Origin of the sequence: Enterococcus avium, assembly GCF_002891025.1 — a bacterium.
GTDB classification, from domain to species: domain Bacteria; phylum Bacillota; class Bacilli; order Lactobacillales; family Enterococcaceae; genus Enterococcus_A; species Enterococcus_A avium.
The window spans coordinates 2557304-2614974 of record NZ_NBSL01000002.1 but is presented as its reverse complement, the minus strand read 5'-3'; the positions used below and the strand labels follow the sequence as shown (position 1 = coordinate 2614974).

The 57671-nt window shown below is 39.5% G+C and carries 65 protein-coding genes (1 of these 65 cut by a window edge); 56 read left to right on the top strand and 9 right to left on the bottom strand.

The features are described 5' to 3' along the window. A protein-coding gene (gene spxB, locus AUF14_RS13150; protein WP_049219105.1) for a pyruvate oxidase crosses the window boundary here: on the bottom strand, nt 1-283 show its start. Its footprint begins 1439 nt before the window's first position; only the first 283 of its 1722 coding nucleotides appear in the window; it begins with the start codon at nt 281-283; the stop codon falls past the left edge of the window. 289 nt (nt 284-572) lie between these two features. Here spxB and AUF14_RS13145 point away from each other — a divergent pair, with 289 nt between their 5' ends. Next, on the top strand, nt 573-1391 hold the full coding sequence (locus AUF14_RS13145) for a ZIP family metal transporter (protein ID WP_016179302.1): 819 nt from the start codon (nt 573-575) through the stop codon (nt 1389-1391). 96 nt (nt 1392-1487) lie between these two features. On the opposite strand, the gene AUF14_RS13140 is transcribed toward AUF14_RS13145, so the two are convergent. From AUF14_RS13140 to AUF14_RS13130, 3 genes are all read right to left on the bottom strand, one after another. Further along, the gene (locus AUF14_RS13140) at nt 1488-2162 is read right to left on the bottom strand and encodes a Fic family protein (protein WP_048720164.1); all 675 of its coding nucleotides are present in this window, start codon (nt 2160-2162) and stop codon (nt 1488-1490) included. Between the two features lie 16 nt (nt 2163-2178). Further along, nucleotides 2179-3318 (bottom strand): site-specific integrase, encoded by a 1140-nt coding sequence (locus AUF14_RS13135; protein ID WP_102866084.1) that lies wholly within the window; start codon nt 3316-3318, stop codon nt 2179-2181. A gap of 121 nt (nt 3319-3439) precedes the next feature. Next, complete coding sequence (locus tag AUF14_RS13130; protein ID WP_048722563.1) at nt 3440-3973, bottom strand: helix-turn-helix domain-containing protein; 534 nt, start codon at nt 3971-3973, stop codon at nt 3440-3442. 172 nt (nt 3974-4145) lie between these two features. Between AUF14_RS13130 and AUF14_RS13125 the strand changes: the two genes are divergently transcribed. The 15 genes from AUF14_RS13125 (at nt 4146) to AUF14_RS13065 (ending at nt 13206) form a co-directional block, all read left to right on the top strand. After that, a complete protein-coding gene (locus AUF14_RS13125) occupies nt 4146-4334 on the top strand; it encodes a hypothetical protein (RefSeq protein WP_048722560.1) in 189 nt (62 codons plus the stop codon). Nucleotides 4335-4337: 3 nt separating this feature from the next. Continuing rightward, nucleotides 4338-5003 carry a Rha family transcriptional regulator gene (locus AUF14_RS13120; protein ID WP_102866082.1) on the top strand — a complete coding sequence of 222 codons (666 nt, stop codon included), beginning with the start codon at nt 4338-4340 and terminating at the stop codon, nt 5001-5003. 11 nt (nt 5004-5014) lie between these two features. Continuing rightward, nucleotides 5015-5326 (top strand): hypothetical protein, encoded by a 312-nt coding sequence (locus AUF14_RS13115; protein WP_048722554.1) that lies wholly within the window; start codon nt 5015-5017, stop codon nt 5324-5326. A 110-nt stretch (nt 5327-5436) separates the two neighbouring features. Beyond that, nucleotides 5437-6030, top strand: a complete 594-nt coding sequence (locus tag AUF14_RS13110; RefSeq protein WP_102866081.1) for a hypothetical protein — start codon at nt 5437-5439, stop codon at nt 6028-6030. Between the two features lie 142 nt (nt 6031-6172). Continuing rightward, nucleotides 6173-6349, top strand: coding sequence for a hypothetical protein (locus AUF14_RS22535; protein WP_164872395.1), 177 nt, complete (start codon nt 6173-6175; stop codon nt 6347-6349). Then, nucleotides 6349-6642 carry a hypothetical protein gene (locus AUF14_RS13105; protein ID WP_048717905.1) on the top strand — a complete coding sequence of 98 codons (294 nt, stop codon included), beginning with the start codon at nt 6349-6351 and terminating at the stop codon, nt 6640-6642. Before AUF14_RS22535 ends, AUF14_RS13105 begins: the two co-directional genes overlap by 1 nt. Then, the gene (locus AUF14_RS22530) at nt 6635-6805 is read left to right on the top strand and encodes a hypothetical protein (protein ID WP_176673297.1); all 171 of its coding nucleotides are present in this window, start codon (nt 6635-6637) and stop codon (nt 6803-6805) included. Before AUF14_RS13105 ends, AUF14_RS22530 begins: the two co-directional genes overlap by 8 nt. Beyond that, nucleotides 6802-7035: a hypothetical protein gene (locus AUF14_RS13100; RefSeq protein ID WP_048717904.1), complete on the top strand. Its 234-nt coding sequence runs from the start codon at nt 6802-6804 to the stop codon at nt 7033-7035. Before AUF14_RS22530 ends, AUF14_RS13100 begins: the two co-directional genes overlap by 4 nt. After that, nucleotides 7032-7835 (top strand): bifunctional DNA primase/polymerase, encoded by an 804-nt coding sequence (locus AUF14_RS13095; protein ID WP_102866080.1) that lies wholly within the window; start codon nt 7032-7034, stop codon nt 7833-7835. The genes AUF14_RS13100 and AUF14_RS13095 overlap by 4 nt, the downstream gene beginning before the upstream one ends. A 3-nt stretch (nt 7836-7838) precedes the next feature. Then, the gene (locus tag AUF14_RS13090; RefSeq protein ID WP_048718913.1) at nt 7839-9266 is read left to right on the top strand and encodes a VapE domain-containing protein; all 1428 of its coding nucleotides are present in this window, start codon (nt 7839-7841) and stop codon (nt 9264-9266) included. Nucleotides 9267-9545: 279 nt separating this feature from the next. Further along, nucleotides 9546-9887, top strand: coding sequence for a hypothetical protein (locus tag AUF14_RS13085; protein ID WP_048718911.1), 342 nt, complete (start codon nt 9546-9548; stop codon nt 9885-9887). A 44-nt stretch (nt 9888-9931) separates the two neighbouring features. Further along, on the top strand, nt 9932-10252 hold the full coding sequence (locus AUF14_RS13080; protein WP_102866079.1) for an HTH domain-containing protein: 321 nt from the start codon (nt 9932-9934) through the stop codon (nt 10250-10252). A gap of 130 nt (nt 10253-10382) precedes the next feature. Then, nucleotides 10383-11003 (top strand): hypothetical protein, encoded by a 621-nt coding sequence (locus AUF14_RS13075; RefSeq protein WP_227656345.1) that lies wholly within the window; start codon nt 10383-10385, stop codon nt 11001-11003. Between the two features lie 501 nt (nt 11004-11504). Then, nucleotides 11505-12857: a branched-chain amino acid transport system II carrier protein gene (gene brnQ / locus AUF14_RS13070; RefSeq protein WP_102866077.1), complete on the top strand. Its 1353-nt coding sequence runs from the start codon at nt 11505-11507 to the stop codon at nt 12855-12857. A 76-nt stretch (nt 12858-12933) separates the two neighbouring features. Further along, nucleotides 12934-13206 (top strand): hypothetical protein, encoded by a 273-nt coding sequence (locus AUF14_RS13065; protein ID WP_048719679.1) that lies wholly within the window; start codon nt 12934-12936, stop codon nt 13204-13206. 224 nt (nt 13207-13430) lie between these two features. Here the strand turns inward: AUF14_RS13065 and AUF14_RS13060 are convergent, their stop codons facing one another. Next, the gene (locus AUF14_RS13060) at nt 13431-13625 is read right to left on the bottom strand and encodes a hypothetical protein (RefSeq protein ID WP_016179303.1); all 195 of its coding nucleotides are present in this window, start codon (nt 13623-13625) and stop codon (nt 13431-13433) included. Nucleotides 13626-13790: 165 nt separating this feature from the next. On the opposite strand from AUF14_RS13060, the gene AUF14_RS13055 reads away from it, so the two are divergent. After that, the gene (locus tag AUF14_RS13055) at nt 13791-14363 is read left to right on the top strand and encodes a TMEM175 family protein (RefSeq protein ID WP_102866076.1); all 573 of its coding nucleotides are present in this window, start codon (nt 13791-13793) and stop codon (nt 14361-14363) included. Nucleotides 14364-14513: 150 nt separating this feature from the next. On the opposite strand, the gene AUF14_RS13050 is transcribed toward AUF14_RS13055, so the two are convergent. Further along, nucleotides 14514-15554 carry a hypothetical protein gene (locus AUF14_RS13050; protein WP_102866075.1) on the bottom strand — a complete coding sequence of 347 codons (1041 nt, stop codon included), beginning with the start codon at nt 15552-15554 and terminating at the stop codon, nt 14514-14516. Between the two features lie 445 nt (nt 15555-15999). On the opposite strand from AUF14_RS13050, the gene AUF14_RS13045 reads away from it, so the two are divergent. After that, nucleotides 16000-16677 carry an HAD family hydrolase gene (locus tag AUF14_RS13045; RefSeq protein WP_048722317.1) on the top strand — a complete coding sequence of 226 codons (678 nt, stop codon included), beginning with the start codon at nt 16000-16002 and terminating at the stop codon, nt 16675-16677. Continuing rightward, nucleotides 16670-17077, top strand: a complete 408-nt coding sequence (locus AUF14_RS13040) for a DUF4809 family protein (protein WP_048722318.1) — start codon at nt 16670-16672, stop codon at nt 17075-17077. The genes AUF14_RS13045 and AUF14_RS13040 overlap by 8 nt, the downstream gene beginning before the upstream one ends. 300 nt (nt 17078-17377) lie before the next feature. On the opposite strand, the gene AUF14_RS13035 is transcribed toward AUF14_RS13040, so the two are convergent. After that, nucleotides 17378-18565, bottom strand: coding sequence for an IS110 family RNA-guided transposase (locus AUF14_RS13035; RefSeq protein ID WP_002297293.1), 1188 nt, complete (start codon nt 18563-18565; stop codon nt 17378-17380). A gap of 320 nt (nt 18566-18885) precedes the next feature. On the opposite strand from AUF14_RS13035, the gene AUF14_RS13030 reads away from it, so the two are divergent. The 24 genes from AUF14_RS13030 (at nt 18886) to AUF14_RS12915 (ending at nt 43908) form a co-directional block, all read left to right on the top strand. Further along, nucleotides 18886-20346, top strand: a complete 1461-nt coding sequence (locus tag AUF14_RS13030; RefSeq protein WP_048717897.1) for an aldehyde dehydrogenase family protein — start codon at nt 18886-18888, stop codon at nt 20344-20346. Between the two features lie 409 nt (nt 20347-20755). Then, on the top strand, nt 20756-22831 hold the full coding sequence (locus AUF14_RS13025; RefSeq protein ID WP_065422871.1) for a BglG family transcription antiterminator: 2076 nt from the start codon (nt 20756-20758) through the stop codon (nt 22829-22831). Further along, the gene (locus AUF14_RS13020) at nt 22831-23304 is read left to right on the top strand and encodes a PTS sugar transporter subunit IIA (RefSeq protein ID WP_016179310.1); all 474 of its coding nucleotides are present in this window, start codon (nt 22831-22833) and stop codon (nt 23302-23304) included. The genes AUF14_RS13025 and AUF14_RS13020 overlap by 1 nt, the downstream gene beginning before the upstream one ends. Before the next feature lie 75 nt (nt 23305-23379). Next, entirely contained in the window at nt 23380-23670 is a 291-nt protein-coding gene (locus AUF14_RS13015) for a PTS sugar transporter subunit IIB (protein ID WP_048717900.1), read from the top strand. A 121-nt stretch (nt 23671-23791) separates the two neighbouring features. Next, nucleotides 23792-25060, top strand: a complete 1269-nt coding sequence (locus AUF14_RS13010; RefSeq protein ID WP_016179312.1) for a PTS galactitol transporter subunit IIC — start codon at nt 23792-23794, stop codon at nt 25058-25060. Between the two features lie 13 nt (nt 25061-25073). Further along, complete coding sequence (locus AUF14_RS13005; RefSeq protein WP_049219815.1) at nt 25074-26132, top strand: zinc-binding dehydrogenase; 1059 nt, start codon at nt 25074-25076, stop codon at nt 26130-26132. Nucleotides 26133-26384: 252 nt separating this feature from the next. Continuing rightward, on the top strand, nt 26385-28475 hold the full coding sequence (locus AUF14_RS13000; protein WP_049219816.1) for a BglG family transcription antiterminator: 2091 nt from the start codon (nt 26385-26387) through the stop codon (nt 28473-28475). A 229-nt stretch (nt 28476-28704) separates the two neighbouring features. Then, a complete protein-coding gene (locus AUF14_RS12995; protein WP_049219817.1) occupies nt 28705-29163 on the top strand; it encodes a PTS sugar transporter subunit IIA in 459 nt (152 codons plus the stop codon). A 21-nt stretch (nt 29164-29184) separates the two neighbouring features. Then, complete coding sequence (locus AUF14_RS12990) at nt 29185-29487, top strand: PTS sugar transporter subunit IIB (RefSeq protein WP_016179316.1); 303 nt, start codon at nt 29185-29187, stop codon at nt 29485-29487. A gap of 209 nt (nt 29488-29696) precedes the next feature. Next, nucleotides 29697-31118 (top strand): PTS galactitol transporter subunit IIC, encoded by a 1422-nt coding sequence (locus AUF14_RS12985; protein WP_048719223.1) that lies wholly within the window; start codon nt 29697-29699, stop codon nt 31116-31118. A 21-nt stretch (nt 31119-31139) separates the two neighbouring features. Next, the gene (locus AUF14_RS12980; RefSeq protein ID WP_016179318.1) at nt 31140-32201 is read left to right on the top strand and encodes a galactitol-1-phosphate 5-dehydrogenase; all 1062 of its coding nucleotides are present in this window, start codon (nt 31140-31142) and stop codon (nt 32199-32201) included. Nucleotides 32202-32216: 15 nt separating this feature from the next. Continuing rightward, entirely contained in the window at nt 32217-32912 is a 696-nt protein-coding gene (locus tag AUF14_RS12975; protein WP_048719220.1) for an L-ribulose-5-phosphate 4-epimerase, read from the top strand. Nucleotides 32913-32937: 25 nt separating this feature from the next. Beyond that, nucleotides 32938-33120, top strand: a complete 183-nt coding sequence (locus AUF14_RS12970) for a hypothetical protein (RefSeq protein ID WP_016179320.1) — start codon at nt 32938-32940, stop codon at nt 33118-33120. Nucleotides 33121-33145: 25 nt separating this feature from the next. Continuing rightward, nucleotides 33146-33991: a rhamnulose-1-phosphate aldolase gene (rhaD, locus tag AUF14_RS12965; RefSeq protein WP_049221744.1), complete on the top strand. Its 846-nt coding sequence runs from the start codon at nt 33146-33148 to the stop codon at nt 33989-33991. Then, nucleotides 33984-35009 (top strand): NAD(P)-dependent oxidoreductase, encoded by a 1026-nt coding sequence (locus AUF14_RS12960; RefSeq protein WP_016179322.1) that lies wholly within the window; start codon nt 33984-33986, stop codon nt 35007-35009. Before rhaD ends, AUF14_RS12960 begins: the two co-directional genes overlap by 8 nt. Before the next feature lie 468 nt (nt 35010-35477). Further along, a complete protein-coding gene (mtnK, locus tag AUF14_RS12955; RefSeq protein WP_049222092.1) occupies nt 35478-36725 on the top strand; it encodes an S-methyl-5-thioribose kinase in 1248 nt (415 codons plus the stop codon). Nucleotides 36726-36815: 90 nt separating this feature from the next. Further along, entirely contained in the window at nt 36816-37871 is a 1056-nt protein-coding gene (locus tag AUF14_RS12950) for a s-methyl-5-thioribose-1-phosphate isomerase (RefSeq protein ID WP_049222091.1), read from the top strand. 53 nt (nt 37872-37924) lie between these two features. After that, nucleotides 37925-38566, top strand: a complete 642-nt coding sequence (locus AUF14_RS12945) for an L-fuculose-phosphate aldolase (RefSeq protein WP_049222090.1) — start codon at nt 37925-37927, stop codon at nt 38564-38566. 525 nt (nt 38567-39091) lie between these two features. Then, nucleotides 39092-40342, top strand: a complete 1251-nt coding sequence (locus AUF14_RS12940; protein ID WP_016179326.1) for an NAD(P)H-dependent oxidoreductase — start codon at nt 39092-39094, stop codon at nt 40340-40342. A gap of 57 nt (nt 40343-40399) precedes the next feature. Further along, nucleotides 40400-40777: a transcriptional regulator GutM gene (locus tag AUF14_RS12935; protein ID WP_016179327.1), complete on the top strand. Its 378-nt coding sequence runs from the start codon at nt 40400-40402 to the stop codon at nt 40775-40777. A gap of 18 nt (nt 40778-40795) precedes the next feature. Further along, on the top strand, nt 40796-41329 hold the full coding sequence (gene srlA, locus AUF14_RS12930; protein ID WP_049222088.1) for a PTS glucitol/sorbitol transporter subunit IIC: 534 nt from the start codon (nt 40796-40798) through the stop codon (nt 41327-41329). A 13-nt stretch (nt 41330-41342) separates the two neighbouring features. Further along, nucleotides 41343-42416, top strand: a complete 1074-nt coding sequence (srlE, locus tag AUF14_RS12925; RefSeq protein ID WP_048719177.1) for a PTS glucitol/sorbitol transporter subunit IIB — start codon at nt 41343-41345, stop codon at nt 42414-42416. A gap of 27 nt (nt 42417-42443) precedes the next feature. Further along, on the top strand, nt 42444-42797 hold the full coding sequence (locus AUF14_RS12920) for a PTS glucitol/sorbitol transporter subunit IIA (protein WP_016179330.1): 354 nt from the start codon (nt 42444-42446) through the stop codon (nt 42795-42797). Nucleotides 42798-42945: 148 nt separating this feature from the next. Continuing rightward, nucleotides 42946-43908, top strand: coding sequence for a sugar-binding transcriptional regulator (locus AUF14_RS12915; RefSeq protein ID WP_016179331.1), 963 nt, complete (start codon nt 42946-42948; stop codon nt 43906-43908). A gap of 201 nt (nt 43909-44109) precedes the next feature. Here AUF14_RS12915 and AUF14_RS12910 read toward each other — a convergent pair whose 3' ends face one another. Beyond that, complete coding sequence (locus tag AUF14_RS12910; protein WP_016179332.1) at nt 44110-45036, bottom strand: alpha/beta hydrolase; 927 nt, start codon at nt 45034-45036, stop codon at nt 44110-44112. A 281-nt stretch (nt 45037-45317) separates the two neighbouring features. Here AUF14_RS12910 and rbsR point away from each other — a divergent pair, with 281 nt between their 5' ends. The 13 genes from rbsR to AUF14_RS12845 all read left to right on the top strand — a co-directional run bounded on the left by rbsR (nt 45318) and on the right by AUF14_RS12845 (nt 56108). Next, nucleotides 45318-46310, top strand: coding sequence for a ribose utilization transcriptional repressor RbsR (gene rbsR / locus AUF14_RS12905; RefSeq protein ID WP_016179333.1), 993 nt, complete (start codon nt 45318-45320; stop codon nt 46308-46310). Between the two features lie 108 nt (nt 46311-46418). After that, complete coding sequence (gene rbsK / locus AUF14_RS12900) at nt 46419-47324, top strand: ribokinase (RefSeq protein ID WP_049219030.1); 906 nt, start codon at nt 46419-46421, stop codon at nt 47322-47324. A gap of 16 nt (nt 47325-47340) precedes the next feature. Continuing rightward, entirely contained in the window at nt 47341-47736 is a 396-nt protein-coding gene (gene rbsD, locus AUF14_RS12895) for a D-ribose pyranase (protein ID WP_048721127.1), read from the top strand. Between the two features lie 24 nt (nt 47737-47760). Continuing rightward, nucleotides 47761-48648, top strand: a complete 888-nt coding sequence (rbsU, locus tag AUF14_RS12890; protein ID WP_016179336.1) for a ribose/proton symporter RbsU — start codon at nt 47761-47763, stop codon at nt 48646-48648. A 216-nt stretch (nt 48649-48864) separates the two neighbouring features. After that, a complete protein-coding gene (locus AUF14_RS12885) occupies nt 48865-49266 on the top strand; it encodes a hypothetical protein (RefSeq protein WP_049219027.1) in 402 nt (133 codons plus the stop codon). A gap of 51 nt (nt 49267-49317) precedes the next feature. Next, nucleotides 49318-49620, top strand: coding sequence for a DUF5960 family protein (locus AUF14_RS12880; protein WP_016179338.1), 303 nt, complete (start codon nt 49318-49320; stop codon nt 49618-49620). 193 nt (nt 49621-49813) lie between these two features. Beyond that, entirely contained in the window at nt 49814-50143 is a 330-nt protein-coding gene (locus AUF14_RS12875) for a hypothetical protein (RefSeq protein ID WP_049219025.1), read from the top strand. A 10-nt stretch (nt 50144-50153) separates the two neighbouring features. Next, nucleotides 50154-50468, top strand: a complete 315-nt coding sequence (locus AUF14_RS12870) for a hypothetical protein (protein WP_016179340.1) — start codon at nt 50154-50156, stop codon at nt 50466-50468. Nucleotides 50469-50622: 154 nt separating this feature from the next. Further along, nucleotides 50623-50958 (top strand): PTS lactose/cellobiose transporter subunit IIA, encoded by a 336-nt coding sequence (locus AUF14_RS12865; RefSeq protein ID WP_016179342.1) that lies wholly within the window; start codon nt 50623-50625, stop codon nt 50956-50958. Next, on the top strand, nt 50951-52345 hold the full coding sequence (locus AUF14_RS12860) for a glycoside hydrolase family 1 protein (RefSeq protein WP_049219023.1): 1395 nt from the start codon (nt 50951-50953) through the stop codon (nt 52343-52345). Before AUF14_RS12865 ends, AUF14_RS12860 begins: the two co-directional genes overlap by 8 nt. Before the next feature lie 211 nt (nt 52346-52556). Then, a complete protein-coding gene (locus AUF14_RS12855; protein WP_049219021.1) occupies nt 52557-52847 on the top strand; it encodes a PTS sugar transporter subunit IIB in 291 nt (96 codons plus the stop codon). A gap of 6 nt (nt 52848-52853) precedes the next feature. After that, on the top strand, nt 52854-54158 hold the full coding sequence (locus tag AUF14_RS12850) for a PTS sugar transporter subunit IIC (RefSeq protein ID WP_049219019.1): 1305 nt from the start codon (nt 52854-52856) through the stop codon (nt 54156-54158). Between the two features lie 93 nt (nt 54159-54251). Continuing rightward, nucleotides 54252-56108, top strand: a complete 1857-nt coding sequence (locus AUF14_RS12845) for a BglG family transcription antiterminator (protein WP_049219017.1) — start codon at nt 54252-54254, stop codon at nt 56106-56108. A 49-nt stretch (nt 56109-56157) separates the two neighbouring features. Here the strand turns inward: AUF14_RS12845 and AUF14_RS12840 are convergent, their stop codons facing one another. Beyond that, complete coding sequence (locus AUF14_RS12840; RefSeq protein ID WP_049219015.1) at nt 56158-57330, bottom strand: NupC/NupG family nucleoside CNT transporter; 1173 nt, start codon at nt 57328-57330, stop codon at nt 56158-56160. Nucleotides 57331-57671: the final 341 nt, after the last annotated feature.

The following is a 57671-nucleotide window of genomic DNA, read 5'->3' as shown; positions in this document are numbered from 1 at the left end:
CATGGTCCATTTGCGCGTCATAAAGACCGTTAATCAAGTGACTAGCACCAGGACCTGCAGAACCAAAGACAGCGCCTACTTTACCAGTTAATTTTGCATCAGCTGCGGCTGCTAAAGCGCCTGCTTCTTCATGGCGGACTTGAACATACTTTACTGCTTCGCGTTCATGGTATAACGCATCCATCGTTGAGTTGAATGAACCGCCAGGAATCCCGTAAATATGATCGATTCCCCAAGCTTCTAAAACATTGACCATCGCTACGCCTGCATTAATTTTTGCCATCTTCTTCACTCACTTTCATTTTGTAAGTTACCTACCTAAAAAGTATAACGCGTCTAAAAAAAACCAGCAAAGAAAGTGTCTCACAAGAAGTTTACAGGTATACCTAAAATATGCTAAAGTGAATGTGAATAACCGTTTTCAGGATACCAGTCTAAAGTTTGTTAGTTTCATTAAGCTTTTTAGAGTTAAATGAAATCGGATGCAGAGAAAATAAATTTTCAATGGATCAGCAAATGGCTAGGTTATCCATAGAAAGAGAAATATCAGAATAACTAATATGGAGGTTTATATGATTGAATGGTTATTGGGCCTGTCAGCCTGGCAACAAGCGTTAGTAGGAACGCTGTTTACTTGGGGAATGACCGCGTTGGGAGCTGCATTGGTCTTCTTCTTTAAAAATATTAACCGCAATGTGTTGAATTTGATGTTGGGTTTTGCCTCTGGGGTGATGATTGCGGCAAGCTTTTGGTCGTTGTTAGATCCGGCGATTGCAGCAGCTGAGTCGAATGGTTCGATTCCTTGGTTGGTGGTCAGTATTGGTTTTGGTCTTGGCGGCCTGTTTCTTTATATAGCGGATAAGACTATTCCTCATATGCATTTTGGTCCTAATAAAGAAAAAGAAGGCTTTCCTAGTCATTTAAAGCGAACAATTTTATTGGTGTTTTCCATTACGCTACACAATATTCCTGAAGGCTTGGCAGTTGGTGTGGCTTTTGGGGCAGCAAGTGAAGCAACGAATCCCACCGCGGCGGTTTTGGCTGCAATCTCTGTATCATTAGGGATCGGGATTCAAAATTTTCCAGAAGGTGCGGCAGTATCAATTCCTTTGCGTCAAGAAGGGCTGAGCCGGACAAAATCATTTATTTACGGACAAGCGTCGGGACTTGTAGAACCGATCGCGGCAGTAATCGGAGCACTTTTAGTAACAAGTGTTCAACCGTTGCTGCCGTATGCTCTTTCTTTTGCAGCCGGTGCAATGATCTATGTTGTAGTGGAAGAATTAATCCCAGAAGCTCAAGCAACAACAGACAGCAAACATCACTTTGGAGTCTTTGGAGCGATGTTAGGATTCATTATTATGATGATTTTAGATGTTGCGTTAGGGTAATACCTAATATTAGCTAGAAACCTTGTAGCATAAGGCTTCTAGCTTTTTTGTTTTGTTTGAAAATAGGTAAGGTCTGTGAAAAGGTCAGTGAGTCGCCTAAAATTGTGTCATTCTTTCCTCTTCAAATAGCATTGATTTCTTAAATAGTTTTGCTAGTTCTGTAGAGTTTTCTTCCGACAGTAATCGGATATATTGTCCTCGCTGTTCCTTTTCAATAATGATCGGTGGATAGCCGTACGACATCGCCAAGAAAATATTTAGCAGTCGCCCTGTGCGTCCGTTTCCATCGCTGAAAGGATGAATCCGTTCAAATTGAATGTGACTTTCTGCTAATGTCTCAGCAACTTCATCAATCGTTGTATTAACGCTCAATCTATACGTAGTGTTATCTACCCACTGGATCATTAAAAACGGTGTGTCCTGTGGCGATGCTGTTTGAAGTGTTGAGCCTAAGATAGCGTTCTGAGTCTTTTTGAACTGCCCTTTGTCTTCTTGAATGCGATCCAGTAGCAAGGCATGAATATTTTTAACAACTTCTACGGATAGGTCTTTCTTTTCTTCTAGTAATTCCACAATGTAGTGAAATGCTTGTTTGTGATTTTCCACCTCATAAAATTCACGAATACTATAGCCTTGTTCATTTGTAGAAATGACGCTCTCTAGGATGATTGAAACAGTTTCAGCCAATGAGATAGTATTTCCTTCTATGGCGCTGGAATGGTACGCCATACGAATAAGAACGTCACTCATGTAGTCTTGTGTGATTTTCATACTGATGTACTCCTTTCTAAAATCCAACAAATTGAGCAAATTTATCGGCTGTCTTTTTCGCTTCTTCCGGCATGACATGAGAATAGATTTGATCTGTTATGGTGGTGTCTTTATGACCTAACCGTTCAGATACTTCTTTGATAGGTATGCCTGATTGAAGAAGTAAACTAGCATGTGTATGTCTGAAATGGTGAGGTGATATTTTAGGCAATTTATATTTTTCAACGATGTATTTAAGCCACTCGTTTGCTGCGGCTGATCCGTATAGCTCGTTATTATCAGTTGTGAAAATGTATTGCTCAGCACTTGAAGTATTGAAACCTCTACCTAAATAATCGCTACGTTGAATTATTCGCCATTTTTGCATGATTCTAACAGTTTCTTTGTCTAAACTTATAGTTCTAATACTACTTTGTGTTTTTGCCGACAGGACTAGCTTAGTGTTTGTCGTGCTCCTAGTTAGGGTTTTACTAATTGATAGCATCTTATTAGCAAAATCAATATCGCCCCAAGTTAATGCAAAGATCTCGCCTTTTCTTGCTCCGGTAAATGCAAGCAATCTAAAGAAAGCAATTTGTTTAAAGTTTCCATGATCTTCTAGGCAGTTGAAAAAATGAATCAATTCCTCTTTTGTGTAGAATTGCAGTTTGGAGCCTTCATCTTTTTTTCTAGGTGTGATTGTTTTGGCCATAGGGTTATCTATCATGTACTCCATCGCAACGCCGTATTTCATGATTTGTACACCAAGCTTGCGAAGATCTGGATACATCTTTAAACCACTCTTAAACCAGCTATCAACGACTTTTTGACAATCACTAACTTTTATATCTGAAAGAATAGAGCTACCTAAAACAGGCTTTAAATGCTTCTTGTAGAATCGATCATAGTTATAAGCGGTTGACTCTTTGATATTTAGCTTGTGGTGATCGAACCAAAGTTCAAATAGATCATTGAGAGTTAACTTCTTTTTTTCGCTGTTAAATCCATTTTCCTCGATGTCCTCCAGCAACTTAGCAAGTGCAATTTGTGCTTGTTTCTTCGTTTTAAATCCTTGTCGCTTACGATAGACGTTCTTTCCTTTAGCATTTAATCCCACGTAAACATTAAACATATAGGCGGTTGAACCGTCTTTTTTTGTGTATTTCTTGATTTCCATTGTGTTCTCCTATCTACCACCAACGCCAATTAGAGTAGATATGTATAAATGGATGATTATGTTTTCCTTTCAGTACCTAACGTGGGGCGATGGGTATGTATGGAGGAATACGATCATAAGATTAACTACTATGAACTAAGTAGTTTAAGTATTTGATCAACTCTTTTTTATTAGAACTGCTAAGGGATCGTAACCGTTCAATTATCTTTTTTTCTTCCTCAGATAAAATAAGTAACTCTTTTTTATCTGAATTTACTACTGCTTGATGAACTAAATCCGAGTTTAGCTTATTGTTTCGTTCATTTTTAGATTTTTTAAGCAGATTGTTATAGTATTCCTTCCGAATTTCAATATCTATATCATCTACATAAGCAGACGAAAGTTTGTCGGGCTCTCCCTGAAAACTTTTAACCTTATATAAACCTTTTGCTATGGCAGAGGATAATTGATAAATAATTTTATCACTTGGAAGTCTTACATTGTTTTCTAATTGAGAAATATACGATTGCGACACTTTGGCAACGGTAGCCAAATCAGTAGAAGTGAAACCCTCGCTACGACGAATTGTCTTTAGAACTTCGCCAAAATTGTCTAACTTGATTTCATCAGGCAACGGCTTAATACCGTATTGATAATAGTCAATATGTTCGGACATCATGTCATCTCCTATTCTTTATTATGGATAAATGGATTATAACTGAAAATTAGCGATATCGCAAAACAAATTGATATTATTATTGACTATCACTTTTATGCGTGATATTGTTTCTTGTGTAGATATTACTAAAATAAGTAATATCACTCATTTCCAAAGAAGGAGGGATTACATGAGAGCAAACCAAGAAATCAGAAACAAGGTCGAGTCAAACCGTATATTGTACTGGGAAGTAGCTGATAAAGTCGGTATCGCTCAAAGTAACTTATCTGTGTGGTTACGTACTGAAATGCGCGATGATCGTAAACAGCGCGTAGAAAAAGCTATCGATGAGCTGTTAGCAGAACGAAAGGAGGGCTAAGCGATGCAGGATTTAGTTTTTGTTGAATCAGAAGACTTGTGTTGTGAACCATTTACTACTGATGAGGTCATAGCGGAGTTTTCTGGAAATAGTCGTGATAGTGTGACTCGCTTAATTCGTACTCATCGAGATCGGCTTGAAATCTTTGGAAAGGTCGGATTTCAAATCCGACCTATGCCAAGTGGTCAAAAGGCAAAACTCTATCATCTCAACCAGCAGCAAGCTACTTTACTTATTACATTTTTAGATAATACAGCTAAGGTAGTTGAGTTTAAAACAGAATTGGTTAAACAATTCTATGAGATGGAAGCGGAGTTGACGACAAGACGCTTGGAACGTGTTAAAGGAAAGAATATCCGCTTATCTATGACCGATGCGATAAAACAAGCTGGATTTAGTAGTCATTTCTATAAGCACTTTACCGATCTAGTTTACAAAAAAGCGCTAGGATTCAATACTAAACAGCTACGTGAGGCTAGGGGGGCAAAGGCGAATGCTACACCATTGGATTTTCTAACTACTCAGGAACAAGATGCTGTCAATCAAATCGAAGAATTAGTAGCTGGACTTATTCAATTAGGGCGCTCATACGATGATATTAAGCTAATTTTAAATGTTGGGGTAGTAATACACCAGACAACGCTTAAAACGTCTGAAAAGGCTCGATAGGCGGTGATCGTATGGAAGAACAACAGCAAAAACTACGAGTAGAAGTAAGCCACACACTCGCACAAGATCAGCTAAACGGTATTTATAACTCAGTTTATTCAACGACTAAACGAGCTATTGAGGATGCTCGTAGAGACGCAGGAATCGACAACGATATTATGTACACCAAAGTAGAATTACGGCGATTTATGAATAACTGTAGCGCTGAGTATTTAGAAGAAGTACTAGCAGATGAAACTTTTCCCCGAGGTCGTACGCTATCGGATCGCAAGCAGTGCTTTAGTAAGACAGCCATAAGAAAATGGCTTTTGGAAAATGAATAAATCCACCAACGCCAATAGTGGAACAGTCCTCAAATCAGGACACATAAGTTGAAACGTCACAGAAGCCAATTACCAGTCACTAAGAATTTACTTATAGGAGGAGCTTATCAATGAAAGTTATTTATCCGCCGTTGGTGGAACAATCGTATCAATTTATTACACAACAGGGAATTAAGGTATCTAAAGCAGAAGTGTATCAAATGATGGTTCAAGAAGGAATGCTGACACAAACAGGCGAGCCGACTAAGAAGGCATTGGAGCAAGGGATTGTCACAGAATACAAGCAGCAACATCGCACCTTGAAAGAATTTAAGCAAGAGTATCCGATATTCAAAGGGTATCCAGTCAAAGAGTTTACGCAACAAGATGGTATTTGGTATGTGTCTCAAGATGTGATTGCAGATATTCAAGCGATTCTTGATGCGAACAATTGTGACGTTGACACCTTCAATCAGATCAACACGTATTTCAATTTCAGAAACTACGATAATCCGCACGGAAGTATTGCAGAAATTAAAGGTGTTTATCATCCGTTGTACACGCCTTATGATGATTCAATGTTCCAGTTTGTTAATGGACAAGTAGCAATCCCAAAAGAAGTCATGGCGGATATTATCCAGCGATGCGATGAAGGCAAGCTAGATGTTGATAGAGATACCGTAGAAGGCTTTAAGCACTTGTTAGCACAAATGGAACAGGAGTAATGATTATGATGCAGGACAAAAGAAAAAAGCCTTATCACACTCACCGACCAAAGTAGTTGTGATAAAGGCACTAACGTAGGCAATACGCCTGTATTCTTTTGTCCTTCAATTATAGCACATCTATTTATTGGAGGAAATTACTATGAAAAAAAGAACTAATTTAGTAATAGGAAGTATTTTAATCGGCTGGATTCTCAGCTTGTTACCGTTGATAGCAAAATTATTTATTTTTACTGGTTTAGCAGTCTATCTGTTCTTTGAATACGACGAATGGGCCTATAACCGTGATCACAAACAATCTGCTGGAGGTGCTGAGTGATGCATATTTTAGATGTAGGGACTCCCTATAACAATAATCTGAACGATTTCTTTCTACACAATAGAATGGCTCAGAGTGGCTTGACTCAAGCTGTCATTCAACGAGTCTGTTTGGATCAGGGGATAGATTGGCATGAAGTAGATATTATGCTTGCTTTAGAAGTCGGTACAAGGATATTGAGTGAGTTAAAGCAAAACAATCGCATCACCTATACAGAAAAAGAACTTGTTACTATTCAAAAATATGAGAAACAAATTTCTTCATGTAAAGAGACGGTGACTGCAAATGTTTAAAGCCGGCGATGTTTGTAAAGTAAAGAAATCAAAATATCTTGCACCAGGGTCACTTGTAAAAATATTGCTAGAGTTTCAAACAGACATTTATCTATGTGGCAACGAATCAGGTAACACGATTGTAGTTGCTGAAAATTTAGAATCGTTGGAGGTTGTAGCATGAAAATTCAAAGTCAAGGCGAAACTAGAATGACCTTAGAAGAATATTTCGGTAAAAAATGTGCGGAATCAATCAAGAGTTTATATGAGCTTGCGTTGAAGTCTGATGCTCCTGATCGTGAAACTCTAGCGACACTCTTAAGAGAAGAAGCAGACAAACAAGCGAAAGACACAGTATGCATTACTTTACTTCGGATAGCTGAATGCATTGAATCAATGGAGGTGTCCGAATGATTAAATCAGCCTTACATTATGCAGAATTAGGATTTTCAGTATTACCACTACAAAAAAACGGAAAAGCGCCCATCACTACAGAAGCGTTTCCTAGTGGGTTTAAATCAGCTACGACAGATAAAAATAAAATTCAGCACCATTGGCAAAAATACCCATCTTCAAATATTGGACTACGGATCAGTGAGAACTTAATCATCATGGATATTGATGTTCATAACGAAAACGGCTTTGATAGTTTGGCAGTATTAGAGCAAGAATTTGGCAAGTTACCGGATACTTTTTCCGTGGATACACCAACCGACGGAAAACATTACTACTTCAAATTGCCTGATGGTGTCACGATTGATCGGCAGATAAACGCATTCAAAGGGATTGATTTATTAACCAATGGTTACGTCGTAGCGAGTCCATCGTCAATTAATGGCAAGAAATACACCGTTTCTAGCGGTTCTATCGATAAGCTGGCGTATTTACCTAACTGGCTGCTAAAAGCTTTTGAAACACATCGAGAACAAGCCTCTAGTGAGTATATGAGTCAAACGAATACAAGGCAGTACAAACCAGGTAAAAAATATACTGGTGCTTTACTCGATGAATTAGTCGCTGGTGCAACCGTTGGCGGTCGTAATGAATGGATCATGCGGATGATTTCTAAAATGTTAGCTGTTGGCGCGGAACTAGACACGATTTATCGCTTGCTACTGGTGGTCAACGATAATTTTCTATCAGAACCCTTACCGCTATCAGAAATCAACGCCACATTCAAAAGTCGTGTAAAAAAGCACACTAGAGGGGTGTAAACATTGGAAGAAGATATTTCAAATTTCATCGAAAAAGAACAGAAAAAAATGGACAACATTGTAGAGTTGAAATCTTGGCAGTCAAACTTTAGAAAAAATAGTAATGGGTCACCTTTGGCCAATAGTGTGTTTAATGTCGAATTGATTTTGGAAAACGATTTGAAATTAAAAGGTAAGCTTGTTTTTAATGCTTTCACGTTTGAAGAAAGTTTAACGGAAAACTTGAACCTCGATTCACTGAAAATACCTGCCGGAGTGCTTGATGATTCATTTACACACGCACTAAAAAGCTATATTGAAAAAGAATATCGGTTCGTACCTAAAGAGCAGCATATCCAAAGTGCTGTTATCAACATCGCACGAAAACACAGTTTCCACCCGATTAAAAGTTATTTAGAGCAAGCACGCTCTCAGTGGGATGGAAATCCTAGAATTGAAACATTGCTTCATACGTATTTAGGCGTGGAGCAAAGCGAATATGCGTTTAAAGGGTTGTTGTGCTTAATGCTTGGGGCAATCCAAAAGGTTTACCAACCAAAAGGGAAGTTCGATTTTGTCTTTGATTTTGTTAGCGGACAGGGGGCAGGAAAAACGACTTTTCTGCAAAGATTATTTCTTGAAGATCAAGACCTTTATACAGATAGTATTTCAAGCTTCAAAGAAAAGGATGACTTTTCCATCATGCAACGTTGTTGGTGTGTGAATGATGATGAGATGGCCGTATCAGATAAAACAAGTTTTAAGACTCTAAAAAAATTCGCATCGCAAAAGGAATTAGAATATCGATTACCGTACGCAAAACGATCCGTTAGACGAGCGAAAACGTTCGTGCTGGTTCGGACGAACAATAATGAAGGCCATCTAAAAGATCGAACAGGAAATCGGCGTTTCATTCCTTTTAGAGCCAGCAAAGAAAAGCAAGTTTACCATCCTTTAGATCAGCAGGGGCACGGCATGACTCCCGAGCTTGTACGGCAGTTATGGGGTGAAGCGATGAAGTTTTACAAAGAAATTGACAGACCAGCTTTCTATATAGAGCTGGAGCAAATGGCGGTTGTTTACCAAGAAGAATTTTTAGCAGTGGATAGCATCGACGAGATCGTTTATGCGGTGTTAGAAGTGCCAGTACCATATGACTTTTACGAATACAATGACGACCAGAGAGCTAGTTATGTACAGGGGTATTTATCCAATAATGGTACTCGGTTTACCATAGGGAATCGCCCAGTTAATGCTAAAGACACCAATCCAAGGGATCGCATCCGAATTAAAGATATTTCCCTAGAAGGCTTTAATGAACAGTACGGAAAAAATAACAAAAGAGACAATAAAATCCGTTTAATCATGGATAATCATCCGACATGGGAACGATCAAAAAAGAATGGGTTGCGTTTTGGAAAGATTGTAGCAACAGGATATAAGCGAAAATAGGGTAGACAAGTAGACAGGAAGGTAGACACCAAGGTAGACAAGATAATCGTTGCAATATCAATGATTATAATACTTTGTCTACCCTGTCTACCATTAACCAAGAGTAAAACTATAAAAAAATTATAAATATGCGTATATATATGTTGGGAGAAAATGAGGTAGACAAGGTAGACAAATAGGTTCAATCGCTTGCGGCTCTAGGAGGGAAGTTGTCTACCTACCCGGTAACACAGGGGTAGACAGGGTAGACTTGAAAAAATAACGAAAGGAACAAAAAATATGCAAGAAGAACTAAACTTGTCCTTAGTAGGATTAAACAAGGAACAGCTACAAGAAAGCTTTACGAAAAAAGACAATACCAAGATAGCGAATACTTATCATCGAATGTCGAACATTGCACAAGAATTATTTACTACAGCATTTGCCTTTAAGAAAGTAGACAGTGAATATCTTGAGTTAATAATACAGGATTGTTTACTTGAGTTAAGAATTACGGACTTGACCGATTGTGTATATATTTCCGTAGGTGTATGGGAGGGCAGCAAACATACTGTGATATATCGTGGATCAAGTATCAAGAAGGGCTATGGTGTTGTTAAGCAATTAATCAAAAGAACTTAACAAAACTATACATTTTAGGATTACTTTAAAGGAGAGAAAATCACATGAACCAACTATCAATCATCGAAAAAGCAGTAGTTGAATTACTCCCCATTGGTGGGGAACGAAAGATCAATATTGAAGACATTACCAAACTGGTAGACCTTGACCGGCGAGAAGTCTATGCAGTCATTCAATCGCTTAGAAGCAAAGGTGTGCCGATTGTAGCGACCAGAGGCAAGGAAGGCGGCATCTTTGTTGCTACGAACGAATCAGAGCGCCTACAAGGCTTACATCCGCTGAGAATGCAGCATTTGACCACAGAAGAAACGATCCGCAATATTGAGCAAGCAGATTTAGAGTCATGGAAGAAGTTACTAGCATAAAAAGGAGCAAACAATCTGTCTATAAGATTTATAGCGATGCGACAGAAAAACAGTCATTTCTCTAATGATTTAGGCAAACTTGAGTAATAGAGTAGGGTAAATTTATAAAATTTCGGAGGTGAGAGGCAACATGTCGAATAGCCGGACAGCAGAAAACTATTTCAGCATTGAAATAAAACAGTTCAAGGACGTTCTAAAACTGAAAAAAACGGCAAGGCTTCAGTATAAATTCACTAGAAGTCGGATAATTGCAGGAGAAAGAAAAATATTGAGTGAAGAAAAAGTCGAAGCAATCCTAGATGGTGAAGGGCGCTTCATGCTGCTAGGTGGTCGTAGGATACCAATAGAAACGACGCCATGCAACTATGGAAATGTTCGCTATTGGTTTGGTTGTCCTATTTGTGGAAGAAGAACCACTAGGCTATTTTTTCATGGTGGAGCGAATGCTACTTGGAAATGTCGGTCATGCGCGAACCTCGTTTACCGTAGTCAGCAAGAGAATAAAAATGATTTTTGGACATGGTATGATAAAGCCCAAGCGATTGCACAAGAGCTGGACGCTGATTACTGGGAAGATGGCTTTTCATATCTGTTTACCACACCACATATTTTATTTCCCAATAAACCAAAAAATATGCACTGGAAAGTCTACAAGGAGAAACAAGAAAAATTTATAAAGTATGTGACTAAAGGCAATGTAATCAATCATAAAGGGCTTATGAAAGTGATGAATAGGCATAGAATTTACTAGGTGATAATCTTGCTTTTTTCAGGTATAAATAACCTATGCAACATGTTAAGAAATGTTAAGGTTCAAAACTGTGTGAACCCTACAAAAACGCACATTTTTTGCGTAAGAGTTAGGTAAGGTTTTGGCAAGGTAATTTTTACCAGCAAGATATTCTGTTTTGTTTGTGCCGGATACAAAAATTTTGTTGGAAAATGAGAGAGTTCAAAATGTTAGCGGCTCAAAGTTCTTAACAATTCTAAAGGATCGAGAAAGATATGCAATATCCCAACTAGGCGCTTAAGCTTGTGCTGCAAGAACTTTAGCTATTTAATGGGCAGTCGTATAGAAAAGAACCTTAAGGAGTGAACAAAACTGTGTGATGCGATGATTATAGGAAGTTTTTTTTGGAGCTGTTGGAGCTGATTGATTCCGTTTCTTCCGCTCATAAAATTTTTGTCAATGCTGATATATTTGTGTACAATTAGTAGCATCATTATTTACGATTATGGTTAAGGAGCTATCATGGAGAAAAAACTTTCAAAAAAACAGTACATTTATATAGGATCAATGCTTTTTGGTCTTTTCTTTGGTGCGGGGAACTTAATTTTCCCTGTAAATATGGGGCAATTAGCAGGAAGTAATGTCTTTTTAGCTAATCTAGGATTTTTAGTTACAGGAATAGGGTTGCCGTTTTTAGGTATAATAGCAATTGGTCTTTCGAAAAGCGAAGGAGTTCTACACTTAGCTTCAAAGGTTGGTAAAAAATACGCTTATGTTTTTACTTTTTTAATTTATTTAGTGATTGGACCATTTTTCGCATTACCTCGTTTGGCCACGACTTCTTTTGAAATTGGAATTGCTCCTTTTATTTCTGATACTCATGTGAGTCTTATATTGGCACTCTTTAGCACTTTATTTTTTTCAATAACTTGGTTGTTATCACGTAAACCCACAAAAATATTGGATTATGTAGGAAAATTTTTAAATCCCGTCTTCTTAATTTTACTAGGGGTACTACTTTTTTTAAGTTTTACTCACCCGCTAGGATCAATTCTAACCGCACCCGTTCAACCGGCTTATCAAAACGCAGTTTTTTTAAAAGGATTTACGGAAGGTTATAATACTTTAGACGCTTTGGCGTCTTTAGCTTTTGGAATCATTATTGTTACTACGATTCGTTCTATGGGGGTAACAAAACCTAGTCAAATCGCTAAAGATATGATTAAATCGGGTGTTATTAGTATCGTTTTGATGGGGGTTATTTACACTTTGCTGACCTATTTAGGAGCAATGAGTTTAGGCAAATTCGCTATTAGTGAAAATGGGGGAATTGCATTAGCGCAAATAGCTAATTACTATTTAGGCACTGCAGGGAGTATTTTACTTGCGCTGATTGTTATTCTAGCTTGTTTAAAGACTTCTATTGGTTTGGTGACAGCCTTCTCAGAAACTTTTGCTGAGCTATTTCCTGCACGTAGTTACCGCTTCTTTCTCATGCTTTCTAGTATACTCCCTTGCCTTTTTGCGAATGTTGGTTTGACAAAAATAATTGAATTATCTTTGCCAGTGCTTATGTTCATTTATCCTTTGGCCATTACGTTGATTTTATTAGCAATTATGAGCCCATTATTTAAACATAGAACGCTTGTTTATCAAACAACTACAGTTTTTACAGTTATTGCGGCTTTCTTTGATGGCCTAGCAGCAAGTCCTGCATCAATTTCAACTATTCCTGTAATAGAATCATTGCTAAATTTTGTTGGTGAATACCTACCATTTTTTAATATAGGTATGGGCTGGGTGTTTCCAGCTTTAATTGGATTCTTGATCGGATCAGTTTATTCACGGTTTAAGGAAAGAAACTCAACTAACTAAGATTATTTATTAAGCTCATCGCAATGATGGGCTTTTTTGGTATACTGGTTTTGTTAACAACCAAAAGGAGAATACGATGCGAGGAACACTTTCAAACGATCAAAGAGTCTATTATTACGAATCACCATTTTTTAAACAAGGAGAAAACGACTTGACAATCAGTCAATTACGGTCGATATTTATTAAATCGTTGCTAAATAATCCTCGTGCGAGGTATGTTTCAGAGGGATATACGTTTGAAAAAGAGCAGCGGCGTATCAGTGTTTTTAGAAAAGATGGGAAAGTTCTTTCCGAAGATGAATTGTTGAAGCTGGATGTTATTGTGCCTCAGATATTTGTGACGTATTGATGATAATTATAGAATTATGTATATCGGCGTTGGTGGTCTGTGAAAAGGTCTGTGAGTGTAAGTGAAACTATGTGCTTTTATCTGAATAATATGACATCATAAACACTGAAATAATCAGATAAACATACCTACTCGAAATTATAAATAACTCGGTCAGGCTTTTAGATGTTGCGTTGGGATAAAAAAAACGTCGAAAGCTGATAAAGCTTTCGACGTTTGCTATTTTAATAGGTCCGTCCGCGACGTTTGGTCAACCAGTTGACTAAGAAGTAAGCGATGGCTAACGGAATGGCAATTCTAAAGAATAAACCGATCAGGCCTGAAATAAGGGGACCAACAATACTTAAAATCAAACTAGCAACTAAGAAAAAGCCGACAACAGCTAAAATTCGTACAACCATAGGGTAATCTTTCATCATTTTAATTTCCTTCTTTCCATTTGTTTTAACTTAAACATAGTTTAGCAAACAATTTTCTCACTTACGTCCAACTTAAGACGTATTTATTGGCAAATCTGTTGTTTTTTTGTTTAATAGGAGCTGATATACTAAATTTTAGTAAGTAACGAATGGAGTTAAGAGAAAATGCCAAAGTCACGAATTGAGGCTTTTACAGATGCAGTTATCGCCATTATCATGACCCTATTAGTGTTAGAACTACATGAGCCTAATGGTCCTAGCTGGTCCGCTTTTTTACAAATGGAGCATAAATTTATCGTTTATTTGATCAGTTTTGTCAGCTTGGCAATCTATTGGAATAATCATCATCATCTTTTTCAGCTAGTCCGAAAAGTAGATGGCTGGGTATTGTGGGCTAATAATTTTTTGATTTTAATGATGACGCTCTTTCCTTATGTCACTGCTTGGGTCGGAGATTATCCTTTTTCTTGGCCGCCGCAAGCTTTGTACGGCTTGGTGACGTTAGGAACAGATTTTGCTTACTATCTGTTAGTGCGGGCACTCGTAAGAGCAAATGGGAAAGAGTCTAAAATTGGTCAATTGTTTAAGCATTATCCGAAGACTTATCTATCCATTGGCTTAGCGATAGTGGCATTAATTTTAGGGAAATTAATTGCCCCGATTGCGGTATTAGTTGTTAATGTCTTGATTTTATTAATGTGGTTTATTCCGGAAAAATCCATCGAGAAAATCCTGTAAAAAGTGCAGCCAGGTGTTGCGCTTTTTTTTCGTTGCAATACCTTAATTTCAGAGAAAAAATTTGTCGAACAGGTTTAACCAGGGGATTTTCGGACATACTGACATACTAAAGAAGCTTCCGTTATAGGCTACCGAAAAAAATCCCTAAGATCATTTCTTTTTCTTATTTCTCTTGTTTTTCCCTTTTTTCTTCTTTTGATTTCCTCCAGTTTTTTTCTTTCCACTATTCCCCGAAGCTTTGGTAGCCCTTCTGTTCAAAGTTTTATTTTTTCGACCTTCCTCGATTTGTTCTTTGGTTTTTCCATAGCGTAAGTAGTTGATATCCATTTCATGCGAATTTCCGGCGGATTCAATGGCAGAAGCAGATTCCAGAGTAGACAGCTCCAGCCTCGTTGGCGTTTTTTCTTTCGACAGTGGTGGATATTTCGCTTCTACTTTAGCGGCTTCTTCATCGTAATAAGGCGTTGTGGACGTAGCTATAGCTTGTTTTTGCGGTGTTTTCTTTTCAATCGAAGCTTCTGGTATCGTTGTCTCTTCGATAGTTTCGGTTGGAACAACTTCTTCTTGAACCTCTTTATGCTGTGCATCAATCCGGCCTTCATGGCTATAAAAATTCAAATATTCAGCAAAGCGACGAGCAGTGGGAGACTGAAAAACTGTTAAGCTCGTTAAGATTTTTAAGACGTTAGCGGTTTCATTTTCTAAATGTTTAGGGATTCGTTTGGTATTACGCAGCGTCCAGGTATGTTTTTTGCCATTTGAATCATTGAAGCTTGATATCAAGGTGTACTGGTATTCGGAAGGGTCCGACTGTTCACGGTTCTTTTTCTCTAGGAATTTTTGATAGAGACAGGTTTCTTTGGTAAATTGGTGGTATTCGTTTTTATTTTTAAACAGACGATTCACGACGTTTTGCCACTCTTCAAGTGAAAAGAACGACTCAAAAAAGACACAGTGCTTCCGCAATGTATCGTTCGGTGTTGTGGTAAGAAAAATTTGATGAATAAGCTCTGTTAATGACTCTAGTGAAAAATCCCCGACGCATAAAGCATCTCGCAAAAGAATCGCAACCAAATACTCAACAACCTGTGAAGCATTCTTAGTTTGTTCAAAGTATTTCGCCACACGCTTCATAAGATTTACATTTTTCATTCCAAAAATCTGCCTTTGTCCAAGCTTCACTGTATCCATCAATTTCATCCTCCAACCATCTATTTTTATTCATTATCAACTAATAGTTTTCACAAAAATGATAATATTAGATAACGAAAAAGTAAATAGCTTTAGCAAATACCTTTTTCTGTTAAAAAAAATAAACCTTTTGAATAATAAGTTTTTTGGTGTCTTTTTGATAAATAGCTAACTGAAATGATAGAGTTTAAAATAACTTAACGAAAAATAGAATTTATCAAATAAGCAATGGAGCGTTTTGCTTTATATTTTAAATCTATAGCGTTATTAAGTTTTCGTTGTTTGTTACAATTTTTTTTGAAGAAAATCGTGTTTAAGACTAAATATTAATTTTTTGTCTAAGCCAAGAGCTGCTCTCAGTCTAGCTGGGATTTTTCCATAATCGCTACACTCGGTCCTTTATCTATGGTAGAGTTTAAGCAAACGTTTTAAATGGAGGATATCAATGTTAGAAGCGATTATTTTTGATATGGATGGTGTCTTGGTTGATTCAGAGTATACGTATTTTCAAAGTAAATCACAGATTTTAAGCGAAGCTGGTCATGAGGTAGAAGACAGCTATCATTTTCAATTCATGGGTACAACCAGTGACTATATGTGGGAAAAAATGAAGCAGGAATTCTCCTTGCCCTTATCTGTAGCAGAATATATTCAACAAATGACAGCTTTGCGCCAAGCAATGATCAAGAGGGATGGCATTAGAGTAATTCCGCATGTTCAAGAGTTTGTAAAAGGTTTGTCTCAGGCAGGCTTGAAACTAGCAGTAGCCTCCTCTTCCTCATTAGCAGAAATTAAAGTAAATCTAGCAGAAATTGGTTTGTCGGAGTATTTTTCAGAAGTCGTTAGTACGGAGGAGGTAGAGCATTCGAAACCTGCGCCAGATGTTTATTTGGCTGCGGCAGAACGGATAGGCATAATGCCTGAAAATTGCTTAGGCATAGAGGATACAAAAAACGGCACGGGAGCCGTTCGCAATGCGGGCATGGTTTGTGTAGGCTTTGCTAACCCGGCATTTCCGAAGCAAGATTTGGCATTCGCAGATAGAGTGGTTTCGTCTTTTTCTGAGCTAGATGCGGATTCGTTAACGAAAATTTATCAGAAAGTGAGGGCGTCTCATGCCTAAAGCAGCTATTTCCAGTAAAGCGTTTCTAATTGAAGGCGGCTGTAATGCCTGTGGGCTACAAAATACAGAGACTTTTACTATTCATTTTGAAGATCAACGATCCGCTGTGTTGGATCATTTTGATGTTCCATCGCTTGTTCAAGTGATTGCTCAAAAGAATGGATGGCGAGAAAAGGCTATTCCTGTAGGGATTGGCGAAGAAGAGATCGTTTTACAAAAAGCAAATGAGGTAATCAAACCAATCTATTTTGGTGATCAAATCAGCTATCAGAAGGGGAATGAACGAATTCAAACGAAGCAACGCTTCAATGATAATGACGTATTATTTGAACAGGTAAACAGTATTTTGGTGCAACTGTTTAAACTTGAGCCTTATGAGATAAAGATAGCCGTTGAGTAAATAGGTTGAGATAGAATCGGAAAAAGTCGCAGTGACAAAAAAACTTGTTACTACGACTTTTTTTGTGGAATAAGGAAAAGATAGCCTTTAAAAGTATAGACAAATTCAGAGCCTCAACTTTTTGAGCCGGATTTTTGCTTTTTTATGAAAGCGTATTCTAATATGAAAGGATAGGAGAGACTAACTATATAGAGTCAAGTAAAAATTAGCCAAATCAAAAAATATTTTATAACAGATAATTCCGAAAAAAGGGTACAACAAATAAGCTTCTTACCATTAGTTTTTTTGAATGTTCAATAGCTAATCAGAAACAATTATATAAGGCTCGTTTTTAGTCAAAATAGCATGAATCACGTAACAAAGCTTACGAGAAACCGCACCTAAGGCAGTTAGATGATGTTTTCCTTCGGAAACTTTTTTCTGGTAAAACGCACTAAAAACAGGATCACATTGAGAAGCTACTAAAGCCGCCGAAAACAAGGCTTTTCGCAAATATGGAGACCCTCGTTTACTCATAACATTATGCGTTGCCTCATATTGCCCTGATTGTGTCACGGAAGCGTCTATCCCAGCGTAAGCAACGAGTTTTTTCGGGTTAGAAAATTTTTGAATATCTCCGATCTCACCAAGAATAGTCGCACCGTTTATAGGACCAATTCCAGGAATTGTGAGAATAACAGAATTTAAAGTGTCCATTATGTGCTTGATTTCTCTTTCCGTTTCCTTTATTTGGCTTTCAATGAATTTTAATTGTTCAATCATTGAACGTAGTTGGAAGGTGAACGCTTCTTGAGCAAATTTTACTCCAAAGGAGTTAGAAGCTGCTTGCTTCAATTGGTCCGCTTTTTCTGCCTTGATTCGGTTCCTGCTTAACTCAGCTAAGTATTGGGCCAAAGTTTCTGAGGAAATGTTTTCTAAGTCGATCGGGGCACTAAACGCCAGCAATAACTCTTTAGAAGCTTTTCCGAAAACGCCCTGCTTGGTAAAAATCGTCGCGTATTCTGGAAAGACTTGATCCAATACGGCTATAATTTTTCTTTTGAAGTCGCTCGCTGTACCTACTAAATAAGTTCGGTAACGAGAAAGTTGTTTCAAAGAAAAAACATTTTCATCGGATAAGACCGTTTCGACAAATGAGCCATAGCGCATTAAGTCAGCAATCAAAACAGAATCAATAATATCGTTTTTTCGTTTCCGTATTTCTGTACCTTTACGCCATCCGTCTGTTTGAAGGGGATTCACAACGTGAATCAAATAATCTGATTCGTGAAGGTATGAAAAGATGGACAGCCAATAGTGCCCCGTGGCTTCCATCCCTATAACAAAGTCACTGGGTGCTCCGGAATAGTCGACCATTCGCTCAATTAATGACTCTGCTCCTTCAGTGGTGTTAGGAAATGAAAAACCTTTTAGTAATACCTTTCCTTCCTCGTTCATGATAGAAGCAACGTGAGTGCGTTTACCGATATCAATGCCTAAAAAGTACATGTATATCTGACCTTTCAAAAAAAGAATTTTGGATTGAAATCCACTCAACTGAAAAGCGTCACTACCTTGTACGAGATACGGAGTAAAGTAAGGACTTTCAACATCTAACTCATACGCAATCCACTTATCAGAGAGAGGAGCCAGTCTCTCGAGTGCGGGTTCAATGACCCAAGGGGGGAACGGCTTAGCCTCTCAATCCAATAAATATATTATCTCAAAAGAAATGAGTTAATACCAAATTAAAATAACGATGGTTCATAGGGTTATCCAATCAAAACCGGAAGGTTAAAACCCTAACTCTAATATACAAGGTGGAGAATATGGTAAAACAATTTGAAAAACAGTTTATTGGCGGAGAATGGAAGCTAGGAAATGATGTAGAACATGTGAATGAGGATAAAAATCCTTATACCCAAGAGACACTCCTGAAAATCCAAGGCGCGAATACAGCAGATGTTGACGAAGCTTATCAAGCGGCTCGAAAGGCTCAAAAAGAATGGATGGATAAAACACCTCAGGAACGAAGTGAGATCGTGAAGAAGGCTGTTGGGATAATGAAAGAAAGACAAACAGAGATTATCGAATGGCTAATTAAAGAAGGTGGAGCCACCAAAATAAAGGCAGGACTCGAGGTCCGTTTAGCAAAAGGAATTACTGAAGAAGCTGCCAGCTTTCCAATGCGGACAGAAGGGAGAGTTTTGCCGACAAATACGCCAGCAGAAGAAAGCTTTGCGATCCATCGACCTGTAGGAGTAATCGGAATTATTAGTCCGTGGAATTTTCCTTTTCATTTAACGATGCGTTCTTTAGCGCCTGCTATAGCAGCAGGAAACGGTGTGGTGATTAAACCAGCGAGTGATAGTCCGGTAACTGGAGGTCTATTGCCGGCAAGTATTTTTGAAGAAGCAGGTGTTCCTAAAGGATTGGTCAATGTGACTGTCGGCAGCGGCAGTGAGATTGGAGATTATTTTGTTGCCCACCCTATACCAGGATTTATTTCCTTTACAGGCTCTACTCCCGTAGGAAAAAATATCGCCAGTCAAGCGATGAGTGGTAAAAAGATTAAGCAAGTGGCTTTAGAATTAGGTGGGAATTCTCCTTTTATTGTACTCGATGATGCAGATATTGAAGAGGCAGCTCATGCTTTGATCGTCAGCAAATTTATGCATTCAGGACAAATCTGTATGGCAGCTAATCGTGCAATCGTGGTTGAAGCGGTATTTGATACATTTGTCCATAAAGTAGAGGAACGTGTAAAAGAGTTAGTTTCGGGCGATCCTACTGACGAAAAGACGGTGATCGGACCAATCATTAATCAAAAACAGACAGATCAAATTCAAGAAATCATTCAACAAGCGAAGGAGTCTGGAGCAAAATTTTTAGTTGAAGGCACGGTTAAAGGACAACTCGTCGAGCCTTTCGTTATAGTTTCTGAAGATCCTGATTTAGAAATTTTTCATCGAGAAATCTTTGGACCGGTACTTCCGATTCTGAAAGTGAAGGACACAGAAGCAGCAATCGAAGCGGCCAACGATACAGAATATGGTCTATCAAGTGCCTTATTCACTAAAGATTTAGCTAAAGGACGCGCTCTGGCAAATAGAATCGAAGCTGGTATGTGTCATATTAATGGTTTGACTGTCGATGATCAGCCGAATGCACCGTTCGGCGGCGAGAAAAACTCGGGGATCGGACGCTTTAACGGTGAATGGGTATTAGAAGAATTTACTAGAGTTCAATGGGTAACGACAAATTCAGGAAAAGGGCAGTACCCATTTTAAATTTTGAAATTAGCGCAAATAATTCTTATAAGTAGAGCTGCTACAAAAAGTACTGAAGTGAAAATTGTTCATTTCAGTACTTTTTTGTATGAGCTTAAGGAATAGCTCTTGTATCTATTAACGAAACCAGAAAAGTCTAGCTTACATAAAAAACAGACAATTAATGAGACTCTTGTTAAAATGAATGAAGAATAAGAGTACCAAGTTGCATAATAGGTGATCAAAAACAGGAATGCTGACATGCTTTTTTGCCGTTATTTAAGGATTTCTAGTTTTTTTTCATTTTTTTTTGCAAAAAAAAGTATTTGTAAGCACCAAGTTGCATAAAGAACACTGAATTATTTGGGAACAAAGAAGATGGAAATGTAAGCGTTTTTCGTCTAAATTGAAGATGTGAAGAGGGATGAGAATGAATTTAGAAGAACGAACAAATCAGATTTTTGTTGAATTAGTCAATAATCCGCAAATCACCAGTAAAGCGTTATGTGAGAAATTCGATTTGACGCGAGGGCAATTGAATTATGCGTTGAAAAAGATTAATGATTCTTTAATAGATGAGAAATTAAGTGAGATCAAACGAACGAAAAATGGGCACTTTCTGATTGCGAATGAGATTCTTTCAAACTATAAGGGGGGTGATGAGCAATTCGGAGAATCAACAGAAAGCTATGTATTTTCCGGTAAGGAACGGGTGGGCATAATCGAATTGATGTTACTAAGCAAGGAAGAGTATCTATCCTTAAACCATTTCATTGAGGATCTAAAGGTTAGTCGAAATACAGTGCTAAGGGATTTGAAGGAAGTGGATCACGCACTTTGGCAACATGAACTGGCTTTGAAGTATACCAGACAAAAGGGGTATTTTATCCAAGGCGACGAGTGGAATAAGCGAAATCTTCTGTCTGATTTATTGAATAATCTCGCGGTGATGTATAACGGAATCAATGTGATTATTCAATTTGCGAATATCGATCCACAACAGATCGAAATTTTTCGCAAACGAGTGGAGTTGGTAGAAGAGGAATTGGATGTTCAATTTACCGATGAACGATTAAAAACGTTGCCGCTATTAATCATTTTGATGATTCGCCGAGCGCAAAAGGGTAAATTGATTTCTTATAGCTTTAAGGTCAATTATCGCGAGCTTGCTGACACGAAGGAGTATCTTGCAGCGGATCGAGTTATTTGGGATGTAGACGGCTTAAGTGAGAATGAACGTGTGTATGTAACGATGCTGCTGTTGACGACGAATCTTTCGCGAGGCGATATCTTATCGGTTAAAGCGATCAATAAGATGAAAGAGGCGCTTGAGAAGGTCATTGCGAATTTTGAACGTATCGCGGGTGTCAATCTTGAGGAAAAAGAAAAGTTATTAGAGCGCTTGCTCGTTCATATGCGGCCAGCTTATTACCGAATCAAATACCACTTGAATTTGCAGACGCGTTTTTATCAAGAGAATAAGGATGCCAACCTTTTTTCATTATTTTACTTAGTCAAGGAAGCTAGTGGTCCTTTGGAAACGTACTTTGAACAGCCGGTTCCTGATGCCGAATTATTTTTTATTTCGTTGTTTATCGGCAGCCACATCGTTGAGAGCACGGAAATTATTCACCCCGAAAATCGTAAACGAGCGGTCATCGTTTGTCCTAACGGTATCTCAATTGCTGTTTTATTGGAGAACACCTTAAAAAATTTGCTTCCGGAAATTGACTTTGTGAGATCGATGTCGGCACGGGAATTTTATCGAACAGAGGTTGATGCGGATTTCATTTTTTCGGCGGTTCCGCTGAAAACAGAAAAGAAAGTCTTTGTCGTAAATAATTTTTTATCTGAACAAGAAAAACGCCAATTAAGAGAACGTGTTTTGCGATCAACGGCGATTATTCAGACAGAAGTTGTAACGCCAGAAAAAATTTTGGCAGTAGTAAAAAAGCATGCCGATGTTGTGGATGAGACAAGCTTATACGAAGAATTGTTAAGTTTGTTCGCACCGAAAGAATCCAAGATTCTTGAAAAGAAGCGACCGCATTTGATTGATCTTTTAAAGGGCGAAACGATTCAAATTTTTGAGGAAACGATCAGCTGGACCGAAGTTTTAGAAGCATTAGCGCGACCGCTGGAACGTCAGCATGTGATCACGCCAGAGTACGTGAAAGCTTTGAAAAAAGAGATGCCGATCCTGCCGGCCTATACCGTTTTACGTCATAAGATCGCTTTGCCTCATACCGTAACAGAAGCGGGAGCAATCGGAGTTGGAATCAGTCTAGGCTTAGTGAAAAAAGGGATTCTTTCAGAGGACGGCAGACGAATTCATACCGTTATTCTGCTGGGGTCCAACGATAAAGAGGAACACTTGGATTTGATTTTTGAAATGATGAGTTTGGCTGGTGCAAATGAATTGGCACAGTTAGAAAAAGCAAAAACGAAGGATGAGATTCGGAAAGCGTTGCTGCGTTTTAACGAAGAGTATTGGAGGATAAATTGATGACAGAAACGACACTAAGTTCTTATGTGAAAGAACCGTTAGTTTTCGCGCAAGAGAACTTTACGTCACAGGAAGAATTATTTGAGCAAGTGTATCAGAAATCTTTAGACCTAGGTTGGGTCCGAGAGGATTTTCTGGAACGGATCGTGAAGCGGGAAAAAGAGTTTCCCACCGGGATTCAATTAATGAACTTTGGCGCGGCGATCCCCCATACTGATGCCGAATGTGTGCGGGAAGAATTTGTCGCAGTGATTACGATGCAGGAGCCGGTGACTTTTTACAGTATGGAAGATAACACCCAGCAGGTCAAAGCCCAAATCATCTTTGTTTTAGGGTTAAATCAACCCCACGCACAGTTAGAAATGCTGCAATCGTTGATGGGGCTTTTACAAAATGAAACGGTTTTATCAGAATTATTGTTAGCAACCACTGAAAATGAATTAGTGACAACTATTAAAAAAAATCAGCTATGAAAAAGGAAGCTCGTTCTACCTTTTGCAAATAGGACAGAACAAAAAATAAAAAAACATTAAAAGGAGAAAATCATTATGAAAACAATTCGTGTATTAGTAGCATGTGGAGCAGGAATCGCAACCTCAACGGTAGTTATGAAAAAAGTCGAGGACTTATTTGCCAGAAATGATCTGCCAGTGGAAATCACACAGATTAAGATTGCTGAAGCAGCTGGGAAACAGGATGAAGCAGATATGTTGATCTCAACCACGATGCTTCCAACTCAATACAAGATTCCAGCAATTTCAGCCATGGCCTTCTTAACTGGGATCGGAACGGAAAAAGTTGAGAATCAAATCATCGAAGCAGCAAAGAGTATTCAATAATTTTTTACATTCAGGTAGGTCAACTCCGCGCTTTGCGGATTTGATGTGCGTGAAGAGGAGTCAGGTTTATTTTTAATATTAAAAATAAATAGATCAAAACAAATTAGGAGGAATGTATCAAATGGATGGTTTAATGAATGTGGTGCAAAGTATTTTAGGCGCCGGCGCAAGTGTGATGCTGCCCATCATCATCTTTATTGTTGGGATTATTTTTAGGGTTCCAATAAAAAAAGCAATTATTTCCGGAATTACTGTAGGTATCGGGATGATCGGGATAAACTTGGTTATTAATGTATTGACCACAAACGTTGGTCCAGCGGCACAAGCGATGGTTGAACGGTTTGGCTTGAACCTGACGATCATTGATGCAGGCTGGCCAGCAGTCTCAGCCGGGACATGGGCGCAACCAATCGCGGCTGTGATGATTCCAGTAATCTTGATCGTGAATTTAATTATGTTGGCGTTAAATCGGACCAAGACACTAAACATTGACATCTGGAACTACTGGCATGTTAGTTCTGTGGCAGCAACTGGTTATATTGTAACAAAAAGTTTTTTCTTTGGCATCCTGTGCGGAATTCTGTTTACGATCATTATTCAAATTATCGCTGATAAGACTGCGCCGAAGGTACAAGAATATTATGGGTTAGAAGGTATCAGTATTACGACTGGTTCAGCACAAGGTTATGCGGTTTTAGCATTGCCGATCGGCTGGCTAGTCGATAAGATTCCTGGTATCAATAAATTAGATGTAAAACCTGAAACGATCCAAAAGCGTTTTGGTATTTTTGGCGAACCAATGATCATGGGCATCATCATCGGGATGTTCCTTGGTTTGTTAGGCGGCTACGATTTCATTGGTATCCTACAAATTGGAATGAACATGGGTGGTGTAATGTTCTTAATGCCACGGATGGTAAAAATCCTGATGGAAGGGTTAATTCCTATTCAAGAGGGAGCACAAAAACTATTGCAAAGCCGCTATGGCGATCGCGAAATTTATCTAGGAATGGATGCCGCCTTAGCGACTGGCTCACCGGCTGCACTATCTACAGGTCTTTTGATGGTTCCAATCACATTATTCTTAGCAGTTATTCTGCCAGGAAACCGCGTGCTGCCTTTCGGAGATTTAGCAACAATTCCATTTTTCGCAGCGTTAGTTGTGCCTAGTCGTAAAGGAAATATCTTACATTCAGTGATTTCATTGACAGTCGTGATGGCTGTTGCCTTGTTAATGGCGACCAATTTTGCGCCAGTGATTACTGAAATGGCGCAAGGGATCGTGAAGTTCCCAGAAGGCGCTGCTGAAATTACGAACTTGGATACAGGCGGAAATTTCTTAAAATGGATCTTCTTGAAATTCTCAGAATTAGTTGCCACAGTGATGTAGGAGGTTTTTGTAAATGAGTAAAACAATGAAGGGTGTTTCCAAGCAGGCACCCGGTTATGACCAAATGGCATTTATCGATTTACCTGTTCCAGAAGCAACAGATGACAAGGTCTTGATTAAAGTTGCTTATACAGGTATTTGCGGATCAGATATCCATACGTTTAAAGGTGAATACAAAAATCCCACTACTCCCGTTGTACTAGGACATGAATTTTCTGGGCAGGTAGTTGAAGTCGGATCCAATGTAACAAAGGTCAAAGTTGGTGATCGGGTAACAAGCGAGACGACTTTTTATGTCTGCGGCGAATGCGATTATTGCAAGGAAAAGCAGTATAATTTGTGTCCCCATCGAAAAGGAATCGGCACGCAGCAAAATGGCTCCATGGCGAACTATGTGTTGGCTCGAGAAGAAAGCATTCATTTACTGCCGGATCATTTAAGCTATGAAGGTGCGGCGATGAGCGAACCATTAGCGTGCTGTGTCCACGCGATGTATCAAAAGAGTCACTTGGAATTAAAAGACACGATCATTATCATGGGCCCTGGACCAATCGGACTGTATCTTTTGCAGATTGCCAAGGAAATTGGAGCCTTCGTCATTATGACGGGGATCACAAAAGATGCTCATCGCTTAGCATTAGCAAAAAAACTAGGTGCGGATGTGATCGTGGATACGATGAAGGAAGATCTAGCGAAAGTCGTCAATGAGATCACGGATAGCTATGGCGTGGATAAGGTGTACGATGCCTCAGGAGCAGTTCCTGCTGTTAATGCTAGTTTGCCATTGATTCGCAAGCAGGGGCAATTTATTCAAGTAGGCTTGTTCGCTAATAAAATGGTGGATTTAGACACTGAATCGATCATTCAACGAGAGATCGAATACATCGGCAGTCGTTCACAAAATCCTTATGACTGGCCGATTGCGATCCACTTATTAGCGAAAGGTGCGATCAATATCGATGAGATGATTACGAAAAAATATCCTTTGACTAAATGGCGGGAAGCCTTTGATAAAGTGATGGAAGGTAATGAAATCAAGGTAATGATCGAATCCAATCCAGAAGAGTTTTAATTTGAATCAAGGAAGCTGTACCAGAATTTTTGGTGCAGCTTTTTTGTGAGTTTGTTTTATAGGAGGATTTTTTTGATACTATTTTCATAGAAACAGTGTAATAAATAATCATTAGCAAGAAATTGTAAAAGAATATTGTGTATCGAGATATTCCAATCATTGTTATTTTAAAGTGAATTCACAAAGAAAACGTTTACTATTCATCCTGTTCAAGCTAGACTATAGGAAAAAATGTAGGCAGGAGGGCACTAGATGGATCTTGATAATCGAAGCGTCCAGATATTGCAGGCAGTCGCTTCTACGGTGAAAATTTCTTCCAAAGAAATCATGGAAAAATATGATCTGACTCGTAATCAATTAGACTATGCTATAAAAAAAATCAATGATTATCTTGAAGAAAATAATTATCGTAAAATCATTCGCTCACGTAATGGCAGCTTTATCGTTGATACGAAAGTGGTCGATGTTTTCTCTGGAATTATGAATAGTGAAAGTCAACTGCAAGCAGATGAAAACAGTTTTTTGGATGAGGATCATCGTTTGTTAGTTATTTTATTGTTAATTTTTTCTGCAGATTATCTTTCGCTATATCATTTTTCAGAAAGCTTAGAGGTTAGTAAAAACACGATCGTATCGGATATCAAGAAACTCAAAAAGCAACTAAAAAAACATAAGTTAACGATCGATTATTCCAGAAAAGGCGGGTATTATTTTCGAGGGGATGAAGAAGCGGTTCGTGGCTTGATTCTTGTAGTGACAGATCAAGTGATGGATTCTATTTATAATCGCCTTATTTTTGAGAAGTATTTGGCCATCCAAGCGACAGAAATCGAAGAACAGCGAAAAATGCTGCGCATGGTGGAAGATGAGCTGCAAGTTCAGTATACAGATAATCGGATTCAAACAGCGCCGTACTTTTTGGTATTGCTAGATCGCCGAGTTAAGAATGGTCATATCATTGAGCAACGTTTTGGCTTGTTGGCAAAGGAAATTATGGATACCAACGAATATGCGGCAATTGTCAAAGTGTTGGCGGGGCAAGGAATGCTGCCGAAGTCCTATACGGAGCACCTTTATCTGTGTCTGTACATTCTTTCGTTGAAAATAACCGATCTAAGCAATATTTTTTCCCTAAATAAAGAAGATCTCAGAAAGCATATTGAACTGTTTATTGCGATGCTGGAGAGAAATACGATTATTCAGCTGAATGATAAAGAACAGCTGATTGAAAACTTAGCATTGCATCTAACACCAGCATACTATCGCATTCGCTATGGGTTAACTTCTGACTATACACTGACGGATATTGTTAAAAATCAGTTGGACCCTTTATTTTTTATTGTGAAATCATCGGTAGCGCCCTTAGAGGAATTTTTTGAAGAGCGGATTCCGAATGATGAAATTTATCTGATCACCATGTTCATTGGAGCATACATGCCAAAAGAAAAGCCGATCAATCTTGAGCGTACGATTGTCAAAGCAGCAGTGGTTTGCCCCAATGGTATCATTAGTTCAAAACTTTTGGAAAAGACGTTAGACAATTGGTTCCCCATGATTCATTTTGTCAGTTCTTTTTCGATTCGTGAATTCTATGAAAAAGAAAAGCAATTGGATGTTCAATTAATATTTTCTACAAATCCGTTAACAACTGAATTCCCTGTGATCGTTGTAGGAAATGACCTATCTGCAATGAACAAAACCTTGATCGTCAATGAAGTGATCCAGCTGATCTATAAAATTGATAGTTACAAGCTGCAGCCGGATCATATTTTATCGATCGTCAAAAAACATCTGTCAATGGATGATGAGATTGAAGGAAAGATTCGTAAAGAATTAATGATCTCTTATAATTCTATTTTTCAGATTCAGGATCAAGAGATTTTGACCAATGAAACAAAGTTAAATTTGAGCGATCTGATCACAAAGGAGAGTATCATCATTTTACCAGATGAGTTGATTTGGTTAGATATTCTTCAAGCAGCGACGCAAAATTTGATTGATCGTAAGATTGTTGAACCAAGCTATTTATCTCATCTTGAGGAGCAATTTCCTGAGGTTACCCCCAGTATTGTGTTGGGGAATCAAATCGTCATTCCTCATACTATTCCGGAACATGGAGCGCGTGAGCTGGGGATGTGCTTGGCTAAAGTTTCAAAAGGATTTAGCAGTCAAGGTCAGACATATCGATATGTTGTTGTGATTTCAGCGATTGATAAAAAATTGCATATTCAGCCTATGATGCAGCTGCTTAAAATCGCTAGTGATCCTAGAGCGATTGAGCGTTTGGATCAGGCGCAGAACAAGGAAGCGCTTCTAGCGATTATCCAAGCATTCAAAAAGTAATAAAACGATTTCCCATTCATTTCACGAATGGGATTTTTGCATTATCTGCCTATTTCAGCAATTATTTCAGAAGGAGAAACGCTTGTGAAATCAACGTTTTCAGCAAGTCATACAAATATTCAGGAATAGGTTCAGTAAAAAATGAGTTCAAAAGAAATTTAAAAGAAAGCGTTTCCGTGTTATCTTTTGGGTAAGCAAGAAGCAAAACAACAGAAGTAGGAGGGATCGAGTGATCAAACGTGAGTTGCTTTTTAGCAAAATGAAGCCGCAAGATTATGAAGAGATGATTACGTTCTTAGGGAAAAAAATGGAAGAATTAGGCTATGTCAAATCAACCTATGTTCCCGCGGTATTAGAAAGAGAGAAGGGCTTTCCGACTGGATTGCAGATGGGGGATTACGGGATTGCGATTCCTCACACGGATCGTGAACATGTGTATCAATCCGCTTTAGCAATCGCGACCCTAGCAGAACCCATCGAGGTTTGTTCAATGATTAATCCAGAAGAAAAGGTTCGTGTATCGTTAGTAATCTTAATGGCCGTAGAGGACCCAGATGGACAGGTGAAAATGCTCAGCAAATTGATGGGGCTTTTTCAAGATGTCGAAACGTTGAAGCGGTTGGAGCGAGCGTCATCTGTAGAAGAAATGTATAGTATTGTGGAAAAAATGGAGTTAGAAATCGCATAAAGAAAAAAGGAGGAAGCAGTAATGAAAAGATACAATGTATTGTCGGTTTGTGGATCAGGAACAGTGACATCTTCAATGGTGGCGGAAAAATTAAGAGAAACGTTGGAGGAAAAAGGCTATATCGTTGATACGACAGAAGCGAATCCTAATGAAGCATTGTCGTTAGCGAAGACTGGTAAGTTTGATTTTATTACCTATACGAGTCCGCTACCTGATGGTGATTATGGTATTCCCGTAGTGAACGCAATTGGCTTTTTAACTGGATTTGGCGAAGATGAGTTTTTGGAAGAAGTAGATGAGGTCTTGTTAGCATTAGAAAAATAAGCTTTTGAGAAAAGGTTGTATTTGGTTTCTTGCGAAGATAATTTGTTTTGCCAGTATTTGGCAGAACTAAAATAAATACCTTAAAACGAAAAAGGATGCTAGTTCCCCTTTGCGCTTTAGCGCATTAGAGGAATAGTATACGGCTTGAGAATCAGACTTATTTTTCAGAAAGAAAAATAAATACATTAAAACGAAAAAGGAGTAATGAGATGTTAGAAACTTTAAAGAGCGTTTTTGATACGTTTGGATCGGCTGTTTTTGTTCCAGTAATGATTTTTGTTGTTGCCAAAGTATTAAAAGTGAAGACTCAAAAGGCATTTTTATCTGGTTTATATGCAGGCGTAGGTTTGATGGGTTTCACCTTGATTTTGAATTCCTACACTCCGATTATTTCTAAAGTTGTACAACAGATGGTCGATCAAACCGGAATCAATTTGCCAGCATTTGACGTAGGCTGGCAGGCGACGGCTTTAGTTGCCTATTCGACAGAAGCGGGCATGATTTACTTAGTGATTGCCTTAGTGTTACAAACCGTTCTTTTCTTAGTCAAATGGACGAATGTGTTCCAGCCTTCTGATTTGTGGAATAACTATTCTTACATGGTTTGGGGCTCGATGGTATATTTGGCTACGAAAAACATGATTTTAGCCGTTGTCCTGATGTGCTTATTGAATATGTACAGTCTGTTATTGTCAGAAATGTTAGCCAGAAGATGGTCCAGCTATTATCATTATCCCAATTGTACGATCATCGCGATGCATAATATTGAGCCGGGAATTTTTGCCTTAATAATGGACCCGATTTGGAATATGCTTGGTCTGCATAAAGTTCGTTTAAATCCTCAAGGGTTGCAGAAGAAGCTGGGCTTTTTAGGTGAACCGATCTCATTAGGATTGTTCTTAGGTCTGTTTTTAGGAATTTTAGGAAATATCAGCAACTTAGCGGAATTATCGGCGTGGGGACAAATCACAGAAGTAGCGATCGCAACAAGTGCGGTAATGGCAATCTTTCCGAAAGTGGCGGGAATCTTCTCACAAGCCTTCAACCCGATTTCACAAGCAGCTAGTAAAAACGTTCGTGGCAATAATGAAGGTCGAGAATGGTATCTAGGAGTAAATGATGCGACTGGCTATGGTGAACCTGCTACGCTGATCTCAGGAATTCTTTTAATTCCGATCATGGTGTTCATCGCAATGATCTTACCTGGAAATCAAACATTACCAGTCGTTGACTTGTTAGCGATTCCATACATGGTTCAGGCGCTAGTCTGCTTATCGAATGGAAATATTGCGAAGACATTGTTAAATGGTGTGATCTGGTTCAGTTTAGGATTATATATGTGTTCATACACTGCGCCAATGTTTACTGAAATAGCACAAACTGTAGGGGTTACTTTGCCGGCTGGCGCATTGATGGTTACCAGCTTTAATATCTTAGGAAAACCGATTTTTGGGCTGATCTTCCTGGCCTTTTTAAGTCAGAATCCATTGTGGATTGGTTTAACGATTGTCGCTTATTTTGTTGTTTACTTCTTATTCCGTAAAAATAAAGAAGCTTTTTATGGCTATGTTGAACGAGCTGCAGCGAAAAATAGTGGTGAGATCCCTGAAGGCAAAACAAAGGTAGCTTAATAGAGAAGGATGAAAGAAATCATGACAAAAAAGATGAAAGCAAGTGTGCTGATAAAACCTGGTGTGTTGGAAGTTCAAGAAGTGGATGTTCCCGATATTGGTGAAGATGAAGTATTAGTTAAAGTCGCTTACGCGGGGATCTGTGGCTCAGATGTGCCCCGCGCAAACTTAGAAGATGGTGCAAGAATGTATCCGCTCATTTTAGGACATGAGTTTAGCGGTACTGTAGATCGGGTAGGATCACAGGTCACTAAAGTTCAAGTCGGAGATAAGATCGCAGTTGCACCACTGATCCCAGACCCAAATTCTGAATATACAAAAGAAGGGTCTTACGGTCTCAGTGATAATTATAACATAATCGGTACCGGCAGTAATGGGGCCTTTGCAGAATACGTGAAAGTTCCAGAAGAGCATTGTGTGGTAATGCCGGAGGATTTGGATTTGTTGTCAGCAGCTGGGGTAGAGCCGGCAACGATTAGCTGGCATGCGATGCAGCGATCGAATATGAAGGTTGGCGACACTGTAGCGGTGCTTGGTTGCGGACCGATTGGTCAATTTGCCATCCAAATCGCAAAAATATTTGGCGCGAAAAAAGTGATTGCAGTCGACATTTTTGATGAGAAATTGGCTTTAGCAAAGAATTTGGGCGCGGATGTAACAATCAACAGCAAAGAGCAAGATTTAGAAGCTGCAATCAAGGCAGAAACAGGTTTAGGGGTCCATGTCGTAATTGAGACTGCGGGTAGTAAATTCACTCAGAAGCAGGCACTTTTGATTACACGTAAGCACGGAACGGTCGTATTAGTAGGAATCTCTCACCAAGATCTGCCATTATCAGAGCACGAGGCAGAACGAATCATGCGGGCAGAGTTAACCATTACCGGTTCATGGAATTCCTATACGGCACCTTATCCTGGCCGCGCGTGGGAGGCGACATTAGAAGAAATGTCTAAACGTCGAATTAAGTTCAAGGAAATGGTGAGTAATGAAATTACCTTAAACGATTTGCCAGAGGTGCTGCCTAAGATGTTCAAACGCGAGCTTGCCTATAACAAAATCGTTGTTGCTGTCAATCCAGAGTAAGAGAGGGCCGAATCAATGTTAGAACAATTAAAAGAAGAAGTATTTCAAGCAAATTTAGATTTACCTAAACAAGGTTTAATTAAATACACTTGGGGCAATGTCAGTGCTTATGATCCTGAGACGAAGTATTTTGTGATCAAACCCAGCGGTGTCAGCTATGAAGAAATGACAGCGGAGGATATGGTCGTTGTCGATTTGGAAAACAATGTGATCGAAGGACGATTGAATCCATCTTCTGACACACCGACTCACGCAGTCTTATATAAAGAGTTTCCGGAAATTGGTGGGATTGTTCACACCCATTCAACGTGGGCAGCTGCTTGGGCACAATCAGGGTTAGACGTTCCGGCAATGGGAACTACCCATGCGGATACCTTTTACGGGTCTGTTCCATGTGCACGTTTTTTGAGTCAATATGAAATCGATGAAGGCTATGAACACGAAACGGGCTGTGTCATCGTAGAGACCTTTAAGCAACGGGAAATAAAACCCTTAGAGGTTCCAGGAGTGCTGCTTCATGGTCACGGGCCATTTACATGGGGCAAGGATGCTCATAGTGCCGTGATGAATGCCGTAGTATTGGAGGAGGTTTGTAAGATGAACCTGCTGACGCGGCAATTAAATTCCTTTGCTGAAGAGCTGCCACAACGTGTTTTGGACAAGCATTATTTACGTAAGCATGGAGCAAATGCTTATTATGGGCAAAAGTAGTTATTAATTTGGGAGGAGGATTACGATGATTAGCGATTTGTTTGTTTTGATTGGATTGGCCTTTTTTATCAAAATCTTTTTTGATGGCGCAAAAAAACTCGTGATTGGAGCGAATGGCGATGTTGTTAAGAGCAAAACGTATCTGATTCATGGTGTGTTAGGTGTGGCCTTTATGATCGTGGCACGACTAATTACGATTCTCCTCTAATCTATAGTCAACAGGGGATGATAAAGTGAAACTTCATGAGATCAATCAAGCTCCTTTTATCAAAGAAATGTGTGAAGCCACCAGTCAATTATGGGCGTACGGCTGGGCAGAGCGAAATGGTGGAAATATCAGCTATCGCCTGCCGCAAGAGGAGGTTCAATATTATCTCGATAGTGATCAGGTTAAAAGAACTATTCCATTGGATTTTACTGTAAAAAGCTTAGCAGGTGAGCTATTTCTCGTTTCAGGATCAGGCAAATATTTCAAAAATATTCAAAAGAATCCCGCTGATAGTTTAGCCATCATTCGAATAAGTGCAGAAGGCGACAGGTATGAGCTGCTGTGGGGACTAGAGGGTGGTGATTTGCCAACGAGTGAGCTGGCGTCACATCTTCAATGTCATGAAGTTCGTCTTGCACAAGATCCAGAGCATCGGGTCATTTTGCATACTCATGCGACGGCTATATCGGCGATGACGTTTATTCACGACCTAGACGAAAAGAAATTCACTAAGACGCTATGGCAAATGATCACAGAATGTTTAGTCGTTTTTCCAGATGGGGTGTCGGTTCTTCCTTGGATGGTTGCAGGAACGAGACAACTTGGAGCAGCTTCAGCTGACAAAATGCAGAATTCTAGAATTGTGATTTGGCCGCATCATGGAATTATGGGTGCCGGTCAAACGATGGACGATGCTTTTGGTCTAGTGGAAACGGCGGAAAAGGCTGCTAAAATCTATCTGCAAATTTGCTCAGCCAAACAAGAAATTAAGCAGCAGATCACAGACCAGCAGCTTTTAGATTTAGCAGAAAAGTTTCACGTGAAACCGAAATCCGGGATTTTATTGGAAGAAGGTCTGCGCAGTGACTAAGGTAGTCGTGATTGGTGATCCTTTCGTTTCAGCAGCAAATTTGGCAAATGCTGCAAAAGGACTACTACTTGAAGAGCCCGTTATTATTCAAAGCTTCGAGTGGCAGTCTGAAAAAACACGGTCAGAATTTCGCGAAGTTATCAAAATTCTGGAACATGATGGACCGAATGGTTTTGAATGGTCTGCTGAGATCTTGGCAGAAGTAGCAGAGGCCGAGTATTTGCTCGTACATTTGGCGCCTGTTTCACGAAAACTATTAGCTCAAGCAAAAAAGCTAAAGATGATCGGCACCTGCCGAGGTGGACTAGAGCATATTGATCTGGAGGCAGTGAAAGAGAGACCTGGACTTTCGGTAATCAATGTTATTCGAAATGCGGAACCAGTCGCGGATTTTACGATTGGTTTGATGTATGCGACTGTTCGCAATATCGCGGCTTCTGCTATTCAAGTAAAGCAGGGAAATTGGCCGCAGAATTTTCCAAACGATGCATACAAAACTTCCTTTTCCAATCTAAAAGTCGGGCTAGTGGGATTAGGACATATTGGAAAAATCGTTGCTAAACGCTTAACTGCTTTAGGGTTGGAGGTCAGTGCTTATGATGCGTTTATCGATCAAGCCAGCCTAGATCAAGAAGGCTATCAAATCAAATTAAAAAGCTTGAAGGAGATTTTCAGTGATTCAGATTTAGTATCTCTACATTTGAGAGTAGTACCAGAGACCCAGAATTTGATTAATCATTCGTTGTTGCGTTTGATGAAGCCCAGTGCCTATTTGATTAATACCGCGCGACCGGATATTATTAATCGAGCAGATTTACTTGACTGTTTGACGAAAAATCAGATCGCGGGAGCGGGTATCGATGTTCTATGGGAAGAACCAATCGCTTCTGATGAGCCTTTGTTAGCATTGGACAACGTAGTCATCACTTCACATATTGCAGGAGACACCATCGACGCGATAGACCGTTCGCCGCAATTATTGCAAGTAGAAATGAATCGAATATTAGGAAAAGCGTGAATTTTCACTCATCTAAGAGTTGCATTTAACAATTTTAAATGTAAACTTTTAGATGGGTGTTTTTGTCAGTTTTTCTTCCTGCTTTAGCAGGTTAGAAAAATGATATGCGTGCGAAAATAAAACCATTTTTCACGCTTTTTGAAAAATGAATACAACAGTAATGAACTAGCTGTCAGTTTTTCTTCCTGCTTTAGCAGGTTAGAAAAATGATATGCGTGCGAAAATAAAACCATTTTTCACGCTTTTTGAAAAATGAATACAACAGCAATGAGCTAGCTGTCAGTTTTTCTTCCTGCTTTAGCAGGTTAGAAAAATGATATGCGTACGAAAATAAAACCATTTTTCACGCTTTTTGAAAAATGAATACAACAGTAATGAGCTAGCTGTCAGTTTTTCTTGCCTTTGCAGGTTAGAAAAACACCTAACTACATGGAGATATCTGGGAAATTTAATGAATGAGGCGATAATATGAAGCTTACACCAAAGGAATCAGGTGCGTATCAAAAACATTTTTTAATGGATACGGAAGCGATCAAACAATATGTTGTGGAAAGATTGGGCGCTTTTCCTTCAGGGACACCAATTGAAGTATCGGAGATTGGTGATGGGAATATCAACTATGTTTTTCGCGTGGTGAATCAGGCGACACAGGAAAGTCTGATCATCAAGCAGGCAGATATCCTGTTACGTTCTTCTGGGCGACCATTAGACATTGAGCGAAACCGGATCGAAGCGGAAATATTACGACTGCAAAATGAATTGGCACCGCAGTTTGTACCAGAGGTTTATTATTATGACCAAAAGATGTATGCTTTGACAATGGAAGATGTCTCAGCCTATCAAAATATGCGCTATGAATTGATTGACAAGCAGATTTTTCCAGATTTTAGCGAAAAGATCGCGGAATTTTTAGCACGTACGTTACTTTTAACAAGTGATTTGGTCTTAGATCGCGACGTGAAGAAGCAGCGCGTCAAAGACTTCATCAATCCTGAAATGTGCGATATCAGTGAAGACCTGGTATTTACTGAGCCATATGATGATTATAAGCAAAGGAATATCGTGACTGCAGGTAATGAAGATTTTATCAGAGAAAACCTATATGAAAATGAACCGCTGCAAGTAGAAGTTGCATTGCTGCGTCATAACTTTATGAATAATGCCCAATCATTGCTGCATGGCGATCTGCATACGGGATCGATTTTTATCAATCAAACAGGAGTAAAGGTGATTGATCCAGAGTTTGCCTTTTATGGTCCAGCGGGCTATGATATCGGCAATGTTTTGGCTCATCTTTATTTTCCAATGATTAAAAATTTATTTGATTCGACGAGCGATCAAGAATTCCACCAGTGGTGCAAGGAAACGATTGCCGCTGTTTACGATCAGGTGCAGGAAAAATTAGAGACAGTCTACGATGAAGCAGTGACTTTTCCGTTGTATCGGAATCACGCGTTTAAGGAGATAATGTTGCAAAAAATCATGGAAGATGCGATCGGCTATGCTGGAACCGAGATCATTCGCCGCGTGGTAGGAGATTCAAAGGTGAGGGAATTATCCTTGATTCCTTCTGATAAAAAGGTCACGGCTGAACGGATTTTATTAAAAATAGGCATTCAATTAATTATTAATCGACAACATGTTATTAGCGGCAGTCAGCTAGCCGCTGGAATTGACGAAGCTGTCAATTCGGCTTTTCCTAGTATGCAGAATTAAGAAAGATAAGGAATTGCTGCAAATTTAGCGGCACGTTCAGCACTAAAAGGTATTAGAACAAGATTCCTTCAACAGAAGCAGGTGAACAATTTGGAAAGACAAGATTATACGATGCCAACATTGCTGCAATATGAGAATGTCGCGTGGTACGAGAAGGGGAAAGTCCGTATTTTGGATCGGCGGATTTATCCAACGCGGCTCGAATTTGTGGAGTGTGAAACGCATCAAGCTGTAGCGCAGGCGATTACGGACATGGTTACACAAAGTGCCGGACCTTATACTGCGGCAGGTATGGGTATGGCGTTAGCGGCGGAAGAGAGCCGCGATTTCGCACCAGAAGAACAGATCGCTTATCTAAAAAAAGCATCTCACACGATTGCCAACGCCCGTCCGACAACAGCAAATCGCATGACACTGATCACAGAAAAATGTGTAGAAGTAGCAGAGCAAGCATTGGACAAAGGGAAAGATCCAACCGAAGCGATCAAGCAAAATACGATCAATTCCTTAAATCGCCGTTATTATACAATGGATCAGGTGGCTAAATACTTGATCGAAAAAATCCCGGATAATGGAACCGTTCTGACGCAATGCTTTGGTGAAACGATCATTGGGATGCTGCTGAGAGAAGCGATCGAACAGAACAAAACGCTGCGTTTCTTTTGTGCGGAGACGCGACCATATCTGCAAGGTGCGCGATTAACTGCCAGCTGCTGTGCAGAAATGGGGTTTGACACAACCGTTGTTTCTGATAACATGATCGCTTATTTAATGGCGCATGAAAAAATCGATTTATTCACTTCGGCGGCGGATACGATCGCTCAAGATGGCTATATTGCCAATAAAGTCGGTACGTATCAAATCGCAATTTTGGCGCAAAAATTTGGTATTCCTTACTTTGTTACAGGTATTCCAGATACAGATAAAACAAGTCATGAAAGCATCAAAATCGAAATGCGCGATCCTGAACAAGTCATGGAGTTAAATGGGATCAAGCATACTTTAGCCGGGGTCAAGGCCATTTATCCTTCCTTTGATATCACACCGCCAGAATTAATTGGAGCAGTTGTGACGGATCGTGGAATTTTTTCACCCTATGACCTGAAACGCTATATCAAAGAGCAGCCGGAAAATAATTTTTATTGATTGAATGATTACGTGATAAAAATAGAATTATCAATAGCAGTGAGGAGAAGAAGATGAAGCATTTAAAAGAGCGTGAGCTGATCGTTGACTATGGCAAGAAACTTATCACTGAAAAATTAACGACAGGTACTGGCGGCAACATCAGCATTTATCTACCTGAAGAAGAAGCGATGCTGATTAGCCCAAGCGGCATTCCTTATTTTGAAACAGAACCAGAAGACATTGTACTAATGGACCTTCATGGCAATGTGTTGGAGAGCAATCGTAAACCTTCAAGTGAATATGATCTTCATAGTATTTTTTACGCCAATCGTCCAGACATTCGCTCAGTTGTTCATACTCATTCAGAATACGCGACGACGTTTGCCTGTCTGCAGCAGGAGATTGAACCATTGCATTACATCATTGGTTCTGTAGGGGAGAAAATTCGTTGCTGCGAGTATAAAACGTTCGGTACTCGGGAATTAGCCGAGGAAGCCTTTAACTTTATTCATGAAGACAACGGAATCTTGCTAGGCAACCATGGTGTTTTGACCATTGGCCCAGACTTATCCAGTGCCTTTGGTGTGGCGAAAGACATCGAGTTTATTGCTAAACTCGATTACCGAGCGCGATGCATTGGTACACCAAAACTACTAAATCAAGAACAAATGAAAGAAGTTCTAGAAAAGTTCGAAACCTATGGGCAACAATAATAAATCGCTGCTTTGACGGGAGTCAAGGCGGCGGTTTTTGTTTTTCGTAGAAGTAAATAAAAGATTGGTCAAGTGAAAATTTTGCTGTTCGTTTATTCACAATTAAAATAGTCTGTGAGAATTTTTGATTGGTCTAATATTTTTTTTATAGCTGAACATCCTATATGTATAAATTTTTTTCTTCTGGATAGATTGTGAACGAACCTTCATGCTCATCTCCTTTTCTATTATATTTCTAAATTAGGACCTCTTTTCTATTTTCTAATATTGTTATTTTAAGAATGTGCAATTGTGACTTTTTTATTGTTTGAATTATTTCAATTTTATAGATAATATTCTTTAGATATTGATATATCACGTTTTTTACGGTAATTTTTACTTTTGTAACATATGTTCCGATTGGTGGAAAACGGTAGTTTGTGAAAAGAAAGCGTTGACACTTATTTTTGCGATGTTATACTAAAAGTGATTTAAGGCATATGTCAAATGTGTTGTCATATGTCAAAAAAGTATGGAGGGGTAACAATGACACTTTATGGGAAGCTTTTGGAAAGAGAAAGAAATGGCGCACCGATCAAAGTTGGGGTAATTGGTGCAGGTCAAATGGGTTTTGGGATGATTGCTCAGATTTCGACGATTCCAGGAATGGCAGTGACTGGTATCAGTGATATCAATAAGGATGCCGCGCAGCGAGCAGCGGATGCTTATAATGCAAGTGCAGAGAAAAAAGTGGATATCTTGGTCAGCTCAGATTTTAAAGAAATCATTCATTCAGACAAGGTAGAAGTTATTGTTGATGCGACAGGTGTCCCAGAAGTTGGCGCCCAAATTTCATTAGAAACTTTATTAGCGAAAAAACACATTGTATTGCTAAATGTGGAAGTAGATATCACAATTGGGCCATTGATGAAGAAAATGTACGATGCGGCAGACTTAGTGTATACAGGATCTGACGGTGATGAGCCGGCTGCTACGACAGAATTATTTGAATTTGCAAAAAGCATGGGGATGGAAGTCTTAGTTGCTGGTAAAGGCAAGAACAACAAGCTGAAGGTTGGTGCAAACCCAGATACTGCGCAAGCAGAAGCGGATTCTAAACAGATGTCTAGCCATATGTTAGCTGCGTTCCAAGACGGTACGAAGACTATGGCTGAAATGAATCTACTGTCAAATGCGATTGGATTTATTCCTGACAAAGTAGGAATGCACGGAATCAGTGGAGATGTGGATTCAGTTATTAAGGATTTAGACTTGAAGGAAAATGGCGGTATCTTGGATAAATATGGCGTTGTTGAATATGTTGACGGCTTGGCGCCAGGTGTGTTCGTAATCGTTAAAGGTCAAAATGACGGTGCGCGTCATGAGTTAAGTTACTTGATGAAAAAGGGTGATCGCGATCATCATATCTTGTATCGTCCCTACCATTTAGCAAGCTTAGAAACACCGATTACGATTGCAAAAGCAGTCTTGAATCACGATCATGCAATCGTTCCATTAGGTGCTCCAATTTCAGAAACTGTTGCGGTAGCTAAAAAGGATATTAAAGCAGGCGAAAAAATTGATGGCATTGGCGGTTATTGCGTACGCGGTGTGTTAGAAACCCATGCAGATCTGGTGAAAAACAATAATGTACCAATTGGTTTAGTTGGTGGTTCTTCTGTAGCGAAGCGTGATATCAAAGATGGAACCTTCTTAACCTATGATGATATTGAGATTGATGAAACAACGACGGTTTATCGTTTACGGAAGCTTCAGGATTCAACGTTTGGTGATTAAGGCAAATTTAAAGCAGATGAGGGATACCCTCGTCTGCTTTTGGAGAGGATGTAGCTTATGAGTGGCTTAGTAATTGTTTTAATCGTTTTGATGCTTAGCCAGAGCCTGTTGAGCATTGTTCAGGTAAAATATTATCAGCGTTTTATTAAAAAAATTACGACAGAACAAGCAGGTACAGAGTATGAGTTTTATACCGAGGTCGTAAAGGGAAGACTTTTACGAGCGATCGTCGCGGTAGTTGTGGATGCAGAAGGCAGAGTTATTCAATGTTATGTCTGTAAAGGTTTGACGATATTTGCACGTTTTAAAGAGGACCAATCGTATAAAGGAACGCAATTGGTTAATTACAGTAATGTCGCAAAAGAAAAAGGCGCATCTCAAACAGAAAAAGCATTATCGCAGATTTACACACGAAAATTGGAAGCGGTTACCTAGAAAGAGGAGGATTTTATAATGAAATATATCGAATGGGCAGGGAAAAACTTTATTGGTATGTTTGAAGCCGGCGGCGAACAGTTCATGGGTTACATGATTGGAATCGTTCCACTATTGATTGTACTTTTAACGTTTACTTATTCAGTTATTGCATTTATTGGTGAAGAACGTGTAGATAGAGCGATCCGTTATTGTTCGAAATATATGATTTTACGCTATTCATTAATGCCGATTTTAGCTGTTTTGATGCTGACAAATCCAATGGCGTATACCTTTGGAAAATTTGTTAAGGAAGAGGAAAAACCGGCGTTTTACGATGCAGCCGTTTCTTTTGTTCACCCAGTTACTGGTCTATTTCCATATGCGAATGCCGGAGAGCTTTTTGTTTACTTAGGAATTGCCAACGGCGTAACGAAAGCCGGATTTAGCCAATCAAGTTTAGCTGTCCGGTATTTCTTAGTAGGGATCGTGGTTATCCTGATTCGCGGAATTGTTACGGAAAGACTAACGAAATTCATGATGGCTAGAGAAGCGAAGAAAGCGACTGCGTAAAGGAGGAATCGTAATGTACAAAACAGTATTTGTAAAACCTGGAAGTAAAGGTTGGGGTGTTGGTCTAACATTAGTTCCATCAGAGCAAAAAAATAAAGTTGTTTCTGTTACAGGCGGAGGTATTCATCCGGTGGCGCAGCAAATTGCTGATTTAACCGGTTGTGAGGCTTGTGATGGCTTTAAGAATCAAATTCCAGAAGATGAAACTCTATGTGCCGTAATTGACTGTGGCGGCACGGCTCGAATCGGTGTATATCCGATGAAGCGCATTCCGACAGTGGATGTTTTGCCGTCTTCTCCTTCTGGTCCATTATCTAAACATATCACGGAAGATATCTTTGTTTCAGGGGTCCGTCCAGAAGATGTAACTATCTTAGAAGAGGCGAATTTAGAAGAAAAACAAATGGCAGCGATTAATCACGCTCATGCACAGGATGCAGAATCAGCAGCCGTGACAGAAAAAATTGTGACAAAACAAGATGAAGGTCGTGAGTCTGAAGAAGAGTTCAGAGAAAGATATTCAAAAATCAAAGAAGAGCATAAAGAAGAACAAGCGAAAAAGGACAGCTTCTTAGTTCGTTTCTCCCGTGGTATCGGCGGAGTGATGAGTACCTTCTACCAATCTGGTCGCGACGCGTTAGATATGCTGTTGAAAAATATTATTCCTTTCATGGCATTCATTAGTATGATCGTTGGGATCATTAACTACACAGGTATCGGTGATTGGTTGGCGAAAGTTCTTTCACCATTAGCTGGTTCACTGCCTGGTATGATTGCGTTGGCTTTGATCTGTAGTATTCCGATCCTATCGCCGATTTTAGGACCAGGAGCAGTAATCTCACAGGTTATCGGAGTATTGATCGGTACCCAGATCGCCAATGGCTCAATTCCAGTACAGTATGCATTGCCGGCATTATTTGCAATTAATGCTCATGTAGGTTGTGACTTTATTCCGGTAGGGTTATCATTAGGTGAAGCCAAACCGGAAACCGTAGCAATCGGAGTGCCAGCGATTTTATATGGACGGATGCTGACTGGTTTTACTGCCGTAATCTTGGCATGGTTGGCTAGTTTCGGAATGTATTAAAACTGTTTGAATGGAGCGAATGGATAGATGGTAAAAACCAAAATTATTGAAATCGGCAGCATGGTGCCAGCCTTTGAAGAAGAACGCTTAGTTATTTTGTTTGGTCCTTCTGCAACGGCAGAATTAAAAGATATTTGTGTGATTCATGAGTTCGAGGATCAGCCCAAGGATGCGTTGAAGGTCGGCGGAAAAATCAAATTCGGCGATCAAGAATTTACGATCGAAGAGGTAGGTTCGCAAGCAAATGCGAATTTTGAAGAATTGGGACATATTTCGATTTATTTTCGTAACGCAATTGGCGAAATCCTTCCAGGGGCAATCATTGTCAGTCCTGGCAATTTCCCAAGCTTTGAAGTCGGTGGCGTGATCGAAATTATTTAGTTTAAAAGGTCGAGGATGTGCCGAAAATAGGTCATCCTCGGCTTTTTTAGTAAATAGAGCAATTCTGTATAATTTTCGTACTTGCAGGCGCGCAGGATCAACCGTATAGTGAATGGGATCAAAGTAGTTCAGAAGGTGGGATCAAAAAATGGCTATAAAACATAATCGCGACATCGTAAAAGTGGCTACGATGTATTACAAAAAGAATTTGAAACAGTCGGAGATCGCTAAATACTTGGGTATTTCACGTTCACTGGTTTCAAAATATTTGAATGATGCAAAGAATGAAGGGATCGTTGATATTTTTATTAAAAGCGAGAGCGCCTATTCCATCGAACTGGAGCTGGCTTTAGAGGAGACATTCGGGTTGAAAAAAGCCGCGGTCTTAGATACCAGCAGTTTGCGAAAAGACGAGACCGAACGCTTATTAGTCCAAACAGCGATCACGGCCTTTCAAAAGGAGATCACGAAAGCTCAAACGATCGGTCTTTCTTGGGGGAAAATGCTGCGGGGAATCGTTGATGAGTACCCATATGAAAATCAAGCAGATACCACAATTATCCCATTAATCGGCGGACTAGGGTCAGAGATGGTAGACGTTCATTCCAATCAGTTGGCCTATGATCTAGCGAAAAAACTTAGAGCGAAATGTAAATATCTCTATGCACCTGCACTGGTGGACAATGCATTTATTAAAAAAAGTTTGATTGAAAATGACGGAATCCGCGATGTCTTGGAAGCGGGAAAAAATGTTGATTTTGCATTAGTGGGAATTGCTAGTCCGTTTTCTAAAAATAATACGATGACGGAGATCGGTTATGTTGATCAGCAGGATATTGATGAACTGGAAAAACTAGATGTGATCGGAGATGTTAATTCAAAATTTATTGATCAGAATGGTCAGGAAGTTACCTGCGAGATCAACGAAAACGTGATTGGTCTAGGTGTTGAGGATGTTCGGAAAATTTCAAATGTCGCAGTTGCCTGCTACGAGGAAAGCAAAAAAGAAGTGCTGTACGTCGGGGCGAAAACTAAAATTTTTACCCATATTACAGTGACAGATAGCTTAGCTGAATACTTATTAGAACGAGCAAAAAACGAGACGTCTTGATGAAACGTCTCGTTTTTTATTTATAGGGAAAATATAAAATTTTTACATGATTAAATCGCTATATCCATGTCCGACTTTACGAACTAGCTATTCTACGCAAACTAAGCATACGGTTACTGCTAAACTCCATTAAGCAGAACTAGCATATCGGTAATAAGCAAAAATATTGCTCAAAAGCTGAGCGAGTTGGCAAAGCCTTTCTTATTGAACGTATTTTTGTAAAAACGCCGTAACTTTTTTCTGATACATGGCAGGATCGCTGCTCAGAGCTTTTGCATGTTTAGCGTCATGAACGATATATTTTTCCTTTGGGCCATTTGTCGCGTTATAAACCTCATCTAGCATTGAATAAGGAACAAAGTCATCCTTGTCACCATGAATGAAGAGCATTGGCCGCTTGTTCTTGTTCAACTGTTTGATGGTATCTGCCTCGCCAAAAAAATAGCCCGCACGTACTTTTGTTACGACACTGGTAACAGGAATCAAAGGAAATGCCGGCAAATTGAACATTTGTTTCAACTGATAACTCAATTCCCCATTAACAGAGCTATAGCCGCAGTCTTCTATGAAAGCTTTGACATTATCCGGCAATTTTTCTCCGCTAGTCATCATAACCGTTGCTCCTCCCATACTAACACCATGAAGGACGATTTCTGATTGAGGATCTTGCTTGACGATTCGATTGATCCATTGAAGATAGTCTTTTCGTTCTGGCCAGCCAAAGCCGATATAATCGCCTTCGCTTTTGCCATGACCACGAGCATCCGGCATTAGTACGTTATATCCGAGATCATGATAGATTTTTGCATATTGCGGCATGTCTGAAGCTTGTCCCATATACCCATGAGCAATGATGGCTGTTTTGTGCTGCTCTTTTTCAGCTGGCAAATAATAAGCAGATAATTTCAGCCCATCTGTGGATGTCAACTGCCAATCTGTACGGTTATTTTTATTATTGAACCAATCTTCAGCGGCGATCAATTCCTTCGATTTTTTATCTGAACTCTCCGCCAAGAAATCTTTTTTGGCCGGAACCACGGCGTATGAATAGAAATAATTTCCTGCTGCAATTAGTGCAATCACTATAACCAGGACAATTCCTAAAATTATTTTTATTGGTTTACTCATTTTTGCCTCCTCTAAATGTATCATAAGCAGTATAAAGAAAATTCCGACTCATAACAAGTTCACACACTGTCGTATTTACAGAGGTATATATTCATGAGAAAATGTAGCAGAGTTTAGAGCAAGGATATCAGTTCTGCTTTTCCCAGATAAAAAAATTCGAGCAATAATCCTGAATTCTTAGAACAATTGAGCAGGAGCAATTTAGCAGAATGATATACGTCACGAAGACAAAGTGATTTTTATAAAAATCATTACCTTATTTATGAGCAAGGAGTAAGCAAATGAAAAATAAAAAAATTACGATTAAAGACGTTGCGAAGCAATCAGGTGTTTCCATCGCAACGGTTTCTCAGATTTTAAATGGCAACGATCAAAAGTTTAGTCCAAAAACTGTCGAAAAGGTGCTGGCAGCCAAAGATGTATTGAATTATGAACCAGATTATTTTGCACGCCGTATGATTATGAAAAAAAGCAAGACGATCGGTGTCTTAGTTCCCGATATCACCAATCCTTTTTTTAGTACTTTGGTGCGCGGTATTGAGGGTGTACTATACCGCGAAAATTTCGTGACTATGTTCTGCAACGCAGATCTGGACACGAAAAAGGAAACAGTTTATCTAGAAGAGCTTAGTCGTCGCGGTGTTGATGGCTATATCATCGCCAGCTCAGCGATTTCCAATCAGGCGATCAATGACTCTTTACGAAAAAAAAATCTGCCCTATATCGTCTTGGATCAAAAGAAGGCAGAAGGCTTCAGTGATGCGGTCTTGACTGATGACTTTACAGGCGGAAAACTTGCAGGCGAACATTTAAGCCAATTAGGTCATCAAAAAGCGGCTGTTGTTTTGCCAGAGGATGCGACAGAAAATATTCAGACACGACTGGCAGGTTTTCAGGAGATTTATCCTGATGCTATTCTGATTCGTGGAGACTTAACTAAAAACGGCGGACGCCAAGCAGCTAAAGAGATCATTAAAACTGAGGCGACTGCGATTTTTGCGATCAATGATGAATTGGCTTTTGGACTTTATTTGGGTTTGGCAGATCTGAATAAGAAAATTCCGCAGGATTATAGTGTGATTGGTTACGACAATATCGATATGTGCGAATACGTGACGCCTCAACTAACGACAATTGCGCAACCGATTTACGAGCTAGGCCAAACGACCGCACGATTATTACTGGAAAGAATTGAACAGCCCGAGAAGCATTGGGAGGAGAAGACCCTCCCGGTACAGCTGATTCAACGTTTTTCAACGGCACACTTGAAATAGCTTTCAAGCTGTGCTATATTTTTGGTGTCGAGTTAAAACGTTTTAATAAAACGTTTTAACTTAAAAGCAAATGAATGAGTTTAAAGAACGAGAAATGGAGTGAAGAAAATGAATACGATTACAGTCATTGGGAGCATCAATCTTGATCGGACAATTCGTGTAAAGCAAATGCCAAAACCTGGTGAAACCATGCATACCAAGGAAATTTTCTCAGCTGGCGGAGGCAAGGGTGCAAATCAAGCAGTGGCAGCAAAACGTTCTGAAGCTGTTACAAATTTTATTGGGGCAATCGGCAATGATGAGGCTGGCGAAATGATGCGTGAACTTTTATCAGAAGAAGGCATTGAATTAGCTGGTGTACAAACATTGGAAAAGCAAGCGACAGGGCAAGCTTATATCATCGTGGATGATCAAGGAGAAAATAGCATCATGATTCATTCTGGTGCCAACAATGCCTTTACACCCAAACAAGTTCAAGCGCATACGGATCTAATTAAGGCGAGTGATTTTATCATTGCTCAATTTGAAAGCACTTTAGAAAGCACGGTTGAAGCCTTTACGATCGCTCGTGAAGCGGGTGTAAAAACGATTCTAAATCCTGCTCCGGCTCTAGAAAATGTTCCTGAAGAATTATTGAAGGTAACCGATATGATCATTCCAAATGAAACGGAAACCGAAATTTTGACGGGAATCAAGGTCACAGATGAGACAAGCTTAAAGGCTGCAGCGGATCATTTGCATCAGTTAGGAATTGAAGCAGTAATTATCACCATCGGTAGTAAAGGTGCATTTTATGATGTACAGGGTCGTAGCGGCATCGTACCAGCATTCAAGGTCAATGCAGTGGACACAACCGCAGCAGGCGATACCTTTATTGGCGCGATGAGTAGTATCTTAGCCAAAGATTTCAGCAATTTGGAGCAGGCGATCGAATACGGAAACAAAGCCTCTTCTCTAACAGTTCAACGCTTTGGTGCACAACCATCTATTCCCTATAAAAACGAATTAAACTAACGAAAGGATCTTTAATATGAAAAAAAGTAAAGTCATTAACTCAGATATTTCACGCGTGATCGCACAGATGGGTCACTTTGATCAATTAAGCATTGGCGATGCCGGTATGCCGGTTCCCATGACGACAGAAAAAATTGATTTAGCAGTCGATAATGGTATCCCAAGCTTTATGGATGTTTTGAATAATGTGCTGGAAGAATTGGAAGTTCAACGGATTTATTTAGCCGAGGAAATCAAAACAGAAAATCCTGACATGTTGAAGAAAATTCAAGAACGTTTACCTGAAACTCCTGTGACGTTTATTCCTCATAGCGAAATGAAGGCAGCGTTGCATGATAGTCGAGCATTTATTCGAACAGGCGAAATGACTCCTTACGCGAATATTCTATTGGAGAGCGGCGTCGTATTTTAAGAATTGTCATAAGGAGGAAATACTATGAACACAACAGCAATTTTAATCGGACTAGGCCCGTTACTTGGTTGGGGTCTTTACCCAACGATTGCTTCAAAAATCGGTGGTCGTCCAGTAAATCAAATTTTAGGTTCAACTTTAGGGACCTTGATTTTTGCCTTCGTTTTCGCATTAGTTAACGGAATGAGTTTACCAACAGGGATGGATCTAGTCTTCTCGATTCTCTCAGGAGTTGGTTGGGCGATTGCCCAAATCATTACCTTTCAATCCTTTACGCTGATCGGTTCCTCACGGGCGATGCCGATCACGACAGCTTTTCAATTATTGGGAGCATCTTTGTGGGGGGTATTTGCATTAGGTGATTGGCCAGGCATGAACGCTAAATTATTAGGTGGACTTGCTTTAGTTCTCATCATTTTAGGTGCATGGATGACGGTTTGGACAGAAGAGAAAACACAGGAAAAAGCCAACGTCTTAAAGAAAGCGGTTCTCTTATTAGCCGTTGGTGAGATCGGCTACTGGGCTTATTCCGCTGCCCCTCAAGCAACGAATATTGATGGGATGCATGCATTCTTACCGCAAGCGATCGGAATGCTTCTAGTAGCTCTTGTCTATTCAGTAATTTTAAGTGTGAAGGATAAAGAAAAATCGGCACTTGCAGAAGCCGTTTCTTATAAGCATATTTTTTCAGGTTTCTTTTTCGCCTTTGCAGCATTGACTTATTTGATTTCAGCCCAACCAGATATGAATGGATTAGCAACAGGCTTCATCCTGTCTCAGACTTCCGTTGTTCTAGCAACATTGACGGGTATCTGGTTCCTGGGACAAAAGAAAACGAAAAAAGAAATGACCATTACGATCATTGGATTGGTACTGATTCTAGCTGCCGCTGCGATGACGGTAATGATCTAAAAATTAATGATAACTTTCAGACGAAAAGTAGGCTAAAAGCTTGGTAAGCTTTGGCCTATTTTTTTGTCTAAATTAAGTTTGAAAATTGTTTGATGAGATAAAAAAGACAAGTATCTCTTATGTGAATGCTATAATCAAAGCATGAAAAAGAGCATACCGCTTTTATTGAATTAATAAACGGGCATCTTGATTTTATTAGCAGAAAGAAGGAAAACTATGAAGCTGACAGTTTCGTTAGATATTTTAGAAAAAACATTCTATTATGTTTCGCCAGTTAAGCCTGTATCGACAGTTCCGTTAATTTACGCGACTTTTTTAATGGAAAAAGCGCAGGTGGCTTACACTACAGAAAATGAAGTGAAGTTCGCGCGTAAGGTTGAGCGATCATTTAAAACAGCTTTTCATGAGATTGTGGAAGCAAATCAGGAATATCGTGATCTGTTGGATCAGGATCAGCTTTTATCCTCTCAGCAGCATTTGACTTACCAGGCTAATTTGATTGATTCTGTGATAGCAACGATTCGAGAATATCCTGATATGCAGTTGATTCGTGTCGAGCTTGCCGGAAGCTGGCCAGTGTTTCAAACAGAAGCTGGGCGTCTGGATTTGGGCGAATAAGTTTGTTAAAACGTAGATAGATGTTACAGTTAAATTGAAAGGGTGAAGAAAATGGAACTCACATATTTTGAAGGACAAGCAGCATTCTTAGAGGATTATCAAAAAGTTGCTAAGGCAGCAACGATTGACCAGCAACAAGTGGTCGATGATGTAATGGAAGAATTGAACAAACCGACACCAGACGATCAGCTTTATTACATTTTACCTGGTGATAAAACGGCTAACGGGCAAGCAGTCCGATTTCCCTTCCGGAAAGAATTGATCGCAATGGATGAAGATGCAACAGTTTCAACGCAATTTTTCTATGAAGGATCACCGTACGAATACGAAGTTTTAGAAGAAGAACAACGCTAATTACGCAAGACTTTCAAGTTTAAATACTTGAGGGTCTTTTTTTGACTTGCTTTAAAAGTAGAAGCTGGTATGATAGATACAATATGGTTTGTTATTTTTTAGCAAGAATGGGAGGTGATGGTCTTGCATGATCGACTAGCAGCAGGGCTATTTCCTGCAAGCAATGAATTAAAACTGAAAGGAAGTTAATGAATTGTTTATTCTTGAAAAGAAAGCGGAACCAGCACAACAAATATGGACACACATCAAACGTCACTATCAGGGGGAGAAAGTAGCAGTTGTTGGAGTCGAGAAGCAATTGCCACAAACCTTCTTACGAAATAAGCAAGTTATTTTTTATGAAAGCCTGACTGGACGATCGTTGGTAGAAGAAGGAAAACGATTTTTAGACAAATTCTCAAAGGATTATTCTGCTTTTGTCTTTTATGTAGACTGTCCAAATGAAGTCGCAGAACAGCTCATCGAAGCCGGACGTGCTTTAGGCGTTAGAGTAACGGTTACGGTGAAAGCGAAGGCTGCTTAGGAAATTAGCCATGTGGAAAGAAGTGATTCACCAAAAGACGGTCCAAAATACGATTTTACGAAGTGGATTACGACTTTTGCAACAACAGTCTTGGTGCCAAAACAAGGAAAAAAGGGCATTGCTAGAGCTATCTGAGCAGCTTCAGCATGTGATGCAGCTACATTTAGAGACAGAGAATTTAGTCGTAGGTGTTCCCGGATTTGGGAAAGAAGTCACGCTATTAGAAGTAGCTGAACCAACATTTGTTCCGCATCATAAAATAGAACAAGTCGTCGAATCTGCCGCAGGGTATTTTATCAAGTTAAAAGTAATAAAAACCATTTAAAAGTAGTCGCACAGCTGTGCGGCTCTTTTTTTATTGGAAATTATACTAGTACGGATTTTGAAGAGAATTTCCACTTCAATGTGGAAAATAAAAAATTTAACTCGTTTAGAAAACGCTTTATAGTTAGATTATAGAAAACGAGGAGGGAGTTTACTTGGAAGAAGCACAAATGGGAACAGAAATGGATTCGATGGCCATCATTTTGCATGCCGGCAATGCAAAAAGTGATTCATATGAAGCGCTGCAGGCAGTTAAACAAGGAGATTTTCAGACCTTTGAAGAAAAATATCAATCAGCAAAAACTGAAATTCGAATGGCACATAAGGCGCATGCGGAGATGCTTCGTAGGCTTTCTGCCGAAGAGCGGATGGATGAGGTTGATTTGCTGCTGGTACACGCAGAAGGGCATTTAACATCAACGGATATCGCAGTGGACATGATTGGTGAATTTGGCGAGTTATATAAGTGGAAGGAGACTATTAATGGATAAAAATTTTTTGTGGGGCGGCGCAACAGCTTCTTATCAGTGTGAGGGTGCATGTGATGTAGATGGAAAGGTCGAATCAATGTGGGATCGCTATTTACATGAGAACGATCTGGAAAATGGCGATGTTGCCAGTGACCATTATCATCGTTTTGAAGAGGATATTCGGATGATGAAAGAAGGCGGACAGAATTCTTATCGCTTTTCACTTTCATGGCCACGTATCATTAAAAACAAAGAAGGTGAGATCAACGAAAAAGGCCTCGCTTTCTATCAACGTTTACTAGATGCTTGTCATAAATACGATATCGAACCATTCGTGACGATCTATCATTGGGATCTTCCTCAGTATTGGGAAGAAGAAGGTGGCTGGCTGAATAATAAAGTGGCTTACGCTTTTGAGCATCTTGCAAAGGTTTGCTTCGAGCATTTTGGGGATAAGGTACGCAACTGGACAACCTTTAATGAACCGAAATGGTTTATCGCAAATGGCTACTTTATCGGCAACTATCCTCCGGGACTTCAGGATGTTCAGAAAACAATGGTCGGAGCATACAATGTCATGCTAGCTAGTGCCTTAGGTGTACGAGCGTTCAGAGAAGGAGATTATCAAGGCCAAATCGGAATCGTTCATAGCTATACACCAGTTAATGGGGTTGATGATACGATCGAAACAAGGGTCGCGATGCGCTATGCAGATAATTATTGCAATAACTGGATTTTAGATACGGCGGCTTTAGGTGAGTTTCCAATTGATCTAGTAGCTAAGCTGGCGGAAGATTACGATATCAGCTTCATGAAAACCGAAGAACTAAGGATCATCAAAGAAAATACCGTCGATTTTATCGGACTAAATTATTATGCACGCACATTAGTGAAACCTTATACCGGAGGCGAAACACAGTTGGTGTTCAATCATTCCGGGAAAAAAGGTGAGAGTAAGGTTGTTATTAAAGGTTGGTTTGAACAGGTGAAGGACCCTAACAGTGAATTTACTGCATGGGATACTGAAATCTATCCAAAAGGCTTACAGGATGGCTTGCTTGAAGCGTGGGATCGCTATCACTTGCCAATCTATGTGACTGAAAATGGTGTTGGCGTCAGAGAAGATGTGACCGTCGATCAAGTAAAAGATGATTACCGAATTTCATTTATGAATGATCACATTAACGCTATTATGAATGCGATGGATCAAGGTGTGGATATTCGTGGCTACTATGCATGGGCATCGTTTGACTTATACTCATGGAAAAATGGTGTAGAGAAACGCTATGGCTTAGTTGCAGTTGATTTTGAAAAGGATCAAATCAGAAAACCAAAAGCTTCCTATTATTGGTTCAAGGATATTATTGAAAGCAATGGCGAGAAAATCCAAAGAAGAGCATTTGAATAGAATACGGCTCTGGTAGAAAAAATAAATCCATTAATCTGAATAAGGATGCCAGTCCAACTTTTCCCAGTCTGTTTAGCTAGTGATAAAAAATAGCGTCAAAATCAACAAAAAGCATGGAACAACATAGTTGGATGGTATACGGCATGAAAATCAGACTTATTTTTCTGGAAGAAAAATAAATCCATTAATCTGAATAAGGAGAGACGAGAAAATGAAAAAAATCATGTTGGTTTGTAACGCGGGAATGTCCACCGGAATGTTAGCGAAAAAAATTGAGGCAGCGTCAGATCATACTATAGAAGTCAGTGCCTATAGTGAATCGGAATATCAAGATTTTCTGGAGGGTATGGATCTTGTATTGATCGGTCCGCAAATTCGCTTCTTAAAGCCTCAGATCGAAGCAGCGGTTGATGTACCGGTTGAAGCGATCTCACCAATGAAATACGGAATCATGGATGGTAAAGGCGTGTATGAGGATATCAAGAAATTGATTGGAGGATAAGTAGTCATGGGATTTAGTACATTTAGCGATACGATGGATAAATACATCTCACCATTAGCAAATAAATTGAGTCAGCAACGCCATTTAAAGGCTACCCGAGATGCCTTTATGTCCATGCTGCCGATCACCTTGTTTGGATCGATTCCGATTATTTTGAATGCTCCGCCAGTGACTGAAGATACGAAAAATGGGTTTCTGCTGGCTTGGGCAAGCTTTGCTGAGAAAAACGGCTTGGTTTTGAACTGGATCAGCGGTGTGACCTTGAGTGCCATGGCGTTGTTTATCTGCGTAGGAGTGACGTATTTCTTGTGTCGCCACTATAAAGAAGATGTTTTGCGACCAATGATGTTTGCTCTAGTTGGTTTCCTAATGCTAGTATTGACGCCATTGAAAATGGGCTGGGACGGCAAAGAAGTTGAAATCAGCTTTTTAGATGGACGAGGGATTTTGCTGTCACTGTTTGTGGCGATCGTTACAGTAGAAGGTTATCACTGGATGCGCAAAAGAAATATTGGACGGATCAAGATGCCGGATAGTGTTCCTGCGTCCCTTTCAGAGACGTTTGCTGCCTTAGTTCCCGGGTTGATTCTAATGTCGTTCTTTTCAGTGATCTTCATCATTTTCCATGCCTTTGATACGACAGCCGTTCAATTCTTGTATAATATTATGGCGCCGAGCTTCAAGGCTGCCGACAGCTTACCGTTTACCATCATCAGTGTCTTTTTGATTCATTTGTTCTGGTTCTTTGGTATTCACGATGCGGCCTTGGCCGGAATTTTAGGACCGATTCGCGATGGCAATCTATCGATTAATGCGGCGGAAAAAATGGCCGGCGCTGATCTAAGCAATATTTTCACGACACCTTTTTGGACTTATTTCGTCATTATTGGCGGTTCAGGTTCTGTGTTAGCCTTGGCCTTTTTAATGATGCGTTCGAAGTCTAAGCAGTTGAGCACGGTTGGGAAAATCGGCTTGATTCCTTCCTTCTTTGGGATTTCTGAACCAATGATTTTTGGGACGCCATTAATGCTAAACCCGATTTTCTTCTTCCCGTTCATCTTTACTTCGGTCTTTAATGCGGTTGTCACCTATCTATGTATGTCGTGGGGAATTGTTGGAAAAACCTTCGCCGTCTTTTCTTGGCAAATGCCGTCACCGATCGGAGCATTTTTATCTACGATGGACTGGCGAGCAGTTGTTCTAGTTTTGATTCTAATTGTTCTTGATGGTGTCATGTATTATCCTTTCTTAAAAGTCTACGAGAAAAATCTCGTTCAACTAGAAAAAGAGAGCGAGTCAGAATCAGCATGATGTTATAATAAAGCGTAGAGGGTTGAGCCCTCTATGCTTTTATTGGGGTAATTAATAAACCAAAAGCCACTTATTTTACAGGAGGGATCACTAGTGAATATTTCTCACAGGCAAGAAAAAATTCTAGAGAAATTGTCCCTAAATCAACAACCTTCTACTGCGGGCCAGTTGTCAAAAGAACTGGGTGTTTCTTCGAAGACGATACGGAATGATATTCAACAATTAAACCAGCTTTCGGAGCTGCCGCTTGTTCTTTCAAAGGCGGGAGCAGGGTTCTTTTTAAATACAGAGAATACCTTATTTCAACAAGTAAAACTGGAAAAACAACCTGCTAATATTTCTTTTGAGTTGCTGACACGTTTATTGGACCAAAAGGCTTGTGACTTTTACGAATTAGCGGATGAGTTTTTTATCAGTGAATCCACCCTTGATAGAATGGTCAAAGAATTGAATGCTCTGATCGCTAAAAATGATCATCGACTTTTGATTAAGCGAAAGCAAAATCAATTATTTATCGAAGGCGATGAAGCTGCTAAACGTCGGATTTTCACGTTATTTTTAAATCAGGAAATCGAGACTAACAAGTTAAGTCTAGACAATTATTCGGATTACTTCGAGGAAATTGATTTAGCGAAATTGTCTAAAACGGTTGTTCAAGTTCACCAAGAAGAGGGCTTTGCTATCAATGACTTCTCGACGATTTCATTTATTTTGCATCTCGCGGTATTGTTAGAGCGAGTGAGCAAAAAAAGCTATTTGAATGCTTCTCAGAGCGTATTGGAAAAGAACCAGAGCTGGCAGTTGACGCTGACGATGGTTAAACGCTTAGAGGAGAGCTTTGATGTTGAGATCCCGGAAAAAGAATATGCCTATATTTATCGTCTCTATTCTGGTTCGATTGTTTCTGACGAGGATTTAGCTGATAAGGAGTTAAAAAAGGTTATTAAAAGCTTACTGGCCAGTATTGATTCGATTTTTTTGATTGATTTTACTCAAGACGAGAAAATCAATGACTACTTATTGACTCATGTTTCGGCTTTATACAAGCGTTCTGCTCATCAGCAATATTTAGTGAATCCATTATTGGATGAAATCAAAAGCAAGTTTCCTTTTGTGTATAACGTAAGTGTTTATGCGTCAGGATTTCTTCAAGAGAAGCTAGACATTCAATTTCCAGAAGACGAAGTGGCCTATCTTTCCTTGCACTTTCTTTCAGCTTTGGATAATATTCGTGCCCATAAGAAAAAGCGGATTTTACTAGTGTCACCTTATGGCGTGGGAAATCAACGAGTCGTAAGGAATCAGTTGAATAAGATCCAAGACTTCGATATCGAGTTGTCTGTTGCCGAATCGATTTTTGCTGTGACAAGTGAAATAACAGAAGACAAATCGATGATTTTAACAACGGAGCCCTTGGAGCTGAAAACAACCATTCCGATCTATCGTTATGAAGCCTTTTTGACAGAGACTGATTTGGAAAAGATTCAGCAGATCTTGATCGCAGAAAATCAAACGCCCTCTGTTTTAGCGACATTTCTCAAGGAAGAGTTATTTTTCCCGCAAAAAGAGTTTGCCAATAGAGAAGAAGTGATTCAATTTCTTTGTCAGGAATTATACCAAAAAGATTACTGCGAGAAGGATTATGTGGAAAAGGTCTTAAAGCGCGAGGCATTATCTAGTACGGCGTTTGGCGATTTTTACGCGCTGCCTCATGCCATCAAACGTGAAGCGAAGAAAAATGCGGTAGCGATCTGCTCATTGGCAAAACCGGTGCAGTGGAAGGAAAAGAAGGTTAAGCTGGTTTTGCTGTTAGCGCTTAAGGAGGAACGGGATAATTCCTTTGAACAGCTGTTTGAAGAACTTGTACAGATGTTGAGCGATGCTTCTCAGGTGAAAAAACTGGCGAAGCAAACCTCATTTCGAGATTTTATGGAGCTTTGCCCAAATTGAAAAACAACCGTCAGGACCCATTTATACTGGATCTTGACGGTTGTTTTAGTTAAAAGATCAAACCTGTAATAATAGCGCTCAGGAAACTGACCATACTGGCGCTTAGCAAGATTTTCAACCCATGTTTAGCAACTAAATTGCCTTTTTCTTCATTCAAGCCCTTCATGGCACCGGAGATGATCCCGATGGAGGAGAAGTTAGCGAAGGAAACTAAGAAAACAGAGATGATCGCTGTCGTGCGAGGGGAGAAGTCCCAGTTGCCTTTGGCTAATTCTGTCATGGCAACAAACTCATTTGTTACCAATTTCGTAGCCATTAAACTCCCTGCATCGACTGCTTCATTCCAAGGAATCCCAGTAATGAACGCTAATGGAGCGAAAATGTAACCTAAAATTTCTTGGAAGGTCAAGCCGGTGATCTTAGCGAAAATGAAATTAATCATTGCGATCAAAGCCACAAAACCGATCAACATCGCTGCCACAGTGATCGCTACATGGAAGCCGTCCAAGATATATTCCCCCAACATTTGGAAGAAGGTTTGCTCCTTATCCTCTTCAATCACCAATTCGTCATCTGCAAATTGATAGGGGTTAATGATCGATGCGATGATGAAGCCGCCGAATAAGTTCAAGACAAGCGCAGTAATTACATAACGTGGCTGAATCAACGCCATGTAGGATCCGACAATCGACATCGAAACCGTAGACATCGCCGAGATACTCATGGACGTCAAACGTTGTTCAGACAAAGAAGGCAATTCCTTTTTAATAGAAATAAAGACTTCCGACTGTCCTAAAATTGCTGAAGCAATTCCGTTGTAGGATTCCAATTTGCCCATGCCATTGATTTTGCTAAGTGCTAAGCCTACACCTTTCATGAAGAGGGGCAAAATCTTCACGTAACGCAAAATTCCGATGATTGCAGAAATGAAGACGATCGGCATTAAGACATTTAAGAAGAAAGGAAAGCTGCCTTTGTTGGCGATTCCGCCAAAAACAAAATCAACCCCAGAGCCAGCAAACCGCAGCAGTGCATCAAACACACCGGATAAACCACTAACAATCGTTGTTCCCGCAGTCGTTCGCAACAAAATAAATCCTAATAAAAATTGCAAAACCAGCATAATCAAAATCGGTGAATACCGAATTTTTTTTCGGTCACTGCTAATGACAAAGCTCAATGCCAAGATAAGAATCAAACCAATAATACCAATAAAACGCAAAAAATCACTCCTAGTTCATAATAATATCCTCATTCATCTGCAAACCAGCAAAATGAATTCGATGTTCACCCATATTTCATTTTGCAGCTTGCCGAAATTAGAAAGTTGATTTCGAAGCTGCTTCATTACTGCAGAACGGGACTCATAGTTTAAAAATAATCTGAATCAGCTTAGCTTGTTTTTCAAAATTTTGCGAAGATTAACTATGAAAAAAGCACTTCTATGAACAAATTCTAAAAACGAAAACACTAACAACTTCATTTTTACGGATTTTTGATGATTACAGCTTTTCCTAAAAAAATATGCTATGCTTGAACAGAATTCTGCAGAAAAAGAGGGAT

Bases quoted from the DNA above. Each gene is read 5' to 3' on its own strand.
- AUF14_RS13080 (WP_102866079.1), top strand. From the start codon at position 9,932: ATGAACCAACTATCAATCATCGAAAAAGCAGTAGTTGAATTACTCCCC.
- AUF14_RS13130 (WP_048722563.1), bottom strand. From the start codon at position 3,973: ATGTCCGAACATATTGACTATTATCAATACGGTATTAAGCCGTTGCCT.
- srlE (WP_048719177.1), top strand. From the start codon at position 41,343: ATGTACAAAACAGTATTTGTAAAACCTGGAAGTAAAGGTTGGGGTGTT.
- AUF14_RS22530 (WP_176673297.1), top strand. From the start codon at position 6,635: ATGTTTAAAGCCGGCGATGTTTGTAAAGTAAAGAAATCAAAATATCTT.
- AUF14_RS13055 (WP_102866076.1), top strand. From the start codon at position 13,791: ATGCCAAAGTCACGAATTGAGGCTTTTACAGATGCAGTTATCGCCATT.
- AUF14_RS13105 (WP_048717905.1), top strand. From the start codon at position 6,349: ATGCATATTTTAGATGTAGGGACTCCCTATAACAATAATCTGAACGAT.
- AUF14_RS13100 (WP_048717904.1), top strand. From the start codon at position 6,802: ATGAAAATTCAAAGTCAAGGCGAAACTAGAATGACCTTAGAAGAATAT.
- AUF14_RS13015 (WP_048717900.1), top strand. From the start codon at position 23,380: ATGAAAACAATTCGTGTATTAGTAGCATGTGGAGCAGGAATCGCAACC.
- AUF14_RS13075 (WP_227656345.1), top strand. From the start codon at position 10,383: ATGTCGAATAGCCGGACAGCAGAAAACTATTTCAGCATTGAAATAAAA.
- AUF14_RS13115 (WP_048722554.1), top strand. From the start codon at position 5,015: ATGGAAGAACAACAGCAAAAACTACGAGTAGAAGTAAGCCACACACTC.
- AUF14_RS22535 (WP_164872395.1), top strand. From the start codon at position 6,173: ATGAAAAAAAGAACTAATTTAGTAATAGGAAGTATTTTAATCGGCTGG.
- AUF14_RS12970 (WP_016179320.1), top strand. From the start codon at position 32,938: ATGATTAGCGATTTGTTTGTTTTGATTGGATTGGCCTTTTTTATCAAA.
- AUF14_RS13065 (WP_048719679.1), top strand. From the start codon at position 12,934: ATGCGAGGAACACTTTCAAACGATCAAAGAGTCTATTATTACGAATCA.
- AUF14_RS13045 (WP_048722317.1), top strand. From the start codon at position 16,000: ATGTTAGAAGCGATTATTTTTGATATGGATGGTGTCTTGGTTGATTCA.
- AUF14_RS12935 (WP_016179327.1), top strand. From the start codon at position 40,400: ATGAGTGGCTTAGTAATTGTTTTAATCGTTTTGATGCTTAGCCAGAGC.
- AUF14_RS12860 (WP_049219023.1), top strand. From the start codon at position 50,951: ATGGATAAAAATTTTTTGTGGGGCGGCGCAACAGCTTCTTATCAGTGT.
- brnQ (WP_102866077.1), top strand. From the start codon at position 11,505: ATGGAGAAAAAACTTTCAAAAAAACAGTACATTTATATAGGATCAATG.
- AUF14_RS13010 (WP_016179312.1), top strand. From the start codon at position 23,792: ATGGATGGTTTAATGAATGTGGTGCAAAGTATTTTAGGCGCCGGCGCA.
- AUF14_RS13110 (WP_102866081.1), top strand. From the start codon at position 5,437: ATGAAAGTTATTTATCCGCCGTTGGTGGAACAATCGTATCAATTTATT.
- AUF14_RS13095 (WP_102866080.1), top strand. From the start codon at position 7,032: ATGATTAAATCAGCCTTACATTATGCAGAATTAGGATTTTCAGTATTA.
- AUF14_RS13020 (WP_016179310.1), top strand. From the start codon at position 22,831: ATGACAGAAACGACACTAAGTTCTTATGTGAAAGAACCGTTAGTTTTC.
- AUF14_RS13060 (WP_016179303.1), bottom strand. From the start codon at position 13,625: ATGATGAAAGATTACCCTATGGTTGTACGAATTTTAGCTGTTGTCGGC.
- AUF14_RS13035 (WP_002297293.1), bottom strand. From the start codon at position 18,565: ATGTACTTTTTAGGCATTGATATCGGTAAACGCACTCACGTTGCTTCT.
- mtnK (WP_049222092.1), top strand. From the start codon at position 35,478: ATGAAGCTTACACCAAAGGAATCAGGTGCGTATCAAAAACATTTTTTA.
- AUF14_RS12980 (WP_016179318.1), top strand. From the start codon at position 31,140: ATGACAAAAAAGATGAAAGCAAGTGTGCTGATAAAACCTGGTGTGTTG.
- AUF14_RS12945 (WP_049222090.1), top strand. From the start codon at position 37,925: ATGAAGCATTTAAAAGAGCGTGAGCTGATCGTTGACTATGGCAAGAAA.
- AUF14_RS12940 (WP_016179326.1), top strand. From the start codon at position 39,092: ATGACACTTTATGGGAAGCTTTTGGAAAGAGAAAGAAATGGCGCACCG.
- AUF14_RS12910 (WP_016179332.1), bottom strand. From the start codon at position 45,036: ATGAGTAAACCAATAAAAATAATTTTAGGAATTGTCCTGGTTATAGTG.
- rbsK (WP_049219030.1), top strand. From the start codon at position 46,419: ATGAATACGATTACAGTCATTGGGAGCATCAATCTTGATCGGACAATT.
- rbsU (WP_016179336.1), top strand. From the start codon at position 47,761: ATGAACACAACAGCAATTTTAATCGGACTAGGCCCGTTACTTGGTTGG.
- AUF14_RS12985 (WP_048719223.1), top strand. From the start codon at position 29,697: ATGTTAGAAACTTTAAAGAGCGTTTTTGATACGTTTGGATCGGCTGTT.
- AUF14_RS13125 (WP_048722560.1), top strand. From the start codon at position 4,146: ATGAGAGCAAACCAAGAAATCAGAAACAAGGTCGAGTCAAACCGTATA.
- AUF14_RS13135 (WP_102866084.1), bottom strand. From the start codon at position 3,318: ATGGAAATCAAGAAATACACAAAAAAAGACGGTTCAACCGCCTATATG.
- rbsD (WP_048721127.1), top strand. From the start codon at position 47,341: ATGAAAAAAAGTAAAGTCATTAACTCAGATATTTCACGCGTGATCGCA.
- AUF14_RS12990 (WP_016179316.1), top strand. From the start codon at position 29,185: ATGAAAAGATACAATGTATTGTCGGTTTGTGGATCAGGAACAGTGACA.
- srlA (WP_049222088.1), top strand. From the start codon at position 40,796: ATGAAATATATCGAATGGGCAGGGAAAAACTTTATTGGTATGTTTGAA.
- AUF14_RS12855 (WP_049219021.1), top strand. From the start codon at position 52,557: ATGAAAAAAATCATGTTGGTTTGTAACGCGGGAATGTCCACCGGAATG.
- AUF14_RS13050 (WP_102866075.1), bottom strand. From the start codon at position 15,554: ATGGATACAGTGAAGCTTGGACAAAGGCAGATTTTTGGAATGAAAAAT.
- AUF14_RS12920 (WP_016179330.1), top strand. From the start codon at position 42,444: ATGGTAAAAACCAAAATTATTGAAATCGGCAGCATGGTGCCAGCCTTT.
- rbsR (WP_016179333.1), top strand. From the start codon at position 45,318: ATGAAAAATAAAAAAATTACGATTAAAGACGTTGCGAAGCAATCAGGT.
- AUF14_RS13140 (WP_048720164.1), bottom strand. From the start codon at position 2,162: ATGAAAATCACACAAGACTACATGAGTGACGTTCTTATTCGTATGGCG.
- AUF14_RS12880 (WP_016179338.1), top strand. From the start codon at position 49,318: ATGGAACTCACATATTTTGAAGGACAAGCAGCATTCTTAGAGGATTAT.
- AUF14_RS13030 (WP_048717897.1), top strand. From the start codon at position 18,886: ATGGTAAAACAATTTGAAAAACAGTTTATTGGCGGAGAATGGAAGCTA.
- AUF14_RS13145 (WP_016179302.1), top strand. From the start codon at position 573: ATGATTGAATGGTTATTGGGCCTGTCAGCCTGGCAACAAGCGTTAGTA.
- AUF14_RS13025 (WP_065422871.1), top strand. From the start codon at position 20,756: ATGAATTTAGAAGAACGAACAAATCAGATTTTTGTTGAATTAGTCAAT.
- AUF14_RS12870 (WP_016179340.1), top strand. From the start codon at position 50,154: ATGTGGAAAGAAGTGATTCACCAAAAGACGGTCCAAAATACGATTTTA.
- AUF14_RS12915 (WP_016179331.1), top strand. From the start codon at position 42,946: ATGGCTATAAAACATAATCGCGACATCGTAAAAGTGGCTACGATGTAT.
- AUF14_RS12975 (WP_048719220.1), top strand. From the start codon at position 32,217: ATGTTAGAACAATTAAAAGAAGAAGTATTTCAAGCAAATTTAGATTTA.
- AUF14_RS13120 (WP_102866082.1), top strand. From the start codon at position 4,338: ATGCAGGATTTAGTTTTTGTTGAATCAGAAGACTTGTGTTGTGAACCA.
- AUF14_RS13005 (WP_049219815.1), top strand. From the start codon at position 25,074: ATGAGTAAAACAATGAAGGGTGTTTCCAAGCAGGCACCCGGTTATGAC.
- AUF14_RS13000 (WP_049219816.1), top strand. From the start codon at position 26,385: ATGGATCTTGATAATCGAAGCGTCCAGATATTGCAGGCAGTCGCTTCT.
- AUF14_RS13040 (WP_048722318.1), top strand. From the start codon at position 16,670: ATGCCTAAAGCAGCTATTTCCAGTAAAGCGTTTCTAATTGAAGGCGGC.
- AUF14_RS12885 (WP_049219027.1), top strand. From the start codon at position 48,865: ATGAAGCTGACAGTTTCGTTAGATATTTTAGAAAAAACATTCTATTAT.
- AUF14_RS13085 (WP_048718911.1), top strand. From the start codon at position 9,546: ATGCAAGAAGAACTAAACTTGTCCTTAGTAGGATTAAACAAGGAACAG.
- AUF14_RS12850 (WP_049219019.1), top strand. From the start codon at position 52,854: ATGGGATTTAGTACATTTAGCGATACGATGGATAAATACATCTCACCA.